Here is a 44,397-nt window from a genome sequence, read left to right on the forward strand (position 1 = left end):
TCGACCCCAGGGTGAGGTACTCGTGAGCGAGGTTTCCAAGGAGCAGACGGTCGGCACGCCGGCCGCCGCTGTGGGAGAGCCGGTGCCCGCCCAGCGCTCCGGCGCCGAGGACGCCTTCCTCTCGGTCCGTGACCTGCAGATCCACTTCCGTACCGACGACGGTCTGGTCAAGTCCGTCGACGGCGTCAGCTTCGACGTCAAGGCCGGCGAGACGCTCGGCATCGTCGGCGAGTCCGGCTCCGGCAAGTCGGTCACCTCGCTGGGCGTGATGGGCCTCCACCACGCCGCGCCGAACGCGCGGATCTCCGGCGAGGTCTGGCTGGACGGCGAGGAGCTGATCGGCGCCGACCCCGACCACGTACGGCGGCTGCGCGGCCAGAAGATGGCCATGATCTTCCAGGACCCGCTTTCCGCGATGCACCCGTACTACACGGTGGGCGCGCAGATCGTGGAGGCGTACCGGGTCCACAACAAGGTCTCCAAGAAGGTCGCCCGCGCCCGGGCGATCGACATGCTGGACCGGGTCGGCATCCCCGAGCCGGCCAAGCGGGTCGACTCGTACCCGCACGAGTTCTCCGGCGGTATGCGCCAGCGCGCGATGATCGCGATGGCGCTGGTCAACAACCCGAAGCTGCTCATCGCGGACGAGCCGACGACCGCCCTCGACGTCACCGTCCAGGCGCAGATCCTCGACCTCATCCGGGACCTGCAGAAGGAGTTCGGCTCCGCGGTCATCATGATCACGCACGATCTGGGCGTGGTCGCCGAGATGGCGGACAAGCTGCTGGTCATGTACGGCGGCCGGTGCATCGAGCGCGGCACGGCGGAGCAGGTCTTCTACGAGCCGCAGCACCCGTACACCTGGGGTCTGCTGGGCTCCATGCCCCGCATCGACCGCGACCAGACGGAACGGCTGACCCCGGTCAAGGGCTCGCCGCCGTCACTGATCAACGTGCCGGACGGCTGCGCGTTCAACCCGCGCTGCCCGTACGCGGATGTTCCGAAGGACAACATCACGCGCACCGTCCGTCCCGATCTGAGGGATGTCGGCGCCGGACACTTCTCCGCGTGTCACATGTCGCAGGAGGAGCGGAGCCGGATCTGGACCGAAGAGATTGCGCCGAAGCTGTGACCGACACCGACAAGAACGCATCCGCCGAGCCGATCCTCAAGGTGGAGGGCCTGGTCAAGCACTTCCCGATCAGGAAGGGCCTGCTGCAGCGCCAGACCGGCGCGGTCAAGGCGGTCGACGGGATCTCCTTCGAGGTGCGCGCGGGGGAGACCCTGGGCGTCGTCGGCGAGTCCGGCTGCGGCAAGTCGACGATGGGCCGGCTCATCACGCGGCTCCTCGAACCGACCGGCGGACGCATCGAGTTCGAGGGTCACGACATCACGCACATGTCGCCCGGCGCGATGCGGCCGCTGCGCCGTGACGTCCAGATGATCTTCCAGGACCCGTACTCCTCGCTGAACCCGCGCCACACGATCGGCACGATCGTCTCGGCGCCGTTCAAGCTCCAGGGCGTGCAGCCCGAGGGCGGCGTGAAGCAGGAGGTCCAGCGGCTGCTGGGGCTCGTGGGCCTCAACCCCGAGCACTACAACCGCTACCCGCACGAGTTCTCCGGCGGTCAGCGCCAGCGCATCGGGATCGCCCGGGCGCTCGCGCTCAAGCCGAAGCTCGTGGTGGCGGACGAGCCGGTCTCCGCGCTCGACGTGTCGATCCAGGCGCAGGTGGTGAACCTGCTGGACGACCTCCAGGACGAGCTGGGCCTCACGTACGTGATCATCGCCCACGACCTGTCGGTCATCCGGCACGTCTCGGACCGGATCGCGGTCATGTACCTCGGCAAGATCGTCGAGCTGGCGGACCGCAAGTCGCTCTACGAAGCGCCGATGCACCCGTACACCAACGCGCTGATGTCCGCGGTCCCGATCCCGGACCCGCGCCGCAGGGGCGTGAAGGACGAGCGCATCCTGCTCAAGGGTGACGTCCCGTCCCCGATCGCCCCGCCGGCGGGCTGCCGCTTCCACACCCGCTGCTGGAAGGCCACGGACCTCTGCAAGACCCAGGAGCCCCCGCTCCTGGAACTCCGCCCGGGCCAGCGCGTGGCGTGCCACCACCCGGAGAACGCGGAGGGCGTGGAGATCCCGTCGGCACGCGAGGCGGTGGAGATCACGATCACGAAGGCCCCGGAGCCGGCGGAGACGCCGGAGGCGCCTGAGGCGTAGCCGGAGGCGCCCCCCGTTGTGGGCAATCGTTCCGCTGGGGCGATGGGGGTCCCCCCTGCTCGAGCGAAGCCGAGAGCTTGGGGGAGGGTGGGCACAACGGACCCGCGCCCTGCCGGCGCCAGAGGCTTCCGATCCTGGACCCGCACCTCGTGCACAGCGCACTGGGGGTGCGGGTCCAGGCGCGGAACGCGGAGGCGCCGCTGAAGGGCGCCGTCCCGTGTGCCCACCCGTCCCGCCCTGCGGGACGATTGCCCACACGGGCGGGGCGAGGGCCCACACGGGCGGCGCGAGGGCCCACACGGGCGGCGCGAGGGCCCACACGGCGGGGGCGCCGGGCCGGGCACCCCCGGACAACCGGGACAATGGCCCCGTGCTCCACGAATTGTTCACCCCCTCCGTCCAACACGCCCTCGACCTCGTCGGCATCTTCGTCTTCGCCATCTCCGGCGCCCTCCTCGCCGTCCGCAAGAACTTCGACGTCTTCGGCATCGCCGTCCTCGCCGAGGTCACCGCCCTCGGCGGCGGTCTCTTCCGCGACCTGGTCATCGGCGCCGTACCCCCGGCCGCGTTCACCGATCTCGGCTACTTCCTGATGCCGCTGGTCGCGGCGGGCCTCGTCTTCTTCCTGCACCCGGAGGTCGAGCGCACCCAGACCGCCGTGAACGTGTTCGACGCGGCCGGTCTCGGCCTGTTCTGTGTGACGGGGACGACGAAGGCGTACGACTACGGCCTCGGCCTCACCTCCTCCGCCGTCCTCGGCCTCGCGACCGCCGTCGGCGGCGGTGTGCTGCGGGACGTGCTCGCGAACGAGGTGCCGTCGCTGCTGCGCTGGGACCGGGACCTGTACGCCGTCCCGGCGATCGTGGGCGCGACGATGGTCGTGCTGTGCATCCGGTTCGACGTGCTCAACGCGTTCACGAGCGGCGCCGCCGTCCTGACCGCCTTCGTACTCCGCCTGCTCGCGATGCGCTTCCACTGGCGCGCGCCCCGCGCCTGGAACCGCCGTTCCTCCGCGCGCGAGGAGCCGGAAAAAGCTACCGCTCAGTAGCAAGCTGCGGTACCGTCGGAAACATGAGCACGAGCACCGAGACGGCGATCAGCACGGCGTACGAGTTCGACCGCGACACCGCCGTCACCCTCCGGGAACCCGGCGTCTACGACGCCGACCTCTCCGCCGGCTGGACGATCATCCACGCCGTGAACGGCGGCTACCTCCTCGCCCTGCTCGGCCGCGCCCTCGGCGACCACCTGCCGCACCCCGACCCGTTCACGATCTCGGCGCACTACCTGACGCCGTCCGTGCCGGGCCCGGCGGTGATCCGCACGGAGACCGTCCGGACGGGCCGGACCCTCTCCACGGGCACGGCGTCCCTCTTCCAGTACGCCGAGGACGGCACCGAGGTGGAGCGCATCCGCGTCCTCGCCTCGTACGGAGACCTCGACGCCCTCGCGGACGACGTCCGCACCACCGCGACGCCGCCGGCGATGGCCCCGATCGAGAACTGCTTCAGCGCCGCCGACAACCCGGCGCCCAGGATCCCCGGCTCCTCGGCGATCGCGGACCGGCTCGACCTCCGGCTCGACCCGTCCTGCGTGGGCTGGGCGGTCGGCGCGCCGTCCGGGAAGGGCGAGATGCGCGCCTGGTTCGGTCTGGCGGACGGCCGCGAGCCCGACGCCCTGTCGCTGCTCCTCGCGGTCGACGCCCTGCCGCCGACGTCCTTCGAACTGGGCCTCCAGGGCTGGACGCCGACGGTCGAACTCACCACCCACGTCCGCTGCCGCCCGGCCCCCGGCCCGCTCCGGGTCTCCATCACCACCCGCAACCTCGCGGGCGGCTTCCTGGAGGAGGACGCGGAGGTCTGGGACACGGCGAACCGCCTGGTCGCCCAGTCCCGCCAACTGGCCCGAGCCCCCCGCGCCTGAGGCGGGCGCCGCACGTTTCGCGGCTGAGAACCGCCCCCGGCGGCAGGCTTGAACGGGCCGGGCGCCGGGCGTCGCAGCCTGGGCTCGTAGAATCGACCCACCATGGCTTACCTCGACCACGCCGCGACCACGCCCATGCTGCCCGAGGCGATCGAGGCGATGACCGCCCAGCTCGCCGTCACGGGCAACGCCTCCTCCCTGCACGCCGCCGGCCGCCGAGCCCGGCGGACCGTCGAGGAGGGGCGCGAGACGCTCGCCGCCGCGCTCGGCGCGCGGCCGAGCGAGGTCGTCTTCACCTCCGGCGGCACGGAGGCGGACAACCTCGCCGTGAAGGGCCTGTACTGGTCCCGCCGCGACGCCGACCCCCGCCGTAACCGCGTCCTGTCCAGCCCGGTCGAGCACCACGCCGTCCTGGACGCCGTCGACTGGCTGGCCACGCACGAGGGCGCCCAGGTCGAGTACCTGCCCGTCGACCGCCATGGCCGGGTCCACCCGGACGCGCTCCGCGAGGCGATCGCCCGCGACCCGGAGTCCGTCGCCCTGGCCACCGTCATGTGGGCGAACAACGAGATCGGCACGATCATGCCGGTCCGCGAACTCGCTGATGTTGCTGCCGAGTTCGGCGTCCCCCTGCACGCGGACGCCGTCCAGGCCGTGGGTCAGGTTCCGGTCGACTTCGCCGCCTCCGGGCTCGCCGCGATGACCGTCTCCGGTCACAAGATCGGCGGCCCGTACGGCATCGGCGCCCTGCTCCTGGGCCGCGAGTACACCCCCGTACCGGTCCTGCACGGCGGCGGCCAGGAGCGGCACGTCCGCTCCGGCACCCTCGACGTGCCCGCCGTCGCCGCGTTCGCCGTCGCCGCGCGGCTCGCAGCCGAGGGGCAGGAGGAGTTCGCCCGCGAGGTCGGCGCCCTGCGCGACGAGCTCGTCGCCGCCGTCCGGGCGCTCGTCCCCGACGCGATCCTCGGCGGCGACCCCGTCGAGCGGCTCCCCGCCAACGCCCACTTCACGTTCCCCGGCTGCGAGGGCGACTCGCTGCTCCTGCTGCTCGACGCGGCCGGCATCGCCTGCTCCACCGGCTCCGCCTGCACCGCCGGCATTGCCCAGCCCAGCCACGTCCTGCTCGCCACCGGCACCGACCCGGACCTGGCCCGGGGCACCCTGCGCTTCTCGCTCGGCCACACCTCCACCAAGGAGGACGTGGCGGCGGTCGCGGAGGCGATCGGCCCGGCCGTGGAGCGGGCGAGGACCGCCGGCCTCAGCTGAGCGAACGCCAGGCCTCGACCGACCGCCGGGGGCCGAGCCCAGGCCCCAGGCCCCCAGGCCCCCAGGCCTCCGGCCCCCAGGCCCCCCGGCCCCCAGGCCCAGGCCCCCAGGCCCAGGCCCCCGGGCGGCCCCGACCCTCGGGCCCCGACCCCCGGGCCTCAGGCCCCGGCCCCCGGGCCTCAGGCCCCGGCCCCCGCCCCCTCGGGCCCCGCGCCTCAGCCGATGGCCGTCCGCGCCTTCCGTACCAGACCCATGTACCGGTCCCAGTCCCAGGAGGGACCGGGATCGGTGTGGTCCGTGCCCGGGACCTCCACGTGCCCGATGATGTGCTCCCGGTCCACGGGTATCCCGTACCGCGCGCATATGTCGGCCGTGAGCCGCGCCGAGCCCTCGTACATCGCCGCCGTGAAGTCCTGCGGCCGGTCGACGAAGCCCTCGTGCTCGATGCCGATGCTCCGCTCGTTCATGTCGCGGTTCCCGGCGTGGAAGGCGACGTCGAGCTCGCGGATCATCTGCGCCACATGACCGTCCTTGCGGACCACGTAGTGCGCGGCGGCCCCGTGCCCGGGGTCCTTGAAGACCTTCAGGGCGCTCGCGTAGCTGCCCTGGACGACATGGATCACGACCCGGTCGATCACGTAGTCGTCCGGCCGGTCGGCCCGCCGCCAGTTCGCCCGCGACGCCGACGTCCACTCGGCGCCCTTGTGGTCGAGCTCCCCCTCGACCCGGTCCTTCTCCATCCCCGGCAGCCGCCACCACAGGCGCCCCAGCTCGTCCCCGGCCAGCGCGACCGTGCCCACCGCGGCGGCAGCGCCGCCGATCAGCAAGGCCCGCCGCCCCACCCGACGACCGCCCGCCCCGCCTGCCGTGCCCTTCGACTCACTCCCCATGTCACGGAGAACGCCGACGACCGCGACCGCGGTTCCCGGAGCCCCGTACCCTGGGGGGGCTATGACTAAGACTCTCCGTGTTCTCGCCGCCATGTCGGGCGGAGTGGACTCCGCCGTCGCCGCCGCCCGCGCCGCCGAAGCCGGCCACGACGTCACCGGCGTGCACCTGGCCCTCTCCGCGAACCCGCAGTCGTTCCGTACCGGAGCACGCGGCTGCTGCACGATCGAGGACTCGCGCGACGCGCGCCGGGCGGCCGACGTCATCGGCATCCCCTTCTACGTGTGGGACCTCGCCGAGCGATTCCGCGAGGACGTCGTCGACGACTTCGTCGCGGAGTACGAGGCGGGCCGCACCCCCAACCCGTGCCTGCGCTGCAACGAGAAGATCAAGTTCGCGGCGCTCCTCGACAAGGCGCTCGCCCTCGGCTTCGACGCGGTCTGCACCGGTCACTACGCCACCGTCGTCCTGAACGGGGACGGCACCCGCGAGCTGCACCGGGCCTCGGACATGGCCAAGGACCAGTCGTACGTCCTCGGCGTCCTCGACGAGAAGCAGCTCGCGCACGCGATGTTCCCGCTCGGCGACACCCTCACCACCAAGGAAGAGATCCGCGCGGAGGCCGAGCGGCGCGGGCTCGCGGTCGCGAAGAAGCCCGACAGCCACGACATCTGCTTCATCGCCGACGGCGACACCCAGGGCTTCCTCGCCGCCCGCCTGGGCAAGGCGGAGGGCGACATCGTCGACGAGGCCGGGACGAAGATCGGCAGTCACGAGGGCGCGTACGGCTTCACCATCGGCCAGCGCAAGGGCCTGCGGATCGGCCACCCGGCCGCGGACGGCAAGCCCCGCTACGTCCTCGACATCTCGCCCGTGAACAACACCGTGACCGTCGGCCCCGCCGAGGCCCTCGACGTCACCGCCCTCACCGCGATCAAGCCCCGCTGGTGCGGCACCGCCCCCGAGGGCCCCGGCCGCTACACGGCCCAGCTCCGCGCCCACGGCGGCGAGACGCCGGTGAGCGCGGCGATGGAGGACGGCGAGCTGAGGGTCGTCTTCGACGAGCCGGTCCGCGGCGTCGCCCCGGGCCAGGCGATCGTCCTGTACGACGGCACGCGCGTGGTGGGCTCGGCGACGATCGCGACGACGGCGCGCCGCACGGCGGCGACCGCGTAGACGCACGGCGGCGACCCCCTAGCCCTCCTCCAGGAACTCCTCCAGGACCGGTGCCAGGACGTGCGGGGCCACCTCGTGCGTCTGGCCCGTCAGGGTGCGGTGCCGGGCCCGGGGGAGTGCCGCCGTCAGGGCGCGGGCCGCGTGCCGGGTCGCCGCCGGGCTCGCGCCCCCGTCGACGACGAGCACGCGCGCGTGGACCGCGGAGACGAGCCCGTCCGCGAGCGGCTCCGGCTCGTACACCGACACCGTGTCCACCGGGAGCCCGGCCGCGGCCCCGGCGAGCGCGAGGACACCGCCCGTCTCCGTGCCGTGCACCGCCGCCCCGGGACCCGCCGCCTCCAGGACGGCCGCCAGGTCCTCGATCTCCCGCTCCACCGCGGCCGTCCCGCGCCGCTCGTACGTCACGACGGAGAAGCGCCGGGCGAGCAGCCCGGCGAGCGCCCGCCCGCTCCCGCCGGCGCCGCCGACCAGCACGACGGCCCGCCCGTCGCCGTACCGCTCGTACGCGATCTCCGTACCGTCCCGCGACACGACCCGGTCCCTGCTCATCTCGTCCATGGCAGTGCAGACCGGAGCCCCCGGCGGAACTCATCGCCGCCCGCCGGACTTTCTTCGCGACCCCCTGCGGCGACCCCCTACGGTGGGGCCATGAACATCTGCGTCTTCCTGTCCGCCGCGGACCTCGACGAGCGGTACACGGCCCCCGCCCGCGACTTCGCCACGCTCCTCGGCAAGGCCGGCCACACCCTCGTCTGGGGCGGCTCCGACACCGGCCTCATGAAGGTCGTCGCGGACGGCGTGCAGGAGGCGGGCGGCCGGCTCGTCGGCGTCTCCGTCGACTTCCTCGCCCACAAGGCCCGCCCGAACGCCGACGAGATGGTCGTCGCCGGCGACCTCGCCGAGCGCAAGGCGCTGCTCCTCGCCAAGTCCGACGCGATCGTGGTCATGGTCGGCGGCACGGGCACCCTCGACGAGGCCACCGAGATCCTGGAGCTGAAGAAGCACGGCAAGCACGCCAAGCCGGTCGTCCTCCTCAACACGGCCGGTTTCTACGACGGCCTGAAGACCCAGTTCCAGCGCATGGACGCCGAGGGCTTCCTCCCCCGCCCGCTGACCGAGCTCGTCTTCTTCGCCGACGACGGCCCGACGGCCCTCGCCCACCTGGAGGCGGAGATCGCCTCCCGCTGATGCGAGCATGGTGCGCATGGCTACACATGTGATCACCGGAGCGGGTTCCGGCATCGGCGCGGCCGTCGCGCGCCGCCTTCACGCGCGCGGGGACGAGCTCGTGCTGCACGTGCGCGACGCGGGGCGGGCCAAGGAGCTCGCCGCGCGGTTCCCCGGTGCGCGGACGCTCGTCGGGGACCTCGCCGACCCGGACCGGCTGTCCTGGGCGTTCTCGCACCAGAGCCTGCCCGACCGGGTGGACTCCCTGCTGCACATCGCGGGGGTCGTCGACCTCGGGCCGATCGGGGAGCTGACCCCGAAGACCTGGCACCACCAGCTGAACGTCAACCTGGTCGCCCCGGCCGAGCTGACCCGGCACTTCCTGCCCCAGCTGCGGGTCTCCCAGGGCCACGTCGTCTTCGTGAACTCGGGCGCCGGGCTCAACGCGCACGCCGAGTGGGGCGCGTACGCCGCGTCCAAGCACGGCCTCAAGGCGCTCGCGGACTCCCTGCGGCACGAGGAGCACGCGAACGGCGTGCGGGTGACCTCGGTCTACCCGGGCCGCACCGCCAGCCCCATGCAGGCGAAGGTCCACCAGCAGGAGGGCAAGGAGTACGACCCGTCGAAGTGGATCGACCCCGAGTCCGTCGCGACGGCGATCATCACCGCCATCGACCTGCCGCGCGACGCGGAGATCAACGACCTCACCGTGCGCCCGGGGCGATAGGGCATGGACGAGATCAAGCTCTGGGGGCCGGCCACCGGCGTCGGCTCCCTGCCCGGCGGCGACGCCCGCGAGGCGGCGAAGACGGCCACCGGGTCCTTCGAGGACTTCCCGTTCCTTCCCGAACTGCCCGCGCGCGGGCCCGGCGCCGACATGATCGGCCGGACGATCGGCATGCTCGTCGACCTGTACGCGCACGTGGAGCCGAGCGGCTGGCGGATCAGCGACCGGCCGGGCCGCGACACCAAGCGGGCCCGCTCCTGGCTCGGCGAGGACCTGGACGCCCTGGAGGAGTTCACCCAGGGGTACGAGGGTCCGCTCAAGGTCCAGGCCGTCGGTCCGTGGACGCTCGCCGCGGCCCTGGAGCTGCGCGGCGGCGAGGCCGCCCTCGGCGACGCGGGCGCGTGCCGCGACCTGGCCGGCTCGCTCGCGGAGGGCCTCCACACGCACCTCGCGGAGCTCAAGAAGCGCGTCCCGGGCGCGCGGATCGTCCTCCAGCTCGACGAGCCCTCGCTCATCTCCGTCCTGCGCGGGCAGATCCGTACGGCCAGCGGCTACCGCACCCACCGGGCCGTCGACCGGCAGGTCGTGGAGAGCGCCCTGCGGGACGTCATGGCCGTCCACGACGGGCCGGTGATCGTCCATTCCTGCGCGTCCGACGTGCCGTTCGCGCTGCTGCGCCGTGCCGGGGCCGCGGGCATCTCGTTCGATTTCTCGCTCCTCACCGAACGTGACGAGGAGCCGATCGGCGAGGCCGTGGAGGCCGGGACGAAGCTCTTCGCCGGTGTGGTGCCGTCCACCGACACCGCATTGTCGGACCCGGGCGGTAGCGTCATGGGTGTCAGGACGCTGTGGCGCAGGCTGGGGCTGAATCCGGGGACTCTCGCGGAGTCCGTCGTGGTCACGCCCTCGTGCGGACTCGCGGGTGCTTCGCCCGCGTATGCCCGGGCGGCGCTCGCCCACTGCGTCAGAGCGGCGCGGTCGCTCGCGGACAACCCTGAGTAACGGGAGGACGAAACGGTGGCAGTCGAACAGGGGGCCCTGCCCGCCGAGGCACGGGAGAAGCACGCCGAGCTGGCCGAGCAGGTCGAGGAGCACCGCTTCCGGTACTACGTGAAGGACCAGCCGGTCATCAGCGACGGCGAGTTCGACAAGCTCCTGCGCGCGCTCGAAGCGCTGGAGGAGGAGTACCCGGAGCTGCGGACGCCGGACTCGCCGACCCAGAAGGTGGCCGGGCAGTACGAGACCGAGTTCACGTCCGTCGAGCACCGGGAGCGCATGCTCTCCCTGGACAACGCCTTCGACGACGAGGAGCTCGTCACCTGGGCCGAGCGGGTCGCGCGGGACGTCGGCACCCCCGACTACCACTACCTGTGCGAGTTGAAGGTCGACGGCCTCGCGGTCAACCTCACGTACGAGTACGGGCGGCTGACCCGGGCCGCCACCCGCGGCGACGGCCGCACCGGCGAGGACATCACGCCCAACGTCCGGACGATCGCCGACATCCCGGACCGCCTCAAGGGCGACCGCGTCCCGGAGCTCGTGGAGATCCGCGGCGAGGTCTACTTCCCGATGGAGGGCTTCGAGGCGCTCAACGCCCGCCTGGTCGAGGCCGGGGACAAGCCCTTCGCCAACCCGCGCAACGCGGCGGCCGGTTCGCTCCGGCAGAAGGACCCGAAGGTCACCGCCTCCCGCCCGCTCCACATGGTGGTGCACGGCATCGGCGCCCGCGAGGGCTTCGAGATCTCCCGCCTCTCGGAGACGTACGAGCTGCTGCACGAGTGGGGCCTGCCCACCGCCCGGCACAACAAGGTCGTCGACTCGCTCGCCGGTGTACGGGAGTTCATCGCGTACTTCGGGGAGAACCGTCACTCCGTCGAGCACGAGATCGACGGGGTCGTCGTCAAGCTCGACGAGATCCCGCTCCAGGGCCGCCTCGGCTCCACGGCGCGCGCCCCGCGCTGGGCGATCGCCTGGAAGTACGCGCCGGAGGAGGTCAACACCAAGCTGATCGACATCAAGGTCGGCGTCGGCCGCACCGGCCGCGTCACCCCGTACGCCCAGGTCGAGCCGGTGACGGTGGCCGGCTCCGAGGTCGAGTTCGCGACCCTCCACAACCAGGAGGTCGTGAAGGCCAAGGGCGTGCTGATCGGCGACACCGTCGTGCTGCGCAAGGCCGGCGACGTCATCCCGGAGATCCTCGGGCCGGTCGCCGACCTGCGGGACGGCACCGAGCGGGAGTTCGTGATGCCCGCCGAGTGCCCGGAGTGCGGGACGCCGTTGAAGGCGATGAAGGAGGGCGACATCGACCTCCGCTGCCCGAACGCCCGGACGTGCCCGGCGCAGCTGCGTGAACGTCTCTTCTTCCTCGCCGGACGGCAGTGCCTCGACATCGAGAACTTCGGCGCGGTGGCCGCCGCCGCCCTGACCCGCCCCCTGGAGCCCGCCGAGCCGCCGCTCGTGGACGAGGGCGACCTCTTCGACCTCACCATCGAGCAGCTGCTGCCCATCAAGGCGTACGTCCTCGACCCGGACAGCGGGCTGCCCAGGCGCGACCCGAAGACCGGCGAGGAGAAGATCGTCACGGTCTTCGCCAACCAGAAGGGCGAGCCGAAGAAGAACGCGCTCGCGATGCTGGAGAACATCGCGGCGGCGAAGACCCGTCCGCTGGCCCGCTTCATCAACGGGCTCTCCATCCGGCACGTGGGGCCGGTCGCGGCCGAGGCGCTGGCCCGTGAGTTCCGCTCCCTGGAGCGGATCGAGCAGGCGAGCGAGGAGGAGCTGGCGGCCGTCGACGGCGTCGGCGGGATCATCGCGACCGCCGTGAAGCAGTGGTTCTCCGAGGAGTGGCACCGCGAGATCGTGCGCAAGTGGCGCGCCGCCGGGGTCGCCCTGGAGGACGAGGGCGCCGGGGAGGACGAGGGGCCGCGTCCGCTGGAAGGTCTCACCGTCGTGGTGACCGGCACCCTGGAGAAGTTCACCAGGGATGGCGCAAAAGAATCGCTCCAAGCGCTCGGAGCGAAGGTGACCGGTTCCGTTTCGAAGAAGACCAGCTTTGTGGTGGTCGGTGAAAACCCTGGTTCGAAGTACGACAAGGCGATGCAGCTGAAGGTTCCGGTTCTGGACGAGGAAGGCTTCTCCGTCCTGCTCGAACAGGGGCCGGAGGCAGCTCGGGAGGCCGCGGTACCCGTCGCCGGATAGCCTCCCGGCCCGGCGCGGAAGCTCACCCGTTCGGCGCATACCAGATCGTTAGGGGTGGGCTGGTCGCATTCGGGCAAGAGAGGGAGAGCGCTGCCCGTCGGAGCCCTCGGCGGCCTAGTGTGGTGACCGTGCGTCCAGTCCTGCACGCCCGCGCGAGGGCTCTGCCGGTCATGGCGTCAGGACATCGGCCCCGTGGTACCAGGAGCGGCCGCCCGACAGCGGCCGCACGCCGGACGACGTACGGCCGGACGACGGACGGCCGCGTCACCGCGGCCCATCGCACACCGACGGCACCGCCGCCTGTGAGAGGGACGGGAATGGAACCGACCGAGAGCGCCGCCCAGGTCCCACGGCCGCACGGCCGTGTGGTCGCCCTGGGCTTCCCCTCCCGGCTGTCAGCAGCCGTGGTGGGCATCGCCGCCGTCGTGCTCGTCGCCGGGCTCCAGCGAGCCCTGAGCGAGGGCCACGGCCTCTTCCCCGGCGGCGTCGCCGGCTGGTCCCTCGCCGTCCTCACCGGCCTCATCGTCGGCCACCTGGTCGCCCTCGGCCGGGACCGCTGGTGGGGCGGCACCGGCTCCGGCGCCGCCCTCACCCTCGCCGTCCTCCTGCTGTACGGCTGGGTGCCCGCCGGACTCGTCTCGCTGACCGTCGTCGCCCTCGTCGGCGCCGCCCGCCGGCACCGCTGGCGCCAGGGCCTCCTGCACGGCGCCGCCGACATCCTCGGGGTCGGCGCCGCCGCCCTCGTCCTCGCCGCCTTCGGAGACGTACCGACCGTCGGCCGGCCCTGGCAACCGCTCGACTGGACCATCGGGGACGTCCCGGAAGTCGTCCTCGCCGCGGGCCTCTACCTCGTGGTCACCCGCCTCCTCCTGTGGTACACGCTGGCCCCCCAGGGCCGCGGACTGCCCACCATGGCCCGCACCGCACTCCTCAGGCAGGGCCTCGTCGCCGTCGCCCTGCTCGGCATCGCCCCCCTCATCTGCGTCGTCGCCGCCACCCGGCCGATCGTCCTGCCGCTCTTCGCCGTCCCCCTCATCGCCCTCGACTCCACCCTCTGGATCGCCCGCGCCCGCGCCGAGGAACAGCTCCGCGACCCGCTCACCGGGCTCCCCAACCGCCAGTGGCTCCTGGAGCGGGCCTGGACCGCCCTGGAGGAGGCCGAAGGCGAAGGGGCCCGATCCGCCCTCGTCCTCATCGACCTCGACCGCTTCCGCTCGGTCAACGACACCCTCGGGCACCTCGCCGGCGACCGGCTGCTCCTCCAGATCGCCGAGCGGCTCCGCCTCGCCCTGCCCCGCGGCGCCGAGGCCGCCCGGCTCGGCGGCGACGAGTTCGCCGTCCTGCTGCCGACCGCCGACTCCACCACCAGCGCCCAGCGCGTCGCCCGCCACCTCGTCGCCGAGCTGTCCTCCCCGCTCGACCTCGACGGGCTCACCCTCGTCCTGGAGGCCAGCGCCGGCGTCGCCGTCTTCCCCGACCACGCCCTCGACGCCGAGGGCCTGCTGCGCCGCGCCGACGTCGCCATGTACCAGGCCAAGCGCGACCGCACCGGCGTCGAGGTCTACGAGTCCAAGCGCGACTCCAACACCCCCGACCGGCTCGGCCTCCTCGGCGACCTCCGCCGCGCCCTCGACGCCGGCGAGGTCGAACTCCACTACCAGCCCAAGGTCCGCTTCGACGGCCAGGTCGCCGGCCTTGAGGCGCTCGTCCGCTGGGTGCACCCCGAGCGCGGCAAGGTCCCGCCGGACGAGTTCATCGCCATCGCCGAGTCCTCCGGCCTGATGCCGCACCTCACCGAGTACGTCCTGGAGACCGCGCTCGCCCAGGTCGCCCGCTGGCGCGCCCAGGGCCTCAACGTCCCGGTCGCCGTGAACGTCTCGCCGCGCGACGTCCACACCCCCGGCTTCGCAGGCGCCGTCGCCGCCCGCCTCGCCCGCCACGGCGTCCCGGCCGGCGCCCTCCAGCTGGAGATAACGGAGCACGTGCTCCTTGAGGACCCCCAGCGGGCCGCCGACACGCTGAACGGCCTCACCGGCCACGGCGTGAAGATGTCCCTCGACGACTTCGGCACCGGCTACTCCTCCCTCGTCCATCTGCGCCGTCTGCCCGTCAGCGAACTGAAGATCGACCGCTCGTTCGTGGCGCGGCTCGCCGTCGACACCGAGGACGCCGAGATCGTCCGCTGCACCGTCGACCTCGCCCACTCGCTCGGCCTCCTCGTCGTCGCCGAGGGAGTCGAGGACGACGAGACCTGGGAGCGCCTGCGGGACCTGGGCTGCGACGCCGTCCAGGGCTGGCTGGTCGCCGCCGCGATGCCGCCCGGCGAGGCCACCGCCTGGCTCCTGGCCCGCGGCGAGCACGGCTGGCGCCGCCCCGCGGACATCGCGGCCGAGGTCGACCTGGACCACCCGTCGGGGCAGGTCGTGCAGTGACGCCGCCCCTCCCGGGGCAAACCGTTTCACGGGCAGTGGCAGCGGCCCCATAGGATTGGGCCGACACCATCTGACTCACCCCGTGAGGATCCGCATGCCTGGCATCACGCGCGAGGAGGTCGCCCACCTCGCACGGCTGGCACGTCTGGAGCTGAAGAGCGCGGAGCTCGATCACTTCGCCGGTCAGCTCGACGACATCATCGGCGCGGTCGCCCGCGTCTCCGAGGTCGCCGACCAAGACGTACCCCCGACCTCCCACCCGCTGCCGCTGACCAATGTCATGCGCGCGGACGAGGTCCGTCCGTCGCTCACCCCCGAGCAGGCGCTCTCCGGCGCCCCCGCCCAGGAGCAGCAGCGTTTCAAGGTGCCGCAGATCCTGGGGGAGGACTAAGAAGTCATGACGGACAACACCATCATCAAGCTCACCGCGGCCGAGATCGCCGGGAAGATCGCCGCCGGCGAGCTGACCGCCGTCGAGGTCACCGAGGCCCACCTCGCCCGCATCGAGGCCGTCGACGAGAAGGTCCACGCCTTCCTGCACGTCGACCGCGAGGGCGCCCTCGCCCAGGCCCGTGCCGTCGACGAGAAGCGCGCCCGCGGCGAGAAGCTCGGCCCGCTCGCCGGTGTGCCGCTCGCGCTCAAGGACATCTTCACCACCGTCGGCATGCCGACCACCGTGGGCTCGAAGATCCTCGAGGGCTGGATGCCGCCGTACGACGCGACCCTGGTCAAGAACCTCAAGGCCGCCGACGTCGTCATCCTCGGCAAGACCAACATGGACGAGTTCGCGATGGGCTCCTCCACGGAGAACAGCGCCTACGGCCCGACCGGCAACCCCTGGGACCTCACCCGGATCCCCGGCGGCTCCGGCGGCGGCTCCTCGGCCGCCCTCGCCGCGTACGAGGCCCCGCTCGCCATCGGCACGGACACCGGCGGCTCCATCCGCCAGCCCGCCGCCGTCACCGGCACCGTCGGCGTCAAGCCGACCTACGGCGGCGTCTCCCGCTTCGGCATGGTCGCCTTCTCCTCCTCCCTCGACCAGGGCGGCCCCTGCGCCCGCACGGTCCTGGACGCGGCCCTCCTGCACGAGGCGATCGCCGGGCACGACCCGCTCGACTCGACCTCCATCGACGCCCCGGTCCCGCCGGTCGTCGAGGCGGCGCGCAACGGCTCGGTCGCCGGCATGCGCGTCGGCATCGTCAAGCAGTTCCGCGGCGAGGGCTACCAGGCCGGTGTCGTGCAGCGCTTCGACGAGTCCGTCGAGCTGCTCAAGTCGCTGGGCGCCGAGATCGTCGAGCTGGACTGCCCGACCTTCGACCTGGCCCTGTCGGCGTACTACCTGATCGCGCCGTCGGAGTGCTCCTCCAACCTGGCCCGCTTCGACGCCATGCGCTACGGCCTGCGGGTCGGCGACGACGGCACGCGGTCCGCCGAGGACGTCACCGCCCTCACCCGTGAGGCCGGCTTCGGCGACGAGGTCAAGCGCCGCGTCATCCTCGGTACGTACGCGCTGAGCTCCGGCTACTACGACGCGTACTACGGGTCGGCGCAGAAGGTCCGCACCCTCATCACCCGCGAGTTCGAGCAGGCCTTCGAGGAGGTGGACGTCATCGTCTCCCCGACGACCCCCACCACCGCCTTCGCGATCGGCGAGCGCGCCGACGACCCGATGGCGATGTACCTCGCGGACCTGTGCACCATCCCGACCAACCTGGCCGGCAACGCCGCCATGTCGCTGCCCTGCGGCCTGGCGCCCGAGGACGGTCTGCCGGTCGGTCTGCAGATCATCGCCCCCGCCATGAAGGACGACCGGCTGTACAAGGTCGGCGCCGCCGTCGAGGCCGCCTTCGTGGAAAAGTGGGGTCATCCCCTGCTTGAGGAGGCTCCGTCGCTGTGAGTTCCACGAGTTCCACCAGTGCACTGCAGAAGGCCAAGGGCTTCAAGAAGTCCAAGACCGGCACGTACCTGTCCATGGGTACCACCGCGTTCGGCGCCGTCGCCGTGACGAAGCAGATCAAGAAGGCCCGCGCCGAGCACGACACGCTCAAGCTCGTCGACGCCGTCGTGTCCGCCGCCGCCATCGTCACCGGCCTCGCCATCCTGTACCGCGAGCTGAAGCGGCTCGGCGACGACGACGTCCTGCTGGGCTGAGAGGGAAGTTCCACCGTGACTGTCACTGAACTGCTGTCGTACGAAGCGGCGCTCGCCGAGTACGACCCCGTCATGGGCCTTGAGGTCCATGTCGAGCTCGGCACCAAGACGAAGATGTTCTGCGGCTGCTCGACCGAGCTGGGCGCCGAGCCCAACTCGCAGACCTGCCCGACCTGCCTCGGCCTGCCCGGCTCCCTGCCGGTGGTCAACGCGATCGGCGTCGAGTCCGCGATCAAGATCGGCCTCGCGCTGAACTGCGAGATCGCCGAGTGGTGCCGCTTCGCCCGGAAGAACTACTTCTATCCGGACATGCCGAAGAACTTCCAGACCTCCCAGTACGACGAGCCGATCGCCTTCAACGGCTACCTGGACGTCCAGCTGGAGGACGGCGAGGTCTTCCGCGTGGAGATCGAGCGCGCCCACATGGAGGAGGACACCGGCAAGTCCACCCACATCGGTGGCGCGACCGGCCGCATCCACGGCGCCTCGCACTCGCTGCTCGACTACAACCGGGCCGGCATCCCGCTCATCGAGATCGTCACCAAGCCGATCGAGGGCGCGGGCGAGCGGGCCCCCGAGGTCGCCAAGGCGTACGTCGCCGAGCTGCGCGAGCTGATCCGCGCCCTGGGCGTCTCCGAGGCGCGCATGGACAAGGGCCAGATGCGCTGCGACGTGAACCTGTCGCTGCGCCGCAACGGCACCAAGGCCTTCGGCACCCGCTCGGAGACGAAGAACGTCAACTCGCTCCGCTCGGTGGAGCGCGCGGCGCGCTTCGAGATCCAGCGCCACGCGGCCGTCCTCACCTCCGGCGGGACGATCATCCAGGAGACCCGTCACTTCCACGAGGACGACGGCTCCACCACCTCCGGCCGCATCAAGGACAACGCCGAGGACTACCGGTACTTCCCGGAGCCCGACCTCGTCCCCGTCGCCCCGGCCCGCGCGTGGGTCGAGGAGCTGCGCGCCGGCCTGCCCGAGCTGCCGCGCGTGCGCCGCAACCGCCTCCGCGAGGAGTGGGGCGTCTCCGAGCAGGAGATGCAGTCCATCCTCAACGCGGGCGCGGTCGACGCGATCGTCGCCACCACCGAGGCGGGCGCCGACGCGGCGTCGGCCCGCAAGTGGTGGATGGGCGAGCTCGCCCGTAACGCCAACGAGAAGGGCGTCTCCCTGGAGGAGCTGCCCATCACCCCGGCGGACGTGGCCCGCGTGTCGGCCCTGGTCGCCGGCGGCGACCTGAACGACAAGCTGGCCCGTCAGGTCATCGAGGGCGTCCTCGCCGACGAGGGCACCCCGGACGAGGTCGTCGAGAAGCGCGGCCTCAAGGTCGTCTCGGACGACTCCGCGCTCGGCGCGGCCGTCGACGAGGCCATCGCGGGCAACGCGGGCATCGCCGACAAGATCCGCGGCGGCAAGGTCGCCGCGGTCGGCGCCCTGGTCGGCGCGGTCATGAAGGCCACCCGAGGCCAGGCGGACGCGGCGAAGGTCAAGGACCTGATCCTGGAGAAGCTGGGCGTCAGCGAGGGCTGATCCTCTTCTCGTACGCGTATGACGGCGGCCCCGCACCGGAGTTCCGGTGCGGGGCCGCTGCGCGTCGTACGGCGTGCGTCCACGTGGCCGGGGGCGGCGTCGGCGTTAGGGTGAGGGGCCGGTGCAGGCGTGCGGAGACACGAGGAGCAGAGCCCAGGATGATCACCCAGATCCGGATCGACGGCTTCAAGTCGTTCCGCCATTTCAGCCTCGACGTGCCGCCGACGCTGATCATGCTGGGTGCGAACGGGGCGGGGAAGTCGAACCTCTTCGACGCCCTCCGGCTCGTCGCCGGAACCGCGGACCGTGGCTTCGAGGAGACGGTCCGCAAGGACCGGCGACTGGCACCCGTCGACCTGTTCCACCGGAGCAAGGGCGAGGAGCGCCGGGAGCTGACCGTCACGGTCGGATCGCTGGTGGCGAGCGCCTACGGGCCGCTGCCGCTGCGGATCCGGCTCGGTGTGGTGCGCTTCGGGTCGGGCCGGGTGGGGATCGGGAAGGGCCTCGTCTGGGTCAGCAGCCTTGATCAGACCGACTGGATGGACGGCGTCGGCCTGGACGAGGAACAGCGGATTGCTGTGGCGCGGGCACGCGCGGAGTTCGTGGAGCACGAGAGCGAGTTCGTGCCCTTCCACGGGCCCCTGGGCAGCCCGCTGTCCGTCGAGGACGAGGAGGCCGTCAGGTCCGAGGCGAACGACTCCCTCTTCGAGGAGCCGGGCACGGAACTGCGATTGCTGGCCGCGCGGGAATGCGCGTCGTGGGCGCCCTTCCTCCTCGAACCGGAGGCGCTGCGCCGGCCGTCCCCGGCCTTCGTCCCCGGGAGGCTCGCCTCGGACGGCGGGAACCTGGCCGACGTGCTCCACCGCATCGAGGAACGTCCGCCGCTCTGGCGCCGGTTCGTCGCGGACATGGCCGCGCTCGTCGAAGGAGTCGAGGACGTCCGGGTCGTCTACGACGAGCGGCGCCAGGAGTTCGACTTCGAGGTGTACTTCAGCAACACGGGGTGGCTGTCGCCGCCCACTCTGTCGGACGGCACGCTGCGCATGGCGGCCCTGCTCGCGGTGGCCGCCGACCCGGCCTGGCCCGGAGGGATGTGCGTCGAGGAGATCGAGAACGGGATGCACCCCGAGCGCGTCGCCGAGCTCGTGCGCCGGCTGCGGCGCGGTACCGGAGTGACGCCGAAGGCGTCCGCGTACCGGCAGCTCATCGCCACGACCCACTCGCCGGCCCTCCTCGGCGCGCTCAAGCACGACCTGTCCGGCAGCCTCGTCTTCCTGGAGCAGGCGGACCGGGTCGATCCGGCCGACGGGACGATCTCCCGTGCGACCGTGGCCCGGCCGCTGCGGGCCTTCGACCCGGAGCGGGAGCCGGGCGAGAGCGTGTCTCCCGAGCAGGTGGAGCGACTCCTGCGGAAGCTGAACAGGGGCGGGGAATGAGGATCCTGCGGCCCGGTCTGCTCGTCGAGGGCAGTGACGGGCCCTATCTGAAGAGCCTGGTCGAGCGACAGCTCGACGAGCTCGTCCTCGCGGGCAGCTCGCAGACGGTGGACGTGCTCCGCTGCGAGGTCTCCCCGGTCCGGTCGAACGACCGGCCGGACCTCGTCCTGGCGGCGGCCGAGGAGCTCGCGGCCGACTGCGACATCGTCTTCGTCCACGGAGACCAGGACGCCGTGGAGGCCCGCCACAAGCTGGTCGCAGCCCTGGAACAGCGGCGGGCCGCCGCCCCGCGCGCCGGGGTGTCCGTCCCGCTCGTGCCCGTCCTGATGACCGAGTCCTGGATGCTGGCCGACCGGAAGGCCCTGGAGTCGGTGGTGGGTGAACTCGCGGAGTACCCGTATCCCGGGCCCTCGGCGGTGGAGAAGCGGGTCGTGCTCAAAGGTGGCAAGACCAGGCTGACCCCCAAGGAGGTCTGGAAGGCCCTGCTGGGGAGCGACGGGCCTGAGGTGCTGCACGACAGCGCTGAACTGCTCGTGCGCCGTACGGACCTCGCCGTGCTCGCGCAGGTGCCCTCGTACCGGACGTGGTACGAGGACACCGAGCGGGCCCTGCGGGAGCAGCGCTTCCTGTAGGGCCCTACGAGGCCGCCTCGGCGACGAAGTCGCCCCAAGCAGCGGGGGAGACGGTGAAGACGGGGCTGGTCTCGCCGAGCTTGGAGTCCCGGACGTGCACGGCGGCGGGGTGGGCGGCCACCTCGACGCAGTTGCCGCCCTCGTCGCCGCTGTAGCTCGACTTGCGCCAGTCGTAGGCGACTTCGAGGCAGTTCCCACCCTCGCTGCCGCTGTAGCTGGACTTGAACCACGAAAGTGCTGCTGCTGCGCTCATGTCTCTCCTGCCAGGCGTTCCAGCAGGCCCATGGTGTCCTCGGGCGTCAGGGCCTGTGACCGCAGCATTCCATACTTGGCCTGGAGGATGCCGACCTCGTCGGGGTCGTCGATGAGGAAGCTGACCCGCTGCCCCTCGATGTAGGCGACGTGTTCGTGGTCGGGCGTTTCGATGAGGACCAGGGGTCCATTGAGTCCCGCGTGCTTCGTCCGCGTTTTCGGGATGATCTGGAGGGCGAGGAAGGGGAGTTCGGCCAACTCGCGCAGATGGAGGATCTGCCCCCGGAGCACTTCGCGTCCGCCGATCGGCCTTTCCAGGATGGATTCGTCCAGCAGGAAGGACATCATCGGCGGCCACGGCTTCTGCTCGAAGATGGCCTGGCGGTCGAGCCGGTCGAGCATCCGGTCTTCGGCCTCCTGGGCAGTGATCGGCGGATACAGGCAGTCGAAGACCGCGCGGGCGTACTCGGGCGTCTGGAGAAGGCCTGGAACCACCGCGTTCTCGTACGAGCAGATGCTCAGCGCCTGCGCCTCCAGGTCGATGAACTCCTGTACGAACGCCGGGTATCGCTCCTTCTTCGGCGCCTTCGCGACTGCCGTCGCCAGCGCGCCGCGCGTGTTCAGGATCCCGTCCAGCTCACCCGCGAGGCCCAGCCGCAGTGCCCTCCGTCCCTGTTCGATCGAGCCCAGCGTCTCCAGCCCCACGCACGCCTGCGTGGCCAACTGGGGCTGGGTCAGGCCCGCTTGTTTCCGGTAAAGCGCCAGAAGTGCGCCGACGACTTCCCACGAGGGGACCTTCTTCCTGGAGTTCGTGCCGCGTTGCATGAGCGGTGCATTCCCCGCTCCGCACGTACTCGACGCCTTCCTGACCCGTACAAGGAATTTGTACGGCTCGGCCCCCTGGGGTGCAGGGGGCGCGAGGCGTCACCGTGATCGCCATGAGCGACCGACTCCCCCTGTTCCGCGAGGCTTTCTACCGTCGCGAGCGCCGTTCCGTCCCCCTCGCCCGCGACTTCGCCCGCAAGGCGCTGGCCGACTGGGGCCTGGACGCACGTGCGGACGACGTACTGGTGTGCGTGAGCGAGCTCGCGACCAACGCCCTCCTGCACGGCGTCCCGCCCGGCCGGGGCTACCGCCTCCACCTCTACTTGGAGCGCCCGGGCCCGCTCCGTATCGAGGTGCACGACAGCGGGGACGGCACCCCGGCCGTCCGCGAGCCCTCGGGGGAGTCGGGCCGGGGCCTCCTCCTCGTCGAGAGCCTCGCGGACCGCTGGGGCGTGGGTGCGCGCAACCCCGGCAAGATCGTCTGGTGCGAGTTCGCGGCCCCGTGGTCCTAGCCGGCGAGCAGGGCGAGGAGCTGCCGGACCGCCGCCGCCACCGGGACGCCGACCTCGCCGACGAGGGCGGCGACGCCGGCGACGGCGCCCAGGGCCCGGCGGAAGGCGCCGGGCGGTGCCCCGTCGCCCTGGCGGATGGTCTCCAGGGACGTGTCGAGGACCTCGCGGTCCTCGGCGGACACCTGGCCCCTGAGGGTCTCGATCGCCCGGATCACGGCCTCGTAGACGGCCTGCGGGTCCTGCGCGCCGTGCTGGTGGTACTCGATCCGGCCGACGGCCCCGTCGCCGGTCGCTTGGTAGAAGTCGCGCATGTTGGTGATGTTGAAGTCGCCGTTACCGGTCACTGCCCATCCTCCCCACGCTGCCCGCACCGGACGCGTTGTAGAAGTCACGCATGCTGCCGATGTTGTAGGTGGTCATCTGTTTGACGAAGCCGGGGAACGCGGGGTCGTCGATGGCCCGCATGATGTCGCGCACGAGTTCGTGCACCTCGTTGCGGTCCACGCTGGCCAGCAGCGTGCGCGGGTTTCCCGAGGTCTCGATGACCAGCGCGTAGTACGTCCTCGTGAGCAGGACGACGAGCAGCTGGAGGAGGAAGGCCGCCCCGAGCACGCTCGCGGTGACGGTCACCCCCTGGGTGATCAGCTCCCGGTCGCTGCCCGACACCTCGCCGGACTGGGCGACGGCGAGCCCGCCGGCCGCCAGGAGCGCCGTGATCAGGACGTACTTCAGGAAGCGCCCCACGGCCCGCGCCCGTGGGGGTTTGATCCGGACCGTGGTCGCCCGGGCGATGTTCTGCAGGGGGTACGCCTCGGCGCCGATCCACAGCACCCGCTTGCTGACTCTTACCGTGATGACCTTGCGTCTGGCCATACGACTTCCCCTCATGCCGCGCCGTGGCCGTGTGTCGCGCTCAGGATGCTCGCGAACCCCACCCGTCAAACAAGGGAAGGCCGCGATGACGGCCCGAGCTGCCATGTGAGAGGCTCCGCTCCGCTCCGTCGACCGCTGACGGAGCGGGGGAGGGGGCAGGGAATGTCGGTGGAACCCACGGATTACGTCGCCCGGCTGCGCGCGGAGGCGAGCGATCCCGGACGCGCGGAGGCGCTGCGGCGGGACAGGACGGCACGCCGCCGGAAGATCGGGCTCGCGGCCGGTGCCGGGTTGCTGCTGCTCGGCGGGTTCGGGTACGGGCTGACCGAGGTGACGGGGGAGCGGCCGCCGTACGAGCCGTTCGGCGCGCGGGCGGTCCGCGAGGAGGCCTGGCCCCCGGAATGGCCGTACTCGGTCGACATGCCGTTCCGGAACTCGCCCGCGTCCGGCTGGGCGCAGGGGGCCGAAGGGATCGACGTCCCCGCGCCGACGGCGTCCGGCGGGCACACCGCGAAGGAGATCACCGCCGTCCTCGACGAGGTGAAGACCCTGCTCGTCGAGACCGACCTCTCGGAGCGCACTCTGGGCGGCGCCGAGCCGGCGGCGGCGCTCGCCCTGCTCGATCCGCGCGGAGCCGACGACGCTGTGCGCGAGGACATGGTCACCCGCTTCGACCCGGAAGAGGTGTACCTGCACAAGACCACCGGCATCAGGACGCGCGGCACGATGACCTACGAGGTCTCGGCGGCGGGGGAGCTGGTGGTGCACGCCGACTACACCTTCGTCTACCCGCTCGTGCGGGCCGACCTCCGCCATGAGATCGCCCCCGGCCTCCCCGAGGTGGCGCGGATCGCCGTACGGCGCCGGTTCACGGTCACGTCGAGGGGCGGGAAGCTCGTCCTCGGCGCGTACGCCAGCGAGGTCGCCAACCACGACTGCTCGGCCCCGAAGGACGGCCGCCTCCACCCGCTCTTCGCCGAGGGGCGGTGGAAGGCGGGGCAGGCGGCGAAGGGGCCCCGCGTCACCCTGGCCGAGCTGTACGACCAGAAGCGGGTCCTTCCGCCCGGCCCCGGCCACTGCGTCACCCCGGCCGGGAACTGAGGCTCCAGGGGTCTCCGGCCCCGCGCACCACCCTGTGAGGATCGCCACGAAACGGGCAAACGATCACGTTTGGCTGTAACAGTGGGGCGCGAGTACAGATCCAGTCAGGAGTATGTCCTTGGCCGCAATCGCACGGTGGTGTGTCCGTCACCGTCTCGTCGTCGTTCTCCTCTGGCTCCTCGCGCTCGGCGGGACCGCCGCCGGCGCGACCCTCGCCGGCAGCGCGTACTCCAACGACTACGAGGCCCCGGGCACCGAGTCGGGACGGGCCACCGCCCTCCTCGACCGCGGCTTCCACGGCCTCGGCGGAGACAGCGACACCATCGTCTGGCACAGCGACCGCGGCAGCGTCCGCGCCGACGCCGTCGAGGAACGCGTCGGCGACATGCTCGACAAGGTCGCCGACCTCCCCGGTATCGCCGCCGTCACCTCGCCGTACGACGACGCCAGGGGCCAGGTCAGCGAGGACGGACACACCGCCTACGCCACGGTCACCTTCGACGCGCAGTCCGACGACATCCCCGAGGCCCAGGCCAAGGCCCTCGTCGACACCGCCAAGGCCGCCGCCACGGACGACCTCCAGGTCGAGCTCGGCGGCAGCGCCGTCGCCCTCACCGAGGCCCCCGGCGGGCACATCGCCGAGATCGTCGGCGTCGCCGTCGCGGCCGTCGTCCTCTTCCTCGCCTTCGGCTCGCTCGCCGCCTCCGTGCTCCCGATCGCGACCGCGCTCGTCAGCGTCGGCATCGCGTACTCCGGGATCGTGCTCCTCGGTCATCTGATGACCGTCGCCGACTTCGCCCCCATGCTCGGCATGCTCGTCGGCCTCGGCGTCGGCATCGACTACGCCCTCTTCATCGTGACCAGGCACCGCAGAGGCCTCAAACGCGGCCGCTCCGTCGCCGAGGCCGCCGAGACCGCCGTCGCCACCACCGGCCGCGCCGTCGTCTTCGCCGGCGCCACCGTCTGCATCGCCCTGCTCGGCATGCTCATCCTGCGGCTCGGCTTCCTCAACGGCGTCGCCATCGCCGCCTCGCTCACTGTGCTCCTCACGGTCGCCGCCTCCGTCACCCTGCTGCCCGCGCTGCTGTCCTTCATCGGTACGCGGGCGCTGTCCCGGCGCGAACGCCGGGTGCTCGCCGAGCGCGGACCGCAGCCCGAGCTGCCCACCGGCTTCGCCGCCCGCTGGTCCGCCTTCGTCGAGCGGCACCCCAAGCTCCTCGGCGGCGTCGCCGTCCTCGTCATGGCCGTCCTCGCGCTGCCGACCCTCTCGCTCCACCTCGGCACCTCCGACCAGGGCAACAATCCGGCCACCGCGACCACCCGCAAGGCGTACGACCTGCTCGCCGACGGCTTCGGGCCCGGCGTCAACGGCCCGCTCACCCTCGTCGCCTCCCTCGACGGCGCCGACGACCGGGTCGCCCTCGACCAGCTGCCGGCCGCGCTCGACGCCACCAAGGGCGTCGCGTCCGTCTCCCCGGTCACGTACAACAGCACCGGCGACACCGCCGTCCTCACTGTCGTGCCCGACTCCTCGCCCCAGTCCAAGGCGACCAGCGACCTCGTCGACCGGCTCCGCGACGAGGTCATCCCGCGGGCCGGGACCGGCACCTCCCTGGACGTGCACGTGGGCGGCGTCACCGCCTCGTACGACGACTTCGCCGGGATCATCGTCGGCAAGCTGCCGCTCTTCATCGGCGTCGTCATCGCCCTCGGCTGTCTGCTGCTCCTTCTCGCCTTCCGGTCCCTCGGCATCCCGCTCAAGGCCGCCGCCATGAACGTCGCCGCCGTCGCCGGCGCCTTCGGGATCGTCGTCGCGATCTTCCAGTGGGGCTGGGGGAGCGAGCTGCTCGGCCTCGGCAGCGCCGGACCGATCGAACCCTTCCTCCCCGTGATCATGGTCTCCGTCCTCTTCGGGCTCTCCATGGACTACCAGGTCTTCCTGGTCAGCCGGATGTACGAGGAGTGGCTGGAGACCGGCGACAACCGGCGGGCGGTCCGGGTCGGCCTCGCCGAGACCAGCCGCGTGATCAACTCCGCGGCGGTCATCATGATCTCCGTCTTCCTGGCGTTCGTCCTCAGCGGCGACCGGGTCATCGCGATGTTCGGCATCGCGCTCGCGGCGGCCGTCGCCCTCGACGCCTTCATCCTGCGCACCCTCCTCGTCCCCGCCCTGATGCACCTGCTCGGCGGCGCGAACTGGTGGCTGCCGAAGTGGCTCGACCGGCTCCTGCCCCGGATCAGCATCGAACCGCCCGAGTGCCGCGAGGCCGCCGACGCGCGTGCGAAGATCCCCATGCAGCGTGTGACGGTTCAGAATGCGGAGGAGAACGACGATGTTCGCGATATCGCTGGGTGACGACGGCGCCGAGCTCAGGCCCCTGGAGCCCTGGCAGGCCGAGGAATTCCTGACCCACATGAACCGGGGCCGGGAATTCGTCGCGCAGCACATCGGCCTCCCCGATGTCGTCACCGACCTCGACTCCGCCCGCGCCTACCTCACCTCGTACGCCCAGAAGGCCGCGAGCGACACCGGCCGGCTCTACGGCATCTGGTCCGAGGGCACCCTCGTCGGCGGCGTCCTCTTCCGGGTCTTCGACGCCGCGAACGGCACCGCCGAGGCCGGCTGCTGGCTGGAGCCCTCCGCCGCCGGAAGGGGCCTGATCACCCGGGCCTGCCGGGTCATCATCGACTGGGCCATCGAGGAGCGCGGCCTGCACCGCGTCGACTGGTACGCCTCCACCAAGAACCTGCCGAGCATCGCCGTCGCCCGCCGCCTCGGCATGACGAAGGAGGGCGTGCTGCGGGAGAACTACCTGTACCGCGGCAACCGCTCGGACACGGAGATCTGGTCCGTCCTCGCCCCCGAGTGGCGCGCGGCGAAGGCGTCTTAAGCCGCCTCTCATGTCGGCCGCCTAGCGTGCGCCGCATGGACACCAAGACGACCGAGAAGACCGCCGCCTCGAAGACCGACGAGGTGGCGGCGGGCACGAGCGCCGAGACCGCCGAGGCCGCCGGGACTGCCTGGACTGCCGAGGCCGCCGGGACCGCCCCGGGCCCCGAGACCGCCGTGGACGCCGTGGTCGGCGAGGCCACCGCCGCCGATCTGCTCGACGAGCCGGACGACGCCGCCGAGCTGGACGATGCCGTCGCGCTGGACGACGCCGTCGCGCAGGACGACGCCGAGCCGGACGAGCTCGATGAGGCCCCCTCCCCGGAGGGGACCCGCATCGGCGGCCCCGCCGCCGCCGTCGTCTCCGCCGTCCTCTCCGCCGTCGCCCTCACCGGCACCTGGACCGGCAAGGTCGTCGCCGAGCGCGAGACGCTCATCGGGCAGATCAAGACCTCCGCCGGCGGCACCCCGGCCCAGCAGATCAACGAGATCTACGGCGACGCCTGGCACAGCACCGCCCTCGTCAACGGCGTCTTCGCCCTGATCGCCCTGATCGTCGGCGTCCTCGTGCTGACCCGGCCCCGGCGCCCCGTCTGGGTCCGCGCGGTCGCCGTCGCCGGTGCCGTCCTCGGCGGCCTCGGGCTGCTCCTGTCGGTCGGTACCTACTTCGACCTGTTCCTGAGCCTCCCGACCACGGGGTCCTGAGTCCCCCGGGACCCCGCCTAAGGCCCCCCTAGGGCCCTCCTAAGGACCCCCGTACCCCGAACATGCGGCACTCGCCCGATGTGACGGCACCCCCTGGGAAACGAAAGTAGAGGCATCGCAAGAGAGCGATACCGAAACCGAAGAAACCCAGGGAGCACACGATGTTCGAGTACGAACTCCACACCATGCACCACGCCGAGCTCATCGCCGAGGCCGCCGCCTACCGCCTGGCCCACGAGGCCGCCGCGACCCGCAAGGGCCTGCGCATCCTCGGCATCCGGATCGGCGGCCACCACGGGGCCCAGGCCGCCGACGGCGGTCGCGGTCGCTTCACCAAGGCCGCGTGACCCCCGTATGAGCGACGGCATGGAAGTCTGTGCGATGCTCGGCGCCGTGGAGACCAGGTCAGTCAGCCCCGTGTTCGTCGGCCGCGCCGGCGAACTCACCGCCCTCACCGAGGCGCTCTCCCGCGCGACCGCGGGAGAGCCCCAGGCCCTGCTCATCGGCGGGGAGGCGGGCGTCGGCAAGACCCGGCTCATCGAGGAGTTCCTCGACACGGCCCGCGACCAGGGCGCCGTCGTGGCGCTCGGCGGCTGCGTCGAACTCGGCGCCGACGGCCTGCCGTTCGCACCCTTCGCCGCCGCTCTGCGCGCGCTCCACCGCCACCTGCCCGGCGAACTCGCCGCCGCCGCCGAAGGCCACGAGGGCGAACTCGCCCGCCTGCTGCCCGAACTGGGCGACCCCGGCAGCCACGAGCCCGCCGACGAGGACTCCACCGCCCGGCTCTTCGAGCTGACCGTACGCCTCCTGGAACGGCTCGCCACCGACCGCACCATCGTGCTCGTCCTGGAGGACCTGCACTGGGCCGACGCCTCCACCCGGCACCTCCTCACCTACCTCCTGCGCACCCTGCGCCGCGGCCGGATCACGGTCGTCGCCAGCTACCGCGCCGACGACATCCACCGCCGCCACCCGCTGCGCCCGCTCCTCGCCGAACTCGACCGGCTCCGCACCATCCGCCGCATCGAACTCTCCCGCTTCACCCGCACCGAGGTGCACCGCCAGCTCACCGGCATCCTCGCCGCCGAACCCGACCCCGGACTCGTCGAAGAGGTCTTCGAACGCTCCGACGGCAACGCCTTCTTCGTCGAGGAACTCGTCGTCTCCCACGAGGCCGGCTGCGCCCCCGGCCAGCTCAGCGACTCCCTGCGCGACCTCCTGCTCGTCCGGGTCGAGATGCTCCCCGACGGCGCCCAGCGGGTCGCCAGGATCGTCGCCGAAGGCGGCTCCACCGTCGAGTACGGGCTGCTCGCCGCCGTCGCCGGGCTCCCCGAGGACGAACTCATCGAGGCGCTGCGGGCCTGCGTCGGCAAGAACATCCTGCTCGCCGTCCCCGACGGCGAGGGCTACCGCTTCCGCCACTCCCTCGTCCGCGAGGCCGTCAGCGACGACCTGCTGCCCGGCGAGCGCTCCCGCCTCAACCGGCGCTACGCCGAGGCCCTGGAGGCCGACCCCGGGCTCGTCCGCCCCCACGAGCGGAGCACCCGGCTCGCCACGTACTGGTACCACGCGCACGCCCCGGAGAAGGCCCTCCCCGCCGTCCTCCGGGCCTCCGTCGAGACCCGCACGCGGCACGCGTACGCCGAGCAGCTCAGCCTCCTCGAACGGGCCATGGAGCTCTGGGACAAGGTCCCGGCCGAGGCCCGCGACCGCCTGCGGCCCATCGACTACGCCGACGCGTACCCCGCCTGCGCCCTCCACCCCGAGGCCGACTCGCTGCGCTACATGGACCTGCTCGCCGAGGCCGCCGTCGCCGCCCGGCTCGCCGGAGAGCGCGAGCGGGCCGCCAAGATCTGCCGCACGGCGCTCCGGATCCTCGACTTCGAGGAGAACGACCCGCTGCGCGCCGCCTGGTTCTGGACCGAGATGGCCCGCCTCCAGTCCAACCTCGGCAAGGGCGACGGCTGGCCGGAGATCGTCCGCGCCCAGGAACTCGTCAAGGGCCTCCCGCCGTCCGCCGTCCACGCCACCGTCCTCGTCGGCGCGGCCGGCTGGGGCATGCTCCGCAACCCCGGTCCCGAGGCGCTCGCCGCCGCCGAACGCGCCGTCGAGTACGCCCGGTTCGTCAAGGCCGAGCCGATCGAGCTGAACGCCCGGATCACCCTCGGCACCATCATGGTGTCGGCCGGGGACACCGAGGGCGGGCTCGCCGCCATCCGCGAGGCGGGCGAACGGACCGTCGCCCTCGGCCAGTTCCACGAGGCCGCCCGCGCCCATGTGAACCTCTCCTCCTCCATGGAGGCGATCGGCCGCTCCCGCGAGGCCGTGGACACCGCCACCGCCGGCATCGAACTGGCCGGCTCCCGCGGCCTCGTCGACAGCGCCGGATGGATCCGCGCCAACCTCGCCGAATCGCTCCTCGCGCTCGGCGAGTGGGACCGCAGCAAGGAGGAGGCCGAGCGGCTGCTCCGCTCCGGGGCGAGCAGCACCAAGCCGGGCGGCACCGCCCTGCTCCAGCTCGCCCACCTCGCCACCTTCCGCGGCGAGCCGGCCAAGGCGGCCGAGCACCTCGCCGAGGCCCGCGCCCGCTACGGCACCCGCGACCCGATCCCGCAGTACACCCTGCCCATGGAACAGACCGCGATCGCCATCGCCGCCGCCGAGGGCCGGCTCGCGGACGTACGGGAACAGCTCGCCGCCACCGCGGAGACCGGCTTCCCGCCCGGCACCCACCGCTACGGCTGGCCGCTCGTCCTCACCGCCGTCACCGCAGAGGCCGACAGCCGCGGGCTGCCCGCCGCCGACGAGGGCCGCGCCACGACGCTCGGCCTCGTCCGCCGCTGCGTCCGCGGCCTCGCCACCCCGGCCCCCGTCTGGGAGGCCTACTCGAAGCAGGTGTCCGAGGAACTCGCCCGCGCCGAGGGCCGCGAGACCGCCGCCCGCTGGGCCGACGTCGTCGCCGCCTGGGAGCCGCTCGAACGCCCGCACCAGCTGGCCCGCGCCCGCCACCGCCTCGCCGACGCCCTGCTCGTCGAAGGCGGCCGCCGCGAGGAGGCCGCGGCGCTGCTCCGCGAGGCCCACGCCACCGCCGTCCGCCTCGGCGCCCGCCCGCTCCGGGAGGACGTGGAACTCCTCGCGGCCCGGGCCCGCCTCTCCCTCGCCCCGGAGAAGCAGGTCCCGGCCCCGGCGGAGCCCGGGGACGACAGCTTCGGCCTCACGCCCCGGGAGCAGGACGTGCTGCGTCTGGTCGCGGCCGGACGCACCAACCGTCAGATCGCCGAGGAGCTGTTCATCTCACCGAAGACGGCCAGCGTCCACGTCTCCAACATCCTCGCCAAGCTCGGGGTCGCCGGCCGCGGCGAGGCCGCCGCCCTGGCCCACCGCCTCCACCTCCTCGACACGCCCCTCTGAGCCCTTACCGCACGTCCAGGCGGAGGATCCGGTCGTCCCCGGGGCCGGGCGTGCCCCGGGTGTCGGTCTCGCTGGTCACCAGCCAGAGCCGGTCGCCGCCCGCCGCGAGAACCGTGCGCAGACGTCCGTACTCCCGCGTGAGGAACGCCTCCGGCTCCCCGGCCGTTCGCACGCCGGAGAGCGGCACGCGCCACAGCCGCTCGCCCCTGAGCGCGGCCATCCAGATCGCGCCCCGCGCGTACGCGATGCCGCTCGGGGAGGCCTCCGAGGTCGGCCACTGGGCCACCGGGTCCACGAAACCGGCGCGCCCGGCCCGGCCCTCCACCACCGGCCAGCCGTAGTTCCGGCCCGGCTCGATCAGGTTCAGCTCGTCCCAGGTGTTCTGCCCGAACTCCGCCGCCCACAGCCGGCCCTCCGGGTCCCAGGCGAGGCCCTGCACATTGCGGTGACCGTACGAATAGACCACCGAGCCGGGGAAGGGATTGCCCGGCGCCGGCCTGCCCTCCGGTGTCATCCGCAGGATCTTCCCGCCCAGCGACGACCGGTCCTGGGCGAGACCGGTCCGGCCCGTCTCGCCCGTCCCCGCGTACAGCATGCCGTCCGGGCCGAACGCGATCCGTCCGCCGTTGTGCACGAACCCCTTCGGGATGCCGGTGAGCACCGGCTCCGGCGCGCCGAGCCGGTCGTCCTTCCCGCCGCCGTACCGCATGCGCACGATCCGGTTGTCCGAGGCGGCCGTCATGTACGCGTACACCCAGCCGTCCCGGACGGCGAGCCCCAGGAGCCCGCCCTCACCGCCCGGCACCACCCCCGGCACCGTGCCGAGCGGGGTCTTCGCGCCGGTCCGCCCGTCGACCCGGGTGATCGTCCGCTCGTCCCGCGAGGAGACGAGCAGATCCCCGCCGGGCAGCTCCACGAGCCCCCAGGGGGACTTGAGCCCCTCGGTGAGCGTTCCCGCCACGGACACGCGCCCGGCGGGGGAGGCCGTCGGGGATCCGGATGCCGGCCTGGTCGTACGGGGGTGCTCCCCGCTGCTTTCTGATCCCGAGGAGCAGCCGGCCACGAGCACCAGCGCGGCGGCGCCCCACAGGGCCTTCTGCACGACAGGACGGCGCATGGGCCGGTCCCCCTTCGACGAGGCGGTGGTGTCCCAGCCCCTTCATACCCCGCCCGCTCCTGCCGTGGGTCCTCAGTCCCAGGACCCGCGCGGCGCGGGAAGCGCCGCGATCTCCGCCAGGTCCTCCGCCGTGAGCCGCAGCGCGGCCGCCCGGGCGTTCTCCGCGACCCACCGCTCCCGCTTCGCCCCCGGCACCGGGACGACGTGCCGCCCGAGGCCCAGCACCCACGCGAGCGCCACCTGCGCCGGGGTGACGTCCGCGCCGTGCCGCGCGGCCACCCGGCGGAGCCCCGCCACGATCGGCTGGTTCGCCGCCATCATCTCGGCCGTGAACCGGGGGTGCCGGGCCCGCGGGTCGTCCGGCTCGAAGCCGCCGCCCGTGGTCAGTGTCCCGGTCAGATAGCCGCTGCCCAGCGGCATCGCCGCCAGGAAGCCGACCCCGCGCGCCGCGCACCAGGGAAGCAGCCGCGCGAGCGCCTCCCGCGACCACGCCGACAGCTCGGCCTCCACCGCCGCGACGGGGAACACCTGCTGGACGCGGTCGAGTTGGCGGATCGTTCCCTCGTGCAGATCGGCTCCGCGCCGCACCGCCCGCGCACCCACGGCGCACAGGCCGAGGGCCCGCACCTTGCCCGCCGACACCAGCTCGGCCATGGCGCCCCAGGTCTCCTCGACCGGCACCTCGGGGTCCGCGCGGTGCAGCTGGTAGAGGTCGATCACATCGGTCTGGAGCCGGCGGAGCGAGGCGTCGCAGGCCCGACGCACGTACCCCGGCCTGCCGTTGGCGACGACGTGCTGGTCGCCGACGAGCAGTCCGCACTTCGTGGAGACGAAGGCCTCGGCCCGCCGCTCCTTCAACACCCGCCCGATGAGCAGCTCGTTGGTGAACGGTCCGTACATGTCGGCGGTGTCGAGCAGGTTCACCCCGGCGTCGAGCGCCGCGTGCACGGTCCGCAGCGAGCGGTCCCCCCGCTGTTCCGAACGGCTGTACGCCCAGTTCATCGGCATGCACCCCAGGCCGATGGCACCCACGTCGAGCGCCGTCGCCCCGATAGTCCTGCGCTCCACCTGCCGGTACCCCTCCCTGTGCCGTCCCCCAAAGTAACCAATGGCGCACGGGATTCTTCGCATAGCCTCCCCGTCATGAGATTCGAAGACACGACCGCTGACGTGTGGCTTCCCATTCCGGCGGACGAGATCGAGGGGCTCCCGGCACCGGGGGCGTCGGGCCTGAACTACCGCTTCTGGGACGGCGGTCCCGAGTTCCCGGCCGATCCGGCGCGCTGCGCGTTCTACGTCGTCCCGTACATGAAGGGCTCGGCGATCGCCGTACGGCCCCTGGCCGGGATGACCTCGCTCCGGGTCGTGCAGACCCTGTCCGCCGGCATCGACCACGTCACGCCGGGCCTCGGCTCGCTGCGGCCGGGGGTCGCCCTCTGCAACGCGAAGGGGGTCCACGAGGCCAGCACCGCCGAGCTCACCCTCGCCCTGATCCTCGCCTCGCTGCGCGGCATCCCCGGCTTCGTGCGCGGCCAGGACGCCGAGGAGTGGCGGTCCGGCTTCTACCCGGCCCTCGCCGACAAGTCCGTCCTGATCGTCGGGTACGGATCGATCGGCGCCGCCATCGAGGACCGGCTCGCGCCCTTCGAGTGCGCGCGGGTGGCGCGCGTCGCGCGCTCCGCGCCCACCACAGAGCGCGGCCCGGTGCACGCCCTGACGGACCTGCCGGCGCTGCTTCCGGAGGCGGACGTGGTCGTGCTGTCCACTCCGCTCACGCCCGGGACCACGCACCTCGCCGACGCCGCGTTCCTCGGGCGGATGAAGGACGGGGCGCTCCTGGTGAACGTCGCCCGGGGGCCGGTCGTCGACACGAACGCGCTGCTCAAGGAGGTCGAGGGTGGCAGGATCACGGCGGCGCTCGATGTCACCGACCCCGAACCGCTGCCGGCCGGGCACCCTTTGTGGCACGCTCCCGGTGTCCTGATCAGTCCCCATGTGGGTGGTTCCACTTCGGCCTTCATGCCGAGGGCGAAGCGGCTGATCGCGGGACAGTTGCGGAGGTTCGCGGCGGGCGAGGAGCCGGCCAACGTGCTGCTCACCACCGGCTGAACGGAGGGTCGCGTTCGGCCGGACGTGTGATGCGCGCCCCCGACACGCGCCGCGTACAAGCCCTCTGGTCGTCACGGAGAGTACTGCGCCCCTGTCCCTGAGTGACGGTCCTGGTGTATCGTCCCGTGGCGGGGGACTGCGTCGAGTACGGGCTGACGCTGGGGAGCGAAGTGACGGATCATCAGATTCCGAGGGGGGCGACGGGTGGAGCACGGCCGGAGGACCGACGATCCGACGCGGCGACACCGCCGCCGCGCTTCGCACACTCGGTGCCGGACCAGGCGGCACCCCACCGAACGCCACGCGCCGCCGCGCACCGGGCCCCTGGGCGGGACGCCCCGACCGGGCCCGACGGCACCGCGCATCGGGCCCCCGGGCTGGGCGCTCCGACCGGAGCCGACGACGCCGTGCACCGGGTCCCCGGTCAGGACGCCCCGACCGGGGCCGAGTGCGCCGAGCCGGCGCAGCGCGCCGCCGCCGACGTTCGTGCCGGGCTGCCGGACCGCGAGGCCTGTGCGGACGGCAGACCCGTACGGGACTCCGGGCGGCCGCGCGACCGTGACGCGCACGGCCGGGACGACTGCGACCGCGACGGGCACGGCCCCGCGGGGGGCGACGAGCCGGCGGCGCGGCCGCACGACGCGGTCGGGTGCGGCGGCCCGGCGCCGGAGGGTCCGGTGAGCGCGCCGGGGGCGGTCATCACGCGCCGCCCCGTCGGAGGAGGCGCCGGCGGCTCCGGCCACCCGGACCCCGGGCGCCCCCGCCTCGGCGGAGCCGTCGCCCAGGTCGCCCTCGGACTCCTCTGCGCGGGCTACACCACCGGCGCCTCCCTCGGCTGGGGCTCCCCCCGACTCGCGCTCTTCATGGGCGACTTCGGGCTCAGCGCCGCCGCGCTCACCGCCGCCGTCTCCTGCTTCCTCTACGGCCGCGCCCACCACGACAGCGCCCGCCCGGCCTGGCTGCTCTTCGCCTTCTCCTCCTTCATGGCGGCCGCGGGCAACGCCGTCTGGGGCTGGTACGAGGTCGTGCTCCGCACCGACGTGCCGGACTTCTCCGTCGCCGACCTCTGCTTCCTGCTCTTCGCGCCGCCCGCCATCGTCGGCCTCCTCGTCCTCGCCAAGAAGCCCGTCACCCGGGCCGGCTGGGTGTGCCTGGGGCTCGACACCTGGCTCATCGGCGGCTCCCTGCTCACGCTCTCCTGGAGCCTCGCCCTCGCCCGCACCGCGTACGTCGAGGGCGAGTCCGTCGCCCAGGCCGCGCTGTCGCTCGCGTACCCCCTGCTCGACATCGTGCTCGTCAGCATGGTCCTCGTCCTGCACTTCCGCCGCTCCCAGGCGAACCGCTCGGCGACCAACACCGCCATCGCCGCGCTCGCCCTGACCGTGCTGTGCGACGCCCTGTTCACCTCGCCGCTGCTCCGCGAGAGCTACGCCTCGGGCCAGCTCCTCGACGCCGGCTGGTTCGCCGGCTCCCTGCTCCTCGCCTACGCGCCCTGGGGCGTGCGCCGCCCGCCGGACAGCGCGGCCACCGCGCGCGGCCCCTGGCTGCACAGCCGCCCGGTCGCCGGCTCGCTCGCCGCCCTCACCCCGTACCTCGCCGCCGCGGTCTGCACCCTCGGCATCCTGTACAACGTCGTCGAGGGGCGCCGGGTCGACCGCGTCGTCGTCCTCACCGGCTGCACGGTGGTGCTCGCCCTCGTCGTACGGCAGGGCATCATGCTCCTCGACAACATCGCCCTCACCCACGAACTGGCCCAGAAGGAGAACCACTTCAGGTCGCTCGTGCAGGGTTCCAGCGACGTCATCATGATCGCCGCGCCCACCGGGATACTCCGCTACGTCAGCCCGGCCGCCTCCGGCGTGTACGGACGGGACGCCGACGAGCTCATCGGCTCCGAGCTCTCCTCCCTGATCCACCCCGACGACCTCGGCGCCGTCGTCCACGAGGTGCGGCGCTTCCTCGCCGTCTCGCCCGCCGAGGAGCCCACCACCCGGATCGAGTGCCGCTTCCGCTCGGGCCGCGGAGACTGGCTCAACGTCGAGTCCACCGTCAACCGGCACCAGGGCGGCCTGATCTTCAACAGCCGGGACGTCACCGAACGCGTCCGCCTCCAGGCCCAGTTGCAGCACAACGCCGAGCACGACCCGCTCACCGACCTGCCCAACCGGGCCCTCTTCACCCGGCGGGTCCGGCAGGCGCTCGGCGGCCGCCGCTCCTCCGACCCCGGCACCGCCGTGCTCTTCATCGACCTCGACGGCTTCAAGGGGGTCAACGACCGCCTCGGCCACCAGGCGGGCGACGACCTCCTCGTCCAGGCCGCCCGCCGCCTCCACGACTCCGTACGGGCCGGGGACACCGCGGCCAGGCTCGGCGGCGACGAGTTCGCCGCGCTCATCCTCGGCGACGGCGGCCGCGACCGGGCGGCCCGCCGCAACCAGGTCCAGGAGATCGCCGACCGGCTCCGGCTCACCCTCTCCCAGCCCTACCGCGTCGACGGGGGCAACGAGGTGCGGGTCGCCGCCTCCATCGGCGTCGCCTTCGCCGAGCCCGGCATGGAGGCCGGCGACCTGCTGCGCAACGCCGACCTGGCCATGTACCGGGCCAAGGCCGCCGGCAAGGACCGCGTCGAGCTCTACGCCCCGCAGATGCAGGCCGAGGTGGTCCGGCGCACCGAGCTCGCCGCCCGGCTGCGCACCGCGCTGCACGACGGCGAGTTCGCCCTGCTCCACCAGCCGGTCGTCGACCTCGCCACCGGCCGGATCTCCGCCGTCAGCGCCCAGGCGCGCTGGCGCTCCAGCCAGGGCATCCTCTTCACCCCGGCCGAGTACCTCCGCGTCACCGACGACGGCGAGCGCACCGCCGAGCTCGGCCGCTGGCTCCTGGAGGAGGCCGTCGAGCAGGCCGCCGAGCGGGCGGGAATCGGTCACCGCGCGCCGGTGTCCATCCGGCTCTCGGCCCGGCGGCTCCTGGACCGCTCGCTGCCCCTCGGCTCGGTCGAGTCGCTCCTCACCCGGCACGGGCTGCCGTCCGGTTCGCTGATCGTCGAGCTCGCCGACAGCGACCCCCGGACGTCCCTCGACGAGCTGGAACAGCGCCTGGTCACGCTGCGCAGGCTCGGGGTGCGGATCGCGCTCGACGGCTTCGGCAGCGGACACGTGGCGATCAACGCCCTGCGGAGGCTCCCCGTCGACATACTGAAGCTGGACCGGGGGCTCGTCGAAGGCGTCGTCGAGTCGGCCAGGCTCCGCAAGATCACCCGCGGGGTGCTGCGCATCGCCGGCGAGCTCGGCATGCAGACCGTCGCCGAGGGAGTCGACGTCCCGGAGCAGGTCATCGCCCTGCGCGCGATGGGCTGCACGCACGCCCAGGGCATGGCCTTCTCGGGCCCGCTCGACGAGTACCGCCTGCGCAGGGCCCTCGTACGGGACGAATATCCGCTTCCCGGAGCGGTCCCGGTCCGTGTCGGAAACCGTCCCCCGATCGGCTCACATACTGAGACGCCCGTCCCACCCACTTGACAGTGGTGAGGCCGGAGAGGGAGGGTCAGTGCCATGCGCACCCGAATTCTCGTACTTGGAAAGCGCGTCGGCTGAAGCCGGGCCTCCGAAAAGCCCCGCTTGAAACGCACCCGACGCGCTCCCCTCGCTTGCCTCACGGCACGAGGGGTTTTTTGTTGCACCGGCTCACCCCAAAAACGACGCAAACCCCTGCGAAACACCTCGCAAAAACCCTCTGCTTCGAGAAGAGATGCTGATGACCGAGCAGGCCACCGGGCACCATCCGCAGCCGCGGCCCCGTAACGGCGCGCAGCCCACCGCCGTCGAGCACGTCACGGGCGCGCAGTCCCTCATCCGCTCTCTCGAGGAAGTGGGCGCCGACACCGTCTTCGGCATTCCCGGCGGCGCGATCCTCCCCGCCTACGACCCGATGATGGACTCGAAGCGGGTGCGTCACATCCTCGTCCGCCACGAGCAGGGGGCGGGCCACGCCGCCACCGGGTACGCCCAGGCCACCGGCAAGGTCGGCGTCTGCATGGCGACCTCGGGCCCCGGCGCGACCAACCTGGTCACCCCGATCGCCGACGCGCACATGGACTCGGTCCCGCTCGTCGCGATCACCGGCCAGGTCTCCTCGAAGTCGATCGGCACGGACGCCTTCCAGGAGGCGGACATCTGCGGCATCACGATGCCGATCACCAAGCACAACTTCCTCGTCACCAAGGCCGAGGACATCCCGCGGACGATCGCCGAGGCCTTCCACATCGCCTCCACCGGCCGCCCCGGCCCGGTCCTGGTCGACATCTCCAAGGACGCCCTCCAGGCGAAGACCACCTTCAGCTGGCCGCCGCAGACCGACCTGCCCGGCTACCGCCCGGTGACCAAGCCGCACGCCAAGCAGATCCGCGAGGCCGCCAAGCTGATCAACGCCGCCAAGCGGCCCGTGCTCTACGTCGGCGGCGGTGTCATCAAGTCCGGCGCCACCGCCGAGCTGAGGATCCTCGCCGAGCTCACCGGCGCCCCGGTCACCACCACCCTGATGGCGCTCGGCGCGTTCCCCGACAGCCACCCGCTGCACGTCGGCATGCCCGGCATGCACGGTGCCGTCACCGCCGTCACCGCGCTGCAGAAGGCCGACCTGATCGTCGCCCTCGGCGCCCGCTTCGACGACCGCGTCACCGGCAAGATCGACAGCTTCGCCCCGTACGCCAAGATCGTCCACGCGGACATCGACCCGGCCGAGATCGGCAAGAACCGCGCCGCCGACGTCCCGATCGTCGGTGACGCCCGCGAGGTCATCGCCGACCTGGTCCAGGCCGTCCAGGCCGAGCACAGCGAGGGCAACAAGGGCGACTACACCGACTGGTGGAGCGACCTGAACCGCTGGCGCGAGACCTACCCGCTCGGCTACGACCTGCCGGAAGACGGCAGCCTCTCGCCGCAGCAGGTCATCCAGCGCATCGGCCAGCTCGCCCCCGAGGGCACGATCTTCGCCGCGGGCGTCGGCCAGCACCAGATGTGGGCCGCCCACTTCATCGACTACGAGCAGCCGGCCACCTGGCTGAACTCCGGCGGCGCCGGGACGATGGGCTACGCGGTCCCCGCCGCGATGGGCGCCAAGGCCGGCATGCCGGACCGCACGGTCTGGGCGGTCGACGGCGACGGCTGCTTCCAGATGACCAACCAGGAGCTCACCACCTGCGCCCTCAACAACATCCCGATCAAGGTCGCCATCATCAACAACGGCGCCCTGGGCATGGTCCGGCAGTGGCAGACGCTCTTCTACAACCAGCGCTACTCCAACACGGTCCTGCACTCCGGACCGGACGACATCAAGGCGAACAAGGGCACCCGCGTCCCCGACTTCGTCAAGCTGTCCGAGGCCATGGGCTGTGTCGCCCTGCGCTGTGAGGACCCGGCCGACCTGGACAGGGTCATCGCCGAGGCCAATGCCATCAACGACCGCCCGGTCGTGATCGACTTCATCGTCCACGAGGACGCCCAGGTCTGGCCGATGGTCGCCGCCGGCACCTCGAACGACGAGGTCATGGCCGCGCGGGGCGTCCGCCCCGACTTCGGCGACGGCGAAGACGACTGAGCGCGCAGAGCGAAAAGGAAGAGACCCAGACATGGCCACCAAGCACACGCTCTCCGTTCTCGTCGAGAACACGCCCGGCATCCTCGCCCGGATCGCCGCCCTCTTCTCCCGCCGCGGCTTCAACATCGACTCGCTCGCCGTGGGCGTCACCGAACACCCCGACATCTCCCGCATCACCATCGTGGTCAATGTCGAGGACCTGCCCCTGGAGCAGGTGACCAAGCAGCTCAACAAGCTGGTCAACGTCCTGAAGATCGTCGAACTCGAGCCCAGCGCTGCGATCCAGCGCGAGCTCGTCCTGGTGAAGGTCCGCGCCGACAACGAGACCCGCTCCCAGATCGTCGAGATCGTGCAGCTGTTCCGCGCCAAGACCGTGGACGTCTCGCCCGAGGCGGTCACCATCGAGGCCACCGGTTCGAGTGACAAGCTCGACGCGATGCTCAAGATGCTGGAGCAGTTCGGCGTCAAGGAGCTCGTGCAGTCCGGCACGATCGCCATAGGGCGTGGCGCCCGGTCCATCACGGACCGGTCCCTGCGGGCCCTCGACCGCAGCGCCTGAGAGTCATCGGTAGTCAACCGCCGGTCCGTCCGGCGGTCCGACTGACGAGACCCGAAAACCTTCCTCCCGCTCCCCGCCGTACGGTGGGACGCAACACCAGCACCTCAAGGAGATACCCAGTGGCCGAGCTGTTCTACGACGCCGACGCCGACCTGTCCATCATCCAGGGCCGCAAGGTCGCGGTGATCGGCTACGGCAGCCAGGGCCACGCCCACGCGCTGTCGCTCCGTGACTCCGGTGTCGACGTCCGCGTCGGTCTCCAGGAGGGCTCGAAGTCCAAGGCCAAGGCCGAGGAGCAGGGCCTGCGCGTCGTCTCCGTCGCCCAGGCGGCCGAAGAGGCCGACCTCATCATGATCCTGACCCCGGACCCGATCCAGGCCCAGGTCTACGAGGAGTCCATCAAGGACCACCTGAAGGAGGGCGACGCGCTCTTCTTCGGTCACGGCCTGAACGTCCGCTACGGCTTCATCAAGGTGCCCGAGGGCATCGACGTCGCCCTGGTCGCCCCGAAGGGCCCGGGCCACCTGGTCCGCCGTCAGTACGAGGAGGGCCGCGGCGTTCCGTGCATCGCGGCCGTCGAGCAGGACGCCACCGGCAAGGCCTTCGACCTGGCGCTCTCGTACGCCAAGGGCATCGGGGGCACCCGCGCCGGCGTCATCAAGACGACCTTCACCGAGGAGACCGAGACCGACCTGTTCGGTGAGCAGGCCGTCCTCTGCGGTGGCACCGCGGCTCTGGTCAAGGCGGGCTTCGAGACCCTGACCGAGGCCGGCTACCAGCCGGAGATCGCCTACTTCGAGTGCCTGCACGAGCTGAAGCTCATCGTCGACCTCATGTACGAGGGCGGTCTGGAGAAGATGCGCTGGTCGGTCTCCGAGACCGCCGAGTGGGGCGACTACGTCACGGGCCCGCGGATCATCACCGACGCCACCAAGGCCGAGATGAAGAAGGTCCTCGCGGAGATCCAGGACGGCACCTTCGCCAAGGAGTGGATGGCCGAGTACCACGGCGGTCTGAAGAAGTACAACGAGTACAAGACCCAGGACGCCAACCACCTCCTGGAGACCACCGGCAAGGAGCTGCGCAAGCTCATGAGCTGGGTGAACGACGAGGAGGCGTAAGCCTTCAGGCCGGGGGCCGGACACCGTGTCCGGCCCCCGGCCGCATCGTTGGACACCCCGTCCAACCACGGACGGGTGATCCTTCCAACGAGGCGTAAGAACAGCGCCGATGCACCACTACACTGCTCAACAACATCGCGTCTGGCCCACAGCGTCGTGCGCTTTCACGCGGCAAGCCCCCTCCACCGCCTGCGGCCGTCGGGACGGCCGTCCGCACTGCCTCTGTGAGGACCCACGTGAGCTCGAAACCTGTCGTACTCATCGCTGAAGAGCTGTCGCCCGCCACCGTGGACGCCCTGGGACCGGACTTCGAGATCCGGCACTGCAACGGCGCCGACCGGGCCGAGCTGATCCCCGCCATCGCCGATGTGGACGCGATCCTGGTCCGCTCCGCGACCAAGGTCGACGCCGAGGCCATCGCCGCCGCGAACAAGCTGCGGGTCGTCGCCCGCGCGGGTGTCGGTCTGGACAACGTCGACGTCTCCGCCGCCACCAAGGCCGGCGTGATGGTCGTGAACGCCCCCACGTCGAACATCGTGACCGCGGCCGAGCTCGCGTGCGGCCTGCTCGTCGCCACCGCGCGCAACATCCCGCAGGCCAACACCGCGCTGAAGAACGGCGAGTGGAAGCGCTCGAAGTACACGGGCGTCGAGCTCAGCGAGAAGACCCTCGGCGTCGTCGGCCTGGGCCGCATCGGCGTCCTGGTCGCCCAGCGCATGTCCGCCTTCGGCATGAAGATCGTCGCGTACGACCCCTACGTGCAGCCGGCCCGCGCCGCCCAGATGGGGGTGAAGCTGCTGGCCCTGGACGAGCTCCTGGAGGTCGCCGACTTCATCACCGTCCACCTGCCGAAGACCCCGGAGACCCTCGGTCTCATCGGCGACGAGGCGCTGCACAAGGTCAAGCCCTCGGTCCGCATCGTCAACGCCGCGCGCGGCGGGATCGTGGACGAGGCCGCGCTGTACTCGGCCCTCAAGGAGGGCCGCGTCGCCGGCGCCGGCCTCGACGTGTACGCGAAGGAGCCCTGCACGGACTCCCCGCTCTTCGAGCTCGACCAGGTCGTCTGCACCCCGCACCTCGGCGCCTCCACGGACGAGGCCCAGGAGAAGGCCGGCATCGCCGTCGCCAGGTCGGTGCGCCTGGCGCTCGCGGGCGAGCTCGTCCCGGACGCGGTCAACGTCCAGGGCGGTGTCATCGCTGAGGACGTGAAGCCGGGCCTGCCGCTCGCCGAGAAGCTCGGCCGGATCTTCACCGCCCTCGCGGGCGAGGTCGCGGCCCGGCTCGACGTCGAGGTCTACGGCGAGATCACCCAGCACGACGTGAAGGTGCTCGAACTCTCCGCGCTCAAGGGCGTGTTCGAGGACGTGGTCGACGAGACCGTGTCGTACGTCAACGCCCCGCTGTTCGCGCAGGAGCGCGGTGTCGAGGTGCGCCTGACGACGAGCTCCGAGTCGCCCGACCACCGCAACATGGTCACCGTGCGCGGCACCCTGTCGGACGGCCAGGAGGTCTCGGTCTCCGGCACACTGGCCGGCCCCAAGCACCTGCAGAAGATCGTCGCGGTCGGCGACTACGACGTGGACCTGTCGCTGGCCGACCACATGGTCGTGCTGCGCTACGAGGACCGCCCGGGTGTCGTCGGCACCGTCGGCCGGATCCTCGGCGAGGCCGGTCTGAACATCGCCGGCATGCAGGTCTCCCGCGCGGAGGAGGGCGGCGAGGCGCTCGTCGTGCTCACCGTGGACGACACCGTCCCGGCGTCCGTGATCGCGGAGATCGCGGAGGAGATCGGCGCGACCTCGGCCCGCTCGGTCAACCTGATCTGACGCACGCCACTCGCACGCCACCCGTACCCGGTCGGTAGACGCTCGTCTTACACAAGCGTCTATCGGCCGGGTACAGTGCTGTCATGGGACACAAGGAAGACCTCCTCGAAGGCGCCAAGCGCTGCCTCCTGGAGAAGGGGTACGGGCGCACCACCGCGCGCGACATCGTCGCCGCCTCGGGCACCAACCTCGCCTCCATCGGCTACCACTACGGCTCCAAGGACGCCCTGCTCCAGCAGGCCTTCCTGGCGCTGACCGAGGAGTGGGGCGACCGGGCGGGCGCGGCCGGGGCCGAGGGCGAGAAGGCGCTGCCGGCCGACCCGTACGAGCGCTTCCGCGCCGTCTGGGAGCAGGTCATCGCCGCGGCCGGCCCGAGCCGCCCGGTCTGGAAGCTCCAGACCGAGGTCGTCACCCGCATCGACGACGACGAGAAGCTCCGCGAGGCCATCAAGGAACCCCAGCGCGAGGGCCGCCTCGGCATGGCGCAGGGCTTCCTCGGCATCGACCCGGAGCAGGACCCGGAGAAGGCCCGCGTCGCCGGACTGCTCTGCCAGGCCCTCGCGACCGGCGTCATGATCCAGTGGATGGTCGACCCCGAGACCGCCCCGAGCGCCGACGACCTCACCGCGGGGCTGCGGGTCCTGATGGAGGGCCGCTAGTGATCTGGTTTTGAGGTCGTGGGTCGCCACGTGAGGCGACCCCTGTTTCAGATTGCGGTGTTCGCCTGCGGCCGGTCGCGCGTTCGCGCT

The 44,397-nt window shown here is 72.1% G+C and carries 40 protein-coding genes (1 of these 40 cut by a window edge); 32 read left to right on the forward strand and 8 right to left on the reverse strand.

What is annotated here, in order from left to right; genetic code table 11:
- The 6 genes from ACZ7HT_RS33030 to ACZ7HT_RS33055 all read left to right on the forward strand — a co-directional run.
- On the forward strand, positions 1-26 hold the 3' portion of the coding sequence (locus ACZ7HT_RS33030) for an ABC transporter permease (protein ID WP_471172749.1). The gene continues 988 nt to the left of window position 1, outside the view; the window shows 26 of its 1,014 coding nt (coding positions 989-1,014); its start codon lies beyond the left edge, outside the window; it ends in the stop codon at positions 24-26.
- The gene (locus ACZ7HT_RS33035; RefSeq protein ID WP_471172751.1) at positions 23-1,132 is read left to right on the forward strand and encodes an ABC transporter ATP-binding protein; all 1,110 of its coding nucleotides are present in this window, start codon (positions 23-25) and stop codon (positions 1,130-1,132) included. Before ACZ7HT_RS33030 ends, ACZ7HT_RS33035 begins: the two co-directional genes overlap by 4 nt.
- Positions 1,129-2,229, forward strand: a complete 1,101-nt coding sequence (locus ACZ7HT_RS33040) for an ABC transporter ATP-binding protein (protein WP_471172753.1) — start codon at positions 1,129-1,131, stop codon at positions 2,227-2,229. Before ACZ7HT_RS33035 ends, ACZ7HT_RS33040 begins: the two co-directional genes overlap by 4 nt.
- 370 nt (positions 2,230-2,599) lie before the next feature.
- Positions 2,600-3,277 carry a trimeric intracellular cation channel family protein gene (locus tag ACZ7HT_RS33045; protein ID WP_471172756.1) on the forward strand — a complete coding sequence of 226 codons (678 nt, stop codon included), beginning with the start codon at positions 2,600-2,602 and terminating at the stop codon, positions 3,275-3,277.
- 23 nt (positions 3,278-3,300) lie between these two features.
- The gene (locus tag ACZ7HT_RS33050; RefSeq protein WP_471172757.1) at positions 3,301-4,152 is read left to right on the forward strand and encodes a thioesterase family protein; all 852 of its coding nucleotides are present in this window, start codon (positions 3,301-3,303) and stop codon (positions 4,150-4,152) included.
- 102 nt (positions 4,153-4,254) lie between these two features.
- Entirely contained in the window at positions 4,255-5,418 is a 1,164-nt protein-coding gene (locus ACZ7HT_RS33055) for a cysteine desulfurase family protein (protein ID WP_471172760.1), read from the forward strand.
- A 215-nt stretch (positions 5,419-5,633) separates the two neighbouring features.
- Here the strand turns inward: ACZ7HT_RS33055 and ACZ7HT_RS33060 are convergent, their stop codons facing one another.
- Positions 5,634-6,308 (reverse strand): N-acetylmuramoyl-L-alanine amidase, encoded by a 675-nt coding sequence (locus ACZ7HT_RS33060; protein ID WP_471172761.1) that lies wholly within the window; start codon positions 6,306-6,308, stop codon positions 5,634-5,636.
- 61 nt (positions 6,309-6,369) lie between these two features.
- On the opposite strand from ACZ7HT_RS33060, the gene mnmA reads away from it, so the two are divergent.
- The gene (gene mnmA, locus ACZ7HT_RS33065; protein WP_471172762.1) at positions 6,370-7,482 is read left to right on the forward strand and encodes a tRNA 2-thiouridine(34) synthase MnmA; all 1,113 of its coding nucleotides are present in this window, start codon (positions 6,370-6,372) and stop codon (positions 7,480-7,482) included.
- A gap of 18 nt (positions 7,483-7,500) precedes the next feature.
- Here mnmA and ACZ7HT_RS33070 read toward each other — a convergent pair whose 3' ends face one another.
- Positions 7,501-8,040, reverse strand: a complete 540-nt coding sequence (locus tag ACZ7HT_RS33070) for an alpha/beta fold hydrolase (protein ID WP_471172764.1) — start codon at positions 8,038-8,040, stop codon at positions 7,501-7,503.
- A 90-nt stretch (positions 8,041-8,130) separates the two neighbouring features.
- Between ACZ7HT_RS33070 and ACZ7HT_RS33075 the strand changes: the two genes are divergently transcribed.
- The 11 genes from ACZ7HT_RS33075 to ACZ7HT_RS33125 all read left to right on the forward strand — a co-directional run bounded on the left by ACZ7HT_RS33075 (position 8,131) and on the right by ACZ7HT_RS33125 (position 20,752).
- Positions 8,131-8,670, forward strand: coding sequence for an LOG family protein (locus ACZ7HT_RS33075; RefSeq protein ID WP_471172766.1), 540 nt, complete (start codon positions 8,131-8,133; stop codon positions 8,668-8,670).
- A gap of 7 nt (positions 8,671-8,677) precedes the next feature.
- Positions 8,678-9,376, forward strand: coding sequence for an SDR family oxidoreductase (locus tag ACZ7HT_RS33080; protein WP_471172768.1), 699 nt, complete (start codon positions 8,678-8,680; stop codon positions 9,374-9,376).
- 3 nt (positions 9,377-9,379) lie between these two features.
- Entirely contained in the window at positions 9,380-10,378 is a 999-nt protein-coding gene (locus tag ACZ7HT_RS33085; protein ID WP_471172769.1) for a methionine synthase, read from the forward strand.
- Positions 10,379-10,393: 15 nt separating this feature from the next.
- Complete coding sequence (gene ligA, locus ACZ7HT_RS33090) at positions 10,394-12,574, forward strand: NAD-dependent DNA ligase LigA (RefSeq protein ID WP_471172772.1); 2,181 nt, start codon at positions 10,394-10,396, stop codon at positions 12,572-12,574.
- A 317-nt stretch (positions 12,575-12,891) separates the two neighbouring features.
- Positions 12,892-15,006, forward strand: coding sequence for a putative bifunctional diguanylate cyclase/phosphodiesterase (locus ACZ7HT_RS33095; protein ID WP_471172776.1), 2,115 nt, complete (start codon positions 12,892-12,894; stop codon positions 15,004-15,006).
- Positions 15,007-15,100: 94 nt separating this feature from the next.
- The gene (gene gatC / locus ACZ7HT_RS33100; protein ID WP_352027674.1) at positions 15,101-15,397 is read left to right on the forward strand and encodes an Asp-tRNA(Asn)/Glu-tRNA(Gln) amidotransferase subunit GatC; all 297 of its coding nucleotides are present in this window, start codon (positions 15,101-15,103) and stop codon (positions 15,395-15,397) included.
- Between the two features lie 6 nt (positions 15,398-15,403).
- Positions 15,404-16,903: an Asp-tRNA(Asn)/Glu-tRNA(Gln) amidotransferase subunit GatA gene (gene gatA, locus ACZ7HT_RS33105; protein ID WP_471172779.1), complete on the forward strand. Its 1,500-nt coding sequence runs from the start codon at positions 15,404-15,406 to the stop codon at positions 16,901-16,903.
- A 74-nt stretch (positions 16,904-16,977) separates the two neighbouring features.
- The gene (locus ACZ7HT_RS33110; protein WP_471172832.1) at positions 16,978-17,157 is read left to right on the forward strand and encodes a hypothetical protein; all 180 of its coding nucleotides are present in this window, start codon (positions 16,978-16,980) and stop codon (positions 17,155-17,157) included.
- 15 nt (positions 17,158-17,172) lie between these two features.
- Complete coding sequence (gene gatB / locus ACZ7HT_RS33115; protein ID WP_471172781.1) at positions 17,173-18,684, forward strand: Asp-tRNA(Asn)/Glu-tRNA(Gln) amidotransferase subunit GatB; 1,512 nt, start codon at positions 17,173-17,175, stop codon at positions 18,682-18,684.
- A 158-nt stretch (positions 18,685-18,842) separates the two neighbouring features.
- Entirely contained in the window at positions 18,843-20,120 is a 1,278-nt protein-coding gene (locus ACZ7HT_RS33120) for an AAA family ATPase (RefSeq protein WP_471172784.1), read from the forward strand.
- A complete protein-coding gene (locus tag ACZ7HT_RS33125; RefSeq protein WP_471172785.1) occupies positions 20,117-20,752 on the forward strand; it encodes a hypothetical protein in 636 nt (211 codons plus the stop codon). Before ACZ7HT_RS33120 ends, ACZ7HT_RS33125 begins: the two co-directional genes overlap by 4 nt.
- A gap of 4 nt (positions 20,753-20,756) precedes the next feature.
- On the opposite strand, the gene ACZ7HT_RS33130 is transcribed toward ACZ7HT_RS33125, so the two are convergent.
- Both ACZ7HT_RS33130 and ACZ7HT_RS33135 read right to left on the reverse strand, forming a co-directional pair.
- Positions 20,757-21,005 (reverse strand): DUF397 domain-containing protein, encoded by a 249-nt coding sequence (locus ACZ7HT_RS33130; protein ID WP_471172787.1) that lies wholly within the window; start codon positions 21,003-21,005, stop codon positions 20,757-20,759.
- On the reverse strand, positions 21,002-21,829 hold the full coding sequence (locus ACZ7HT_RS33135) for a helix-turn-helix domain-containing protein (protein ID WP_471172790.1): 828 nt from the start codon (positions 21,827-21,829) through the stop codon (positions 21,002-21,004). Before ACZ7HT_RS33135 ends, ACZ7HT_RS33130 begins: the two co-directional genes overlap by 4 nt.
- Before the next feature lie 113 nt (positions 21,830-21,942).
- On the opposite strand from ACZ7HT_RS33135, the gene ACZ7HT_RS33140 reads away from it, so the two are divergent.
- A complete protein-coding gene (locus ACZ7HT_RS33140; protein ID WP_471172792.1) occupies positions 21,943-22,341 on the forward strand; it encodes an ATP-binding protein in 399 nt (132 codons plus the stop codon).
- On the opposite strand, the gene ACZ7HT_RS33145 is transcribed toward ACZ7HT_RS33140, so the two are convergent.
- Positions 22,338-22,685, reverse strand: a complete 348-nt coding sequence (locus ACZ7HT_RS33145; protein WP_471172794.1) for a hypothetical protein — start codon at positions 22,683-22,685, stop codon at positions 22,338-22,340. The genes ACZ7HT_RS33140 and ACZ7HT_RS33145 overlap by 4 nt on opposite strands.
- Positions 22,675-23,214: a DUF6232 family protein gene (locus ACZ7HT_RS33150; protein WP_471172797.1), complete on the reverse strand. Its 540-nt coding sequence runs from the start codon at positions 23,212-23,214 to the stop codon at positions 22,675-22,677. The genes ACZ7HT_RS33145 and ACZ7HT_RS33150 overlap by 11 nt, the downstream gene beginning before the upstream one ends.
- 168 nt (positions 23,215-23,382) lie before the next feature.
- On the opposite strand from ACZ7HT_RS33150, the gene ACZ7HT_RS33155 reads away from it, so the two are divergent.
- The 6 genes from ACZ7HT_RS33155 (at position 23,383) to ACZ7HT_RS33180 (ending at position 31,321) form a co-directional block, all read left to right on the forward strand.
- Positions 23,383-24,315 (forward strand): hypothetical protein, encoded by a 933-nt coding sequence (locus ACZ7HT_RS33155; protein ID WP_471172800.1) that lies wholly within the window; start codon positions 23,383-23,385, stop codon positions 24,313-24,315.
- A 118-nt stretch (positions 24,316-24,433) separates the two neighbouring features.
- Positions 24,434-26,671 carry an MMPL family transporter gene (locus tag ACZ7HT_RS33160; RefSeq protein WP_471172802.1) on the forward strand — a complete coding sequence of 746 codons (2,238 nt, stop codon included), beginning with the start codon at positions 24,434-24,436 and terminating at the stop codon, positions 26,669-26,671.
- Entirely contained in the window at positions 26,649-27,206 is a 558-nt protein-coding gene (locus tag ACZ7HT_RS33165; RefSeq protein WP_471172804.1) for a GNAT family N-acetyltransferase, read from the forward strand. Before ACZ7HT_RS33160 ends, ACZ7HT_RS33165 begins: the two co-directional genes overlap by 23 nt.
- Positions 27,207-27,241: 35 nt before the next feature.
- The gene (locus ACZ7HT_RS33170; protein ID WP_471172806.1) at positions 27,242-27,910 is read left to right on the forward strand and encodes a hypothetical protein; all 669 of its coding nucleotides are present in this window, start codon (positions 27,242-27,244) and stop codon (positions 27,908-27,910) included.
- A gap of 161 nt (positions 27,911-28,071) precedes the next feature.
- Complete coding sequence (locus ACZ7HT_RS33175) at positions 28,072-28,257, forward strand: hypothetical protein (RefSeq protein WP_471172807.1); 186 nt, start codon at positions 28,072-28,074, stop codon at positions 28,255-28,257.
- 7 nt (positions 28,258-28,264) lie between these two features.
- Positions 28,265-31,321, forward strand: a complete 3,057-nt coding sequence (locus ACZ7HT_RS33180) for a helix-turn-helix transcriptional regulator (RefSeq protein ID WP_471172809.1) — start codon at positions 28,265-28,267, stop codon at positions 31,319-31,321.
- Between the two features lie 4 nt (positions 31,322-31,325).
- On the opposite strand, the gene ACZ7HT_RS33185 is transcribed toward ACZ7HT_RS33180, so the two are convergent.
- Entirely contained in the window at positions 31,326-32,438 is a 1,113-nt protein-coding gene (locus ACZ7HT_RS33185) for a PQQ-dependent sugar dehydrogenase (protein ID WP_471172810.1), read from the reverse strand.
- Positions 32,439-32,510: 72 nt separating this feature from the next.
- Positions 32,511-33,506, reverse strand: coding sequence for an aldo/keto reductase (locus ACZ7HT_RS33190; RefSeq protein WP_471172813.1), 996 nt, complete (start codon positions 33,504-33,506; stop codon positions 32,511-32,513).
- A gap of 75 nt (positions 33,507-33,581) precedes the next feature.
- Between ACZ7HT_RS33190 and ACZ7HT_RS33195 the strand changes: the two genes are divergently transcribed.
- From ACZ7HT_RS33195 to ACZ7HT_RS33225, 7 genes are all read left to right on the forward strand, one after another.
- Entirely contained in the window at positions 33,582-34,547 is a 966-nt protein-coding gene (locus tag ACZ7HT_RS33195; protein ID WP_471172814.1) for a 2-hydroxyacid dehydrogenase, read from the forward strand.
- A 677-nt stretch (positions 34,548-35,224) separates the two neighbouring features.
- Positions 35,225-38,065: a putative bifunctional diguanylate cyclase/phosphodiesterase gene (locus tag ACZ7HT_RS33200; protein WP_471172835.1), complete on the forward strand. Its 2,841-nt coding sequence runs from the start codon at positions 35,225-35,227 to the stop codon at positions 38,063-38,065.
- 229 nt (positions 38,066-38,294) lie between these two features.
- On the forward strand, positions 38,295-40,142 hold the full coding sequence (locus tag ACZ7HT_RS33205; protein WP_471172816.1) for an acetolactate synthase large subunit: 1,848 nt from the start codon (positions 38,295-38,297) through the stop codon (positions 40,140-40,142).
- A 31-nt stretch (positions 40,143-40,173) separates the two neighbouring features.
- A complete protein-coding gene (gene ilvN, locus ACZ7HT_RS33210; RefSeq protein WP_471172818.1) occupies positions 40,174-40,701 on the forward strand; it encodes an acetolactate synthase small subunit in 528 nt (175 codons plus the stop codon).
- 119 nt (positions 40,702-40,820) lie between these two features.
- Positions 40,821-41,822, forward strand: coding sequence for a ketol-acid reductoisomerase (ilvC, locus tag ACZ7HT_RS33215; protein ID WP_471172820.1), 1,002 nt, complete (start codon positions 40,821-40,823; stop codon positions 41,820-41,822).
- A 236-nt stretch (positions 41,823-42,058) separates the two neighbouring features.
- Entirely contained in the window at positions 42,059-43,648 is a 1,590-nt protein-coding gene (gene serA / locus ACZ7HT_RS33220; RefSeq protein WP_471172823.1) for a phosphoglycerate dehydrogenase, read from the forward strand.
- Between the two features lie 83 nt (positions 43,649-43,731).
- Positions 43,732-44,307 carry a TetR/AcrR family transcriptional regulator gene (locus tag ACZ7HT_RS33225; protein ID WP_471172825.1) on the forward strand — a complete coding sequence of 192 codons (576 nt, stop codon included), beginning with the start codon at positions 43,732-43,734 and terminating at the stop codon, positions 44,305-44,307.
- Positions 44,308-44,397: the final 90 nt, after the last annotated feature.

The sequence above is a fragment of the Streptomyces sp. NPDC037410 genome (assembly GCF_055602235.1).

Excerpts from the sequence above, each read along its gene's own strand:
- ACZ7HT_RS33050 (WP_471172757.1), top strand. The coding sequence starts at position 3,301 with ATGAGCACGAGCACCGAGACGGCGATCAGCACGGCGTACGAGTTCGAC.
- ACZ7HT_RS33055 (WP_471172760.1), top strand. The coding sequence starts at position 4,255 with ATGGCTTACCTCGACCACGCCGCGACCACGCCCATGCTGCCCGAGGCG.
- ACZ7HT_RS33060 (WP_471172761.1), bottom strand. The coding sequence starts at position 6,308 with ATGGGGAGTGAGTCGAAGGGCACGGCAGGCGGGGCGGGCGGTCGTCGG.
- mnmA (WP_471172762.1), top strand. The coding sequence starts at position 6,370 with ATGACTAAGACTCTCCGTGTTCTCGCCGCCATGTCGGGCGGAGTGGAC.
- ACZ7HT_RS33070 (WP_471172764.1), bottom strand. The coding sequence starts at position 8,040 with ATGGACGAGATGAGCAGGGACCGGGTCGTGTCGCGGGACGGTACGGAG.
- ACZ7HT_RS33075 (WP_471172766.1), top strand. The coding sequence starts at position 8,131 with ATGAACATCTGCGTCTTCCTGTCCGCCGCGGACCTCGACGAGCGGTAC.
- ACZ7HT_RS33080 (WP_471172768.1), top strand. The coding sequence starts at position 8,678 with ATGGTGCGCATGGCTACACATGTGATCACCGGAGCGGGTTCCGGCATC.
- ACZ7HT_RS33085 (WP_471172769.1), top strand. The coding sequence starts at position 9,380 with ATGGACGAGATCAAGCTCTGGGGGCCGGCCACCGGCGTCGGCTCCCTG.
- ACZ7HT_RS33095 (WP_471172776.1), top strand. The coding sequence starts at position 12,892 with ATGGAACCGACCGAGAGCGCCGCCCAGGTCCCACGGCCGCACGGCCGT.
- gatC (WP_352027674.1), top strand. The coding sequence starts at position 15,101 with ATGCCTGGCATCACGCGCGAGGAGGTCGCCCACCTCGCACGGCTGGCA.
- gatA (WP_471172779.1), top strand. The coding sequence starts at position 15,404 with ATGACGGACAACACCATCATCAAGCTCACCGCGGCCGAGATCGCCGGG.
- ACZ7HT_RS33110 (WP_471172832.1), top strand. The coding sequence starts at position 16,978 with ATGGGTACCACCGCGTTCGGCGCCGTCGCCGTGACGAAGCAGATCAAG.
- ACZ7HT_RS33120 (WP_471172784.1), top strand. The coding sequence starts at position 18,843 with ATGATCACCCAGATCCGGATCGACGGCTTCAAGTCGTTCCGCCATTTC.
- ACZ7HT_RS33125 (WP_471172785.1), top strand. The coding sequence starts at position 20,117 with ATGAGGATCCTGCGGCCCGGTCTGCTCGTCGAGGGCAGTGACGGGCCC.
- ACZ7HT_RS33130 (WP_471172787.1), bottom strand. The coding sequence starts at position 21,005 with ATGAGCGCAGCAGCAGCACTTTCGTGGTTCAAGTCCAGCTACAGCGGC.
- ACZ7HT_RS33135 (WP_471172790.1), bottom strand. The coding sequence starts at position 21,829 with ATGCAACGCGGCACGAACTCCAGGAAGAAGGTCCCCTCGTGGGAAGTC.
- ACZ7HT_RS33140 (WP_471172792.1), top strand. The coding sequence starts at position 21,943 with ATGAGCGACCGACTCCCCCTGTTCCGCGAGGCTTTCTACCGTCGCGAG.
- ACZ7HT_RS33150 (WP_471172797.1), bottom strand. The coding sequence starts at position 23,214 with ATGGCCAGACGCAAGGTCATCACGGTAAGAGTCAGCAAGCGGGTGCTG.
- ACZ7HT_RS33165 (WP_471172804.1), top strand. The coding sequence starts at position 26,649 with ATGTTCGCGATATCGCTGGGTGACGACGGCGCCGAGCTCAGGCCCCTG.
- ACZ7HT_RS33170 (WP_471172806.1), top strand. The coding sequence starts at position 27,242 with ATGGACACCAAGACGACCGAGAAGACCGCCGCCTCGAAGACCGACGAG.
- ACZ7HT_RS33175 (WP_471172807.1), top strand. The coding sequence starts at position 28,072 with ATGTTCGAGTACGAACTCCACACCATGCACCACGCCGAGCTCATCGCC.
- ACZ7HT_RS33180 (WP_471172809.1), top strand. The coding sequence starts at position 28,265 with ATGAGCGACGGCATGGAAGTCTGTGCGATGCTCGGCGCCGTGGAGACC.
- ACZ7HT_RS33185 (WP_471172810.1), bottom strand. The coding sequence starts at position 32,438 with ATGCGCCGTCCTGTCGTGCAGAAGGCCCTGTGGGGCGCCGCCGCGCTG.
- ACZ7HT_RS33195 (WP_471172814.1), top strand. The coding sequence starts at position 33,582 with ATGAGATTCGAAGACACGACCGCTGACGTGTGGCTTCCCATTCCGGCG.
- ACZ7HT_RS33205 (WP_471172816.1), top strand. The coding sequence starts at position 38,295 with ATGCTGATGACCGAGCAGGCCACCGGGCACCATCCGCAGCCGCGGCCC.
- ilvN (WP_471172818.1), top strand. The coding sequence starts at position 40,174 with ATGGCCACCAAGCACACGCTCTCCGTTCTCGTCGAGAACACGCCCGGC.
- ACZ7HT_RS33225 (WP_471172825.1), top strand. The coding sequence starts at position 43,732 with ATGGGACACAAGGAAGACCTCCTCGAAGGCGCCAAGCGCTGCCTCCTG.